This window comes from Leptospira fletcheri (genome assembly GCF_004769195.1).
GTDB lineage: Bacteria > Spirochaetota > Leptospiria > Leptospirales > Leptospiraceae > Leptospira_B > Leptospira_B fletcheri.
In genome coordinates this window covers 227,773-285,443 of record NZ_RQET01000004.1, presented here as the reverse complement: position 1 = coordinate 285,443, position 57,671 = coordinate 227,773, and the positions used below count along the sequence as shown (strand labels likewise).

Genomic DNA, 57,671 nt, shown 5'->3' with positions numbered 1-57,671 from the left:
GGCATATATTCGAACGGGTAGTAGAGTATTCGGCAATCTCCCTCGGTATCGCTACCTTTTATACGAAAGTTGCGGATCTACGGAATGACCTCGCGAAGGCGAGACCTTCCTTTATGGCTTCCGCGCCTAGGGTGTGGGAAAGTATCTATTCCGGTATTTACAATCGGATCAACGATCCAAAGCAGACTCCTCCGGTTCGAAAATTCCTGTTCAACACTGCGTATCTGTTTTCTAAGAATTATCACGCAGCGGTCCGCTTTTTAAGCGGACGAGAAGTGGATTACGAAGGAAGAAATCCGCTCCAATCCCTCGTAATGGGGATAGAAGCGATACTCCGGTTGATTTTAACAGGCCCGTTTACGGTTTCTATTCTTGCACTGGCTGCCTATTTTTACGTGAAAAGTGCGAATCCGAATCTACCCTTCGTGCCAGGTTTACTTCTCACCATAGCGGGTCTTGGATTGATCTTCAATTATAAGACTCTGGACGCCATCGTTCTGGCGAAGATCCGCCAAGCTACCGGTGGGCGTCTGAGAGGAACTCTTTCCGGAGGCGGGGCTTTACAACGGCACGTTGACAATTTCTTCAACGATATCGGTCTGCTCGTTTTGGAAGGTTATGGTATGACTGAAACCGCTCCGGTGATTTCCGTCCGCCATTACGATTATCCTATTATCGGATCCGTCGGATACGTAGTTCCGAAAACGGAGCTTCAGATCAGGGACGACAACGGAAAAATCCTGACTCATATCAACGACAATCGTGAGATCTTGGCCGGAAAGATCGGACTCAAGGGAGTCGTTCATATCAAAGGGCCGCAAGTCATGAAAGGGTATTATAAAAACCCGGAAGCGACTAAAAAAACCATCTCGGACGGATGGATCAATACGGGAGATATCGGTTTCATCAACTATAAGAAGACCCTTACTCTAACCGGTCGTGCTAAGGATACGGTCGTTCTTTTGGGTGGAGAAAACGTGGAGCCCGTTCCCATCGAAAATAAATTGGACGAATCCCCGTTTATCAAACAATCCATGGTGTTCGGACAAGACCAAAAGGCTCTCGGGGCCATCATCGTTCCTGATATCGATAATCTGAAACCTTGGCTGGAACAGAACGGAATCACCGCGAAAGAACTGAAAGATTTGGTGGATCATCCTAAAGTTCTCGAGTTCTACAAAAAAGAAATTCGGGAGTACAATAGTACGAAGGAAGGTTTTAAATCCTTCGAATTGGTACAACATGTGGTGATCGCTCCGAAAGCATTCGAAGTAGGGGATGAATTGACCAACCTGTTAAAGATGAAACGCCACGTAATCACCGAAAAGTATCAGAAAAAGATAGATAGGGTGTACAAGTAATTCGAAGGTTTTAACGCCTGCGAAGGGCTTCGGGTAAAACCGAAGCCCTTCTTGTTTATGGAATCCTATAGATTCGAGGAAACACTTCCTCTTCTGGACGGAGAAGCGAAGGGTCATGGAAGGTTAGGATTTTCGTCCCTTGTTCTACTAGCAATTCCAAGTATTGTATAAATTCCCGATGATTTTTAACGGAATAGAGCGGTAGACCCGCAGGATCTTTTCCTCCCGCGCAAAGTTCCGTGAAGATACATTCATCACCTGCGAAGAGTACCCTATTTTTCGGAAATCGCAACCATTCTACCGCTGAGTGACCTGGGGTTCGCCCTCCCGTAAAGAGAATTCTAAAATCGGGAAACACTTCCAGGCTGCCTTGGACAAAGGTCAGTTTTTTATCCTTTTCTTTGGTGTGCAGAATCTTTCTGAGATTCGGAAACCAATCCGTCTTTTTCAGAAGCTCCCAATCGTTCGGATTGATGAAAACCCTAGCTCTCGGAAACAAATCCAGCCCTCCTGCGTGATCGGCGGAAAAATGAGTCAATACGATATCGGTAACCATCGAACCTCTGATTCCGGCTTTTTCTAGGATGGTACTGGGAGAGGCCCAGTCTTTGAGACCGTATCTGTCCTTGGTTCGCACGGAAGAGATTCCGGAGTCAATCAACAGGATTCTATTTCCACTTTTGATCAGATAAAATAGAAAAACCGTTTCCTTGCGTTCGGTTCCGTCCTCCGATTCGTCGGAGAGTTCCAACCGCCTTCCGTTTCCGTAATGGACCGCGTAGAGACCATCTTCTAATTCGTATTTCGAGTCGGTTCCGAGGTTTTTCTTAGGATTTTCCCGAAATACATTCCGTTCCGTTTCGGTTGTCCGACAGGCCATCGCACCGAACAGAAGGAAAAAGGGAAAAAGGAATTTCAGCGAACATACGAATCTAAGATGTAAAATCATGGAAAGGACGAAAAAATTCTTCCCTTACTTTCGACTTTGGTACCAATTCAACCACTCGTTTTTGGAAGAGAATTTTTCTCCGGTCACGGATTTTAACGCCGCGACCACCAATTTCCGGTTTCGAGGAGTCTCGTTATCCTCCAAAAGAAAGATCAAAACAGGAAGGCTTTTGGGATCTTTTCGAGCCCCGAGTTGTGCAACTGCTACTTGGTGCAGATTCCAATTTTGGCTCCGGGCATATTTTTCCAAAATAGATTCCGCTTCTTCTCCCTTGATGGACGCGATCGCACCTAAGGTGCTAGGCGCTAAGTCCGGGAATTGCTGGGTTTTACGATCCAGTAAGGCCAACGATTTGGGAGAAGCGATCATACCTAAACTCTCGGCCGCGATCCTCGCCAATTTTTGATCAGAGGAATCGGCCGCTTTTTCCAATAGAGGTAACGCTTCCGGTGCACCGATTCCACCTAGAGCCCAAACCGCTCCGTATCTTGCCTCGCCGGAAGTTTCCTGGCTGATTCCGGATAAGACCGGAATACTTCGTTTATCACCCAGATATCCTAAGGACTGCGCGATGATTTCGCGGTCCGGCAAGGAGGTATCGAGGAGGGAAGTCTCGATGGATTCTCGGGCTGGAGCGTACTTGATGCGACCTAAAATATGAGAGGCCGGTCCTTTCGTGTCCGCCGATCCAGTACGAAGTACGCGCAATACATTTGGTCCCGTCTGCTGAGAAGGAATTCCGATGAGAACGTCCGCAGCTCTGTAACGAATTTCCCTACTCGGATGGCCGATTAACGGTAAAACCGCAGGAATCGAGCTCGGATCCCCTATATCCACTAGCGCGATAGAAGAATTTTCTCTTCCTTTATCGAATTCCGCAGTCATTGCTTGAATCAGAAGAGGAACCGCTTTCCTACTTTTGATTTTACCCAGAGCTAAATAAACTGCAGCCAAACTAGGGCTTGGCCTTAAATTTTCGGATTGTTTCAGCAGATAAGCTTCTCCAGCTTGAATTCGCAGTTTTCCGATCGCCATGGCGTATGTTTTGGTCTTCTCCGGGTCGGAGTTTTTTTGAGCGGACGCTAAAAGGTTTCCACTAACAGAACGGGCGTCGATCCGGACCAAGGTATCCACAGTTAATAAACGAATCGTAGAATCCTCGCTTTCCAAAAAAGGAACGAGTTTATTTCCTACGTCGGCATCGCCCATTCTTGCCAAAGCCTCCAATACCGTGTCGATTCCGACTCCCGATCCCGGTTGCAAAAGATTTAATATTCCCTGCTTAGAAGATCTATCCTTGTAAATTCCCAATGCGAGGGCGGCCGGACCGCGCAATGGTTTTTCATTTCCGGTTAGGAAACTTCTGATCTTTGGGAGATAGTTTCTCTCGTTCCGATCGGCCAACTCCAGAATCGCCAGGGATTTGGCCTGGGCATTTTCCGATTCCAAAGCCTTTTCAAGCTCCGCGAGACTGGCAGGTTCCGTTTCCGAAATTTCAGGTAGACGGTCCGGCTTTGGGGGACCGCTGCATGAAAGTAAGAAGGTTAGAAATGTTAGAAAGGAAAGACGAAGTAAAAAATAGAAACGGATCTTTTTTGCCATTTTAAGAAGAAGGAACTATATTCAGGGTTTGTTTTAATTGTTGCAAATCGCTTTTCCATTGAGCGATATCCTGGTTGGCTTCCGAAACCTGGGCGGGATCCATTTGTCCCCGTTGTATGGTGTATTCTACGAGCTGTACCCTGGATTCCAATTCCTGGATTTTATATTCCAAATATGCTCTTTGTTGCTGGGGGGTCACCTGGGGTTCGGTTGTTTGCGCGGGAGAGGTGCCCGGCTCCGCAAATCTTCCTGCGCTTCTCGCCATCGCAAACTGGGATTCCGCCGCAGTTACGAGATCCAATCTTTCTCGGGCTTTCTTTTCCTGCTCTTCCGTTAATGGGGGGCGAAATTCTGCAGGAATATAAATGTTTTTCGGATATTTGAGTGCGAATTCGGCCCATTCTTCCCGGATTTTTTCCCGATCGGAATCCGTCTTTTTCGGACCGAAAGCATGGGGCCATAATCTCTTTGCTTGCCCTTCCAATTCGGGATCTTCTTGGAACGGATGCGGAGCTTCCGGGAATTCGATTCCGGAAGTTAAGTTTCGTCTTCTTTCCAAAACCGTCTCGGTTTCCTGGCTGACGGACTTGATTTTGCGGGATTGCTCGGGCCAAAAAATAAATAATAGAAGAACGAATACAAGGAACCCAAGTAGGATCCACAGGGAATATTTTTTAATAAGAAGCATACTTGTCGCGCGATCGAGGCGTTTTTAAAGAAAGGAATCGCAAAACCTCGAGAACAAGTTCCTCGAGATTTTGCGATCTGTATCGAAAGTTTATACGAAGATTCCGATGACCCAAGAAATAAACTGCCCGAAGATCGTTTCGGTCAGGAATTTTTTCAGATCGATCGGATTGCGGTTTAAGCTGTCATAATACCAAGCGTTATATTCGCTGATGGTCGGAATGGAAAATCCGTATTTAGAATCGATCGCTTTGATCAATTCGTTCGCAAAAACCGTATGACCGTATTGGTTCGGATGCACTCCGTCCAACCCGAAGATTCCGGGCTGCCCGGGAAGCGGCCAGTTCGCTCTGGCGTATCCGGGACTCCATCCGGACGGACTGTTAATCAACCTTCCGTTTTCCTTCAGATCGTCGAATAGTACTTTCAGATCCGCAACCGCGAATCCCATCGCGACCGCTTGGGCTTTTATTTCGCCATTCAACATGGTTAAGAAGTTCGTGATGGTATTTACTTCACCCGCGTCCAGAACCTGAGAAGGATCGGAAACGGAAGAACGGAAAAATGCCTTTAACCCCGTATAATTCGCTCTTCCTTGCGGATCTTGGTACGGTTCCAAGAAGGCGATGGAAGTCACATTCGGAATCGTAAAGAGAACTCCACCTTGGATGGATCCGATCACAGACATTCTGCGCATCGTTTCCCGGATGTCTCTCTTGAATCGCGCTTCGTCCAAGCAATTCGTGGAAGTGCTTAGGGCCGTACAAAGAACGTGGTTTGCAGCTGCGGTTCCGAATAAGAAAGTCGGTCTGACTTTTTCCATGATTTCCATCTGAGTTCCGGAATTTCCCAATCCGAAACGATGGAATTTATCCGGAGCTTGGCAATCCGCTACTTGAACCCAGCGATAGGTAAACCAATACCAGGTCGCCCAGTACCATTGCCTGGTCCATTTCGTAGCGGTGATATCTTCGCACTGGCCCGAAGTTTTCAGAACGGTAGTGTAATCTGCGCCGGTGATGCCTGCATGGGTCGGAAGGCTAACAGTAGATTGGTTTCCACCGATAACGCTTGCTGCGATGCAGAAGATACCGCAATTCCCTTTAAGAACATCCTCGAAGTTAATGTACGGTCCTTTTAAAACGTTATAACTTACTCCCGAGCCGGCTTGTTTGGAGACAAGCACGGGATAAGCCCAGTCTTGGGTCTTTTTTTCCACGGTAGCGCCAAAGAAACCTTGGCTCAAAGAATCTCCGATGACACCAGGCTTCGTAAAAAGTTGGGACTGGCTTTGTGCGGAGAGGGAAATCGCGCTAAAACAAATCCCCAATGCCGCTACGGCTTTCCAAATGATAGATTTTCTCATTTTAAATTTTTATCCTCACGGACGCTCTTCCTAAACCAAGAAGGCGATCCAATTCTCTGTGTGCCAATGTAGCGTTAATTCGGAAAAAAGTCAACGCCACTAAGGTTTTCGGGATTGTATATAAAACATTCGTTATATTACATTGGATCAAAAATTAGATGGTTAGATATCGAATTAAAGGTGTTCGATGAATTTCATATTTTTATAAACTCTGTTCGTTATAAATTTCTTTCCTAACACAGTTCGGTATCTTCGGAAAGTCTTTGCACGTTTATAGCTTAAAATGGGAAGGAAGGAAGATTTTCAGGATATTTTGCCCGGAATTCCGGGAAATTTTAGGGGAAAAATTCCTTGAATTTCCGGAATTCCATCGAAATCTGGGCGTCTAACTGATAACAACGGGGACGAATTTGGTTTCGACTGTTGTAGTTGAAGTGTGGTGGCATGTAGGGGTGAGGGGCCTCTTAAAAACCTTCAAAACAATAAACGCTAACAACGAATTAGCACTAGCAGCTTAATCTCTGCTACGGACGAAAGGCTTACTCCCCCGGTGGTTTTTTGTCCGACTCAAACGGGGGACGTGATTCATCGGTGTTCGGTTCTCGATGGATGATGTACTGGAATCGAATTGGAGGGGCACACCTGCCTGCGGGTTAAGGCTCTCCGAAACAACAATCGTAGGACAAACATGTAGAGGCCCCATAGAGGCACAATAGGACCCGGGTTCGAACCCCGGCGTCTCCAGTAATCATCTATCGTTATGGATTTCATCGGGGTGAGAATGCGAACTCAAGAGAGCAGAGATAGCGACTCATAGGGAGCGTAATCTCTGCGACCGAACCGCACGGAAGCGGTGAGGCTTCGAGTGAGACGCCGCAGAGCCCGATCGGAAAGGAAGTCCGGTCGCGTCGCGGCGAACCCCGGCGTCTCCAGCAATCATCTCTTATTTTATTATCATGTTCCGTCGGTCGATTTCACCAGCTTGTAAGCATCCGTATCCACATCGATCCAGGATTGGTGGAACTTCACTTTTTTGACCTTCCACCCCTTTTCTTTCATAAAATGACGAACTTCCCTATCTCGGAAAACGGTTTCCGAAAGTACGATTTCCTGCTCGTCAGCGATCCCTTGCAATTTGGCGGCAAAATTTACCGTGTTTCCGAAATAATCTATATTGCTGTTCAAATTCACCGCTAAGCAGGGACCGCTATGAAGACTGACTCGAATCCGGATCGGAGTCCGGTTCTTCGAGGAGGAAAATGCTTCCTGCAACTCGGAGGCAGCAAGGATTCCGTTCACGGGAGAAGTAAAGGAGGCCATGACCGCGTCTCCGATCGTTTTTACAACGGCGCCCTGGTATTCCCGAACAATTTTATAAATTTCCACGAAATGTTGCCGCACCTCGGCAAACGCGCTCGTGTCCCCTTTTTGGTGATAGAATCGAGTGGATCCGACTATATCGGTAAACAAAATCGTTTGGATTCCGATATCCAACTGCAATTCGGTGGAAAGAGCTTCTTGGGAGAACAGTTCCCGGAAATCCTGAAAATTGAATAGATCGGACGGTCTAAGACTGTTTTGGTCTTCCCGCCTCTCCTCTATGACGAAAGTCTTCGGAAGAGAGTCCTCGTTTTTCAGGACCAATGCGGGGAAATCTTTCACGGTAAGTTGTTCCGGCAAAGAAGTCGACCATTCCAGTTTTTGTACGGAAGAATCTTTCGACACATCCAAAAGGGTATAATGCTTCTCTCCTCCGACCCTCATTCGATAGGTTCCGGGTCCGAGCAAAAGACGGGATTCGTACGTCTCTTTCGGATCCAGATATTTTTGAAAGCGGATATGCGATTTGGTGGCGGGTTCCGCCGCGCAGAAAAATCTTTTTTGGACCTCGCGAACGGAAGGATGGACATGGAAAGTGATTTCCACCGAGTTGATTTGGTTCGTATCGAAACGTATATTACAAACTTCGCAGGAATCTCTCGTAGGCAAATCTCCCAGATGCATGGCTTCCGTACGCACTCCGCGGCAATGAGGACAAATAATATCCCAGGAAAGGGTAAACAGACCCTGGCGACAACCGTGTAGAAAGACGAGAAGTAGTTCGTTTAAAGAAATATTCCAAGCCTTTGCCAAGGCCTTGACTCGGATACGGTAAAGGTCGTTCTCCTCTGCGTCGAATATATAGCCCAATACTTTATTCACGAGATTTCTAGGTTGGCCGTCCCGGATTAAGCCTGTACGAATTTGGTGTACTCTCGCAGGGAAAACCGGATCTGAATCTGCCGGAGATTCCTTCAATAATCCCAAAGCCGAAGGGCCGATCCAGCCTGCAGTTTCTACTTTTTTCAGATCGCTTACGACTTCGGATAATCCTTTGATATAGGATTTCTCCAATTGACGCATCCCGATCGGCAACATGTGTTTTCCGATAAACCCTTTCGGTATCCATCCGAAATAGACGAAGAGCCTAGTTCCATCCCCGTTTAAAGGAAAAAGTTGGTAACGGGTTCTGACGTAATACGCAAATCCTTTCGAGTAGATACGCGCGTTATTTAATTGTCTGCAGTACTCCCATTCCCAGGGAACTTCCTCCCATTCCATCAGGATTCCTGCATTTTTGGAGGAACCGAATAACTTTCCGTCGATTTCCCGGAATTTCATTTCAGGAATACCTATCCTTTTGTTAAAGGACGAAGTGTCCGTCAACCAAGGCCATATTTGGGTCGGGGTGACGCCTAAATCGAATTTCCAGAGTCTGTCGATCGGATCTGAAAGCGAAGTCCACCGACTTTCCCAAGGAAAGGCATTCAGGAACGTCCCGAGATCCAAATTTTCAGGATCCAAAATTTTCCGAATATCGGTAGGAATATTTTCAGGCATACCCTTCTCCAATGATAGAATTCGACAAAGAAAGAAAAATTTCCCGCCTAAACTTAGATTATGTTTCCGGAACTTTCATGGAAAGAAAAGTGGAATACGTCTATGATTCCGAAATTCTCCGTATCCAAATTCGGTTCGAAATTTAGCCGCCAAACCGGTATTGGGCAACTTATGGAGGATCTGGCAAATCTCGACCCAGGGATTTGTATGTTAGGAGGAGGAAGTCCTGCGTTGATCCCGGAGGTACAGTCAGTTTGGAGAGAGTTTCTTTCCAAACTAACGGAGAAAGGAAGTTGGGAATCGATTCTAGGAAAATACGAATCTCCTAGCGGCAAGCGGGAAACCCTGGAAGCCATCGCCGATCTCTTACGGAAGGAATCCGGCAGACCGATTCGAACCGAAGAAATCGCAATTACGGGTGGTTCCCAAAACGCATTCTATTTACTCTTGAATTTTTTTTCCGGGACTTACGAGGACGGTATTCAGAGAAGGGCGGTTTTTCCGGCGGTTCCGGAATACATCGGTTATATAGACCAGCCATTAGAGGAAGATTCCATCCTTCCTCTTCCGAGTCTCGTTCGAGAAACGGGGGAGCATACCTTCCGCTACGAACTGGACGAAGCAGGGTTGGAAAGATTAAGCGAATCTTCGGAACCTCTCGGTTGTGTTGTCTTATCCCGCCCTTCCAACCCGACCGGACGGATCGCAGGGGAAGAGGAAATTCGAAAGATACTTTCTTTCGCCGGAAAAAAAAGGATCCCGTTCCTTCTAGATAGCGCTTACGGTTTCCCGTTTCCGGGGATCGTTTATTCCGAAGGGCATCGCTGGTTTTACGAAGAAGGTTTGATCCAATCATTCAGTCTTTCCAAGATCGGATTGCCTGGGGTAAGAACGGGTTTTGTTTTGGCGGACCCTAAGACCGTTTCCTCATTAAATAAAGCGAATGCTGTCCTGAATTTAACCGGCGGAAGTCTGGGACAATACGTCGGTCTAGAGCTTTTTACCTCGGGGGCCTGGTCTTCCTTAAGTAAAAACGTAATTCTTCCGTATTATGCCGAAAAACGGAGACTTGCTTTCTCCGTGATAGAAAGGGAGTGGGCAGGCAAATTCAGATACCAGGTTCATGAAAGCGAAGGAGCTTTTTTTCTCTGGGTCCGATTCAGAGGACTTTCAAAATCCTTAACCGAATTGTACTCGGTACTCAAAAAATCCGGCGTGATCCTCGTCCCGGGGAGGTATTTCTATCCGAAATCCGAAGTGAATTATCCTTTTGTCGACGAATGTGCCCGAATCAGTTTTGCCCGAGACGATGAAGAACTTTCCGAAGGACTTTCCAGGATCGGGAAGGTTTTGGCCGGATATTCGAATTAACATATCTGGCAGATTTTCACCGACCGAATTTGGCGTAATAAAAGAGTTTCAATCTCTTTTCGGATTCGCGATTCTGGTTTCTAGAATATTCGCGAAATCCGCCTCCCGGATTGTTGTTCATTTCGGACGCTCATGGAAACTTTGGAGCAAGAATTATCCTTTGAAGAATTATCCTCGGACCAATCTAAAGTCGCCGATATAGACGGACTTCAGCCCGACTATATTTTCTTAAATGACGGAGCGGTGGGATTATCCGCCACTTCCCGTTGCATTCTGGATGAACTGAGAGATTGGCATAAAAAAACCGAAAAGCACGGGTCTAAAAGCGTTCATCCTTCCTATCTTCTCACTCTGGACAAACTCGGTGAGCTTCTAAATAAGTATCGGAATTTAAGCGAGCAAGCGAAGTCTCCGGAATCGGTGGATTTGGCTTTGCGTCAGGTTTTAGATTCCGATAAAAAGGGGAAAAATAAGTCGGCGATGATGTATCCGTTTCTGGTTAGGAACGCAAATAAAGTCATGGCCAAAATCGCTTTGGTTTCCCCCCAGAAAGAAGCTAAAACGGACGTTACACCGTATAGAAAAGCCTGCTTTCAATTTTCCGAAGAAACCATAGATCTGATACTTGCAAATCGATCCAAGAAACCGCGTATTCTCGAAGAAGATCGCCCGGGCGCGATTATATTACATAAAAATAAAGCAGGCCAGTTGTGGCTTTATCCTAAATTGGGCTCGCTCGAGTCCGAAATGGCGAGTCTTTTGCGGAGAGGATTTCAACCTTATCACTACCTTCCTATGACCGATTTTTTGTCGGATTTCGTCAATTATGCCAAATCGAAAGAGGCCTTAACTCAAATTCTCCCGGACTATCATATCATCATCGATGATCTCATGTTGAATCCCGATGGAACTTACGTTCACCAACCGGAAGTGATTGCTCATTACCGCGCGCAGCTTGACGGATTGGAAGTTTTTGCCCTCACATACTTAAAGCAATTAGCGGAAAGAGCAGGTTATACTTTGTTTCGGTCCCGCATCCAGGATTTCGAAAACGTTCATGGAACAGCGGAGCAGGGCAGAAGGCAAAATAGTGAGAAAGCCGAGGCTCTCATCCAGCTGGTAGAGGATTTTCCTTTCGACCGGGAAAAGGACGATCTGGGAAAAAGGGTGAGGGAAACCTGTCAGTCTTCCATTCAAATTATACGAAAACTGATCGAGGAAAAATCCAGATTAAGCGAACGGAAAATCGACGGGGCCTTTAAGAGTCTCGTTCATAGAATCCAAACTCAAATCCGGGAACACACGCAAGGACAACTTACCCTGTACAAATTCAACCCGGAGAAACGGTTGGCCGGAGTGGGTATCACTTCACCGGACCAGATCACCTCGTATTCGGAAGTTTTGAAAAAGGAACTCGCCGCATCCTTCGGCATGAAGGAGATTCAAAAGGAGGACGGGAGTTCTGAGATTTACATTTGCGATCCGGGCTATATGGCGGCGGTAATTCACAAATTGACTTCCGAATCCAAAGTGAATCCGTCCTTTCAAAGAGAACTGTCCATCGCGAAGGAGATCAGCGCTTCCTTATCCGCGGTAAAACACCCCGATCTGAATTCGAAATTAAAAGGAGATCATGTAGTAAAGCTGCAGCAAGACTCTTTTTTGATGGAAAGAGAGACGGAAGAGCGGGAAAGATCCGAGGCTCTCGCAAAAAAATTCAATCTTTCGATGGGGCTTCTCGGATTCGTGGGAACCATGCTTTTCTTTTTGATCGCTTCCGTCCATTTCAGCACGGTTGGCATCATCTTCGTAGGAATTCCGGTCGCTTTAGTGATCGGGATCATGCTGGCTCTTTTCTTCCGGGATAGGGAAAAAGTGGATTTACCCAATACGATGTCCAAATCCCAAGGAACGGGAATTTCGGGAATTTTTATAGGCGGCGGTTCGGTATCGGATGCCGGATTTAAGGATGAGGATGACTCGGATGAACACTTTGGAAAGGCGGAAACCCCGAAAGAAAAGAAAGTGAGCCTGATCGCAAAGGGCGCGGAAAGATTCGTTTTTCCGAATCGATTCACGAAAATCCAAGATAAGATTCACGATGGAAAATCCCTTCGGAAGAAAATCTGGGAAAATATCGACAATATCCGCCAAAGTGTTTCTTATCTCAAGTCGGAACCGGACGACGATAAGGTCGCCTCGACAGTGGAATACGCCTTATTACAGAACGCCGCAATGATCGCGATTCCGGACGAGATCGTTCCGATCGGTATGCCTAGTACGATCATACTCAGTCATTCCGACCTGAAGGCTCCTTTGATTCGGGACCAATTGTCCGAATTCCTTCGTAACGAAGCTCAAAAGAAGAAATACGACAAAAAGCTATTAAAATATTATACTTTCCTAATTAATACGATAGAAGTGGAATATTATAAATATCTTCCCAATCGGAAGAAAAGATGAACGTTCCCTCAACGATCTGCCTTAGAAGATCGTCCGTTGCATCATGCCAGAATTACCGGATCTAGTGGTCATTGAAGAGCGTCTTACGCCCGAACTGATCGGTCGTAAGATATCTGCGATAGAGATTTTGGATCCGATCGTAATCCGAAATTTGACCGGTTCTTCGATCGAGGATGGATTTATCGGAACTTCTTTCCAGGGGCTGTACAGGAACGGTCCTTTTCTGAATTTCGATCTAGGCGATAAAAACGTCATAATTCATCCGATGCTAGCCGGCCGCTTCTCGCTTGAGCCGAATTATAAAAAAAAGGATCTATGCGTCCGGTTTCGCATGGAGGGATCGGTGCTAAATTATAGTGACGACGTCAGAATGGGAAAAGTGTATTTCTCTTTGCCCAACCAATTCGCGCAGATTCCGAAATATTCCGAACAGGGAGTGGATCTTCTTTCGGAGCAATTTACCGAGGAGGAATTCCTGCGTCGCATCGATAAAAGCCGGCAGCAAACCAGAGTCTTCCTGATGGACCAATCCAAGTTGAGTGTTTTGGGAAACGCCTATTCGGACGAGATTCTATTCGATGCAAAGATTCATCCGAAAACCCCCTGCCATCGGCTCTCTTCCGAAGACAAGCATCGGTTGTATGGAAGCATTCGAAAGGTTTTGGCCGATTCCATCGATTATATTCGAAAGAAAAAGGCGCCTTTGGATTTTAAGGTCCGGGATCATGTAAAGGTCAGGAATCGGAAAAACGAACCCTGTCCCAATTGCGGAACCAAAATACGCCGTGCCAACGTGCTGGGTCACGATTCTTTCTTCTGTCCCGTTTGTCAGCCGATGGCCGGGGAACAGTTTATCGATTGGAATCGGCTCCAGCCATGAAATACGAGCTGATTTCTCTTGGATTTTTCATTGACAGCCCAAAGGGTACTTACAACGTGGCCTTAGATTCTCGGTGATTCTAGAGAGAGGGTCACACCCGTTCCCATCCCGAACACGGAAGTTAAGCCTCTCATCGCTGATGGTACTGCATGGTTCGCTGTGTGGGAGAGTAGGACGTCGCCGGGTTTTTCTTTTTTTATCCCCTCCCTTAAAACCGGTATCACTTTCTTTTAGGGGAAACGGGTTGACTGCCCGATTTAGGTAGAAAATCCTAACGGAGGGGGACTTCCCCGGTCAAAAAACCGCAATCGTAGATATTACATAGGGATTTATATGAGAAGAACTTATCAACCCAGCCGGATCAAACGCGCCCGTACCCACGGCTTCCGCGCCAGAATGGCGACTCCGGGTGGCAGAAAAACTCTCTCCCGTAGAAGGGCAAAAGGCCGTTACAAACTTACCGTTTCCGATGAAAGAGTCGGAAAGAAGTTCTAACGAAGTAAAATCGAAGAGACACTTACATCCAGGAAAGATATCCGCGAACTTTTTCAGTTAGGGAAGAGATTTTCGAAACCTCCGCTGGTTCTCGTTCACAAACCGAACGGAATCGGACACAATAGATATTTGTATTGTCCGGAACGTTCTGTAGGAACTGCGGTCCGACGAAATAGGGTCAAGAGAAGACTTCGGGCGGCGATCGCAGAATTGGCTCCCGTTTTTTCCCAAGGATTGGATATCGCTGTGCTGGCAAAGCCGACGATTTTCGAACTGGATCACAGTGAATTGATTTCCTGTTTGGCCTTTCTCATGAGACGAATTCAATGAATCAGTTGGCTATCTTTCTGATTACTCTGTACAAACGTTGGATTTCACCCGTTCTCCCGTCTGCATGTAGATTTACACCTAGTTGTTCCGAATACGCTTTGCAGGCGTTTCATGAATATAATTTCTTTCAGGCATCTTTTCTCTCCGGAAAAAGGATCCTTCGCTGCAATCCCCTCTTCGCCGCCGGTGAAGACCCTTTACCCCCCAACCCTAAAAGGAAATAGGAATGGAAGACAGACAAAATAGGCTTTTTCTCGCTTTAATGCTCAGTTTAGGAATTTGGTTCGTCGCGAACTACTTTCTCAATCCGGATCTGGGAAAACCGAAGCCGCAAAACAAGCAAACGGAGCAGAAAACGGAAGTTTCGAAACAGTCCAAAGAAACTCCGATACAACCGACTCAAAACGCCGTAACGAAAGTCGATCCTAAAGAAATCAGGAAATTCGTCGTCAAAACAGATTCGCATATCGTTTTTCTGTCCAGCCTCGGAGCCAGGATCGAAAAGCTATACATCAAGGATTATACGAGTTCGGAAGGGAAGGAAGTTAAAGTTGCCAGGGCGGATTACGATGAAGTCGAAGTGGAAGGCGCCAAATATAAGGCGATAGAGCTTTCCCGGGGCAAAGGTTTCGATTTCAATTTTTCGGACAGTAAGGAAACGATCGGTTTTTCGGATTGGAACCGGATCAATTTTAAATCCGAAGAAGATAAGGGAAATTTAAAGTTCACTTTTACCTCTTCTAAGGACAATGTCCTTCTGAAGAAAACGTTCCAATTCTTTCCCAAAGAGAATTATTTTAAAACCGAGATTTCCGTCACGAATATCGGAAAGGATAAGTTGGCTTTTTCCCGTCGCGAAAAACCCGCTTACCTGAGAACTTTCGGCAGTATCGGACCGGTCCCGCAAAATCGGGAAGCGAACGATCAGGAACTCTCCAAATTCTTCCGCGTCTATCGTATGGATGGAAGTATGAAGGACTTCGTGGACGGCGGTTCCGCTTGGGACTTCTTCGAGGGAATCCGAAACTTCTTTACCGGAGTTCCGAATGGGGACGATCGATTTAAGGAAGTCCTAAGTTCCGGAGAAGGGGCCGATTTCGTCGGTGCGGGAAGCCGGTATTTCCTCGCCGTCTCCGATTCTTTGAATAAACATGCGGGAGGAATTCTCCTGGATAACCGTAAGAAAAACGAGTCCGGAGTGATTTTGACCTACTTCGATATCGAACTGGAACCGGGTAAGTCCGAAGTTCTGGATTTTGCGAATTATGTGGGAATCCGCGAATGGGACGGGATGCTTTTTAGAGATCCCAAGTTGGATCCGTTCCGCAATCCGAAATCTCCCTTTGCAGGTTTGAGTCCCGATCTGAACAAATCCTTCAACCAAGGGATTTTTACTCCGATCCGCAACGGAATCGTTTGGTTTCTTCAGCAATCCTATCATTATACGTTTCCGAACTACGGATTCGGAATTCTTCTCTTCGCTTTGTTGTTTAAACTCGTCTTTTATCCGCTGAATCAAAAGCAGGCGGAATCGATGAAGAAGATGAGCGCGCTTTCTCCCGAATTGAAGAAAATAAACGAGAAATACGCGAAAGACCCGGAAAAGCGTCAGCAAAAAATGATGGAGCTTTACAAAAAGCATAATATGAATCCGCTTTCGCAACTTGGGGGATGCCTTCCCATGTTGATTCAGCTGCCCATTTTCTTCGCATTATACGTCGCCTTTGCGGATACGATCGATCTTTGGAAGTCGCCTTTCCTTTGGATCAAGGATTTGAGCGAACCGGATTTCGTATGGACTTCCCCTTCCATTCCGTATCTGACTAAGGAAGGACTTTCGCTGAACCTTTTGGTTTTGTTGATGGTGGGAACCCAATTCTTGTCCATGCGATTGACCACAGTGCCTACGGATCCGAATCAGAAGGTGATGATGTACGTGATGCCTCTCATCATGGTATTCTTCCTGTGGAGCATGCCCTCAGGCTTGACTCTGTATTGGACCGTTACCAACCTGCTTTCGATCGTGCAGCAATGGATCACCAACGTACGAAAGAAAGATGAAAGCCCTGTGAAGGCCTGAACTCATATATCGAGGAAAACGATATGGAAAACTATATATTCGAAGCTGAAGGAAAAACAAAAGTCGAAGCGGAAGAATTCATTCTTAAGACCTTAAGATTGGACTCCGGGGACGTTAGATTCGAGACGGTCGAATCCGGAAAATCCGGATTTCTAGGATTAACCCAAAAGAAACCCGCAGTGATCCGGGCTTTCGTTTTGAACGTGGATCTTCCGGCGGAGAAAATCATACACGGAGTAGTGATTACCTTACTCCGTAAGATGGGAATCGAAGCGGAAGTGGTCGGAATGGGCGACGTGGACGGAAAGATTTACATCGAAGTCACAAGTCGGGAATCCGGTTTGATCATCGGAAAGAGGGGAGCCACTCTGGATGCTCTTCAATTTTTGGTGAACCTGATGGTCGATTCTAAGATCCGTCACGGTCGAAAAATCGTTCTGGATACGGAATCTTATCGCGACAAGCGGGAACTTTCCCTGATCCGTTTGAGTAAGTCTGTGGCCGCCTCCGTCGCAAAATCGGGGAAATCCAAATTGCTGGAGCCGATGAATCCTTTCGAAAGAAGGATCGTTCACATGGCGCTCCAGGAGAATGAGAAGGTATTTACCCGCTCGGAAGGAAACGGTACTTATAAAAAAGTCCGTATCATTCCGATGAAGGATCGTCACAAATACAAAGACGTGGTCGATAAAAGCCCTAACGGGGATCTTCTTGAAGAAGTGAACGATTACTGAAACGGCAGTGGCCGATACTATTGCCGCCGTTTCAACCGCCTCCGGAGCCGGAGCTATCGGAATTCTAAGGATCTCCGGTCCGGACGCGCTGAAAATCTCCCTTTTACACCTTAGAGGAATCGGATCCGAAACGAACCGAGTTTCGGTCCGACCTAGGCACGCGCATACTTTCAACTTCGTCGATCATGACAGAAAGTTGGATCGGGTCGTGTTTCTTTTTTTCCCCGGACCGAATTCGTTTACCGGGGAGGATCTTTGCGAAATTCATGCGCACGGAAATCCGATTTTATTAAGAGAAGTTCTCGAATGCCTTTTTCGATCAGGGGCAAGACCCGCGAAGCAAGGAGAATTTACGAAGCGCGCTTTCTTGAATGGAAAGTTGGATTTAAACGAAGCGGAGGCGATCGGTCGGATCATCCAAGCCAGATCGCGTTTCGAATTGGAACTTGCCCAGAAGAACGCTTTCGGCGAGCTTTCCCGTCTTGCATCGAATCTTCGGAGCCAACTGATTTCGTTAAAAGCGGAATGCGAAGCGGAAATCGATTTCTCCACCGAAGACCTGACCTTCGAGTCTTTAGTACAGAGAAAGAATCGGATCCAAAAGGTTTTGGAAACCTGCGAGAACCTGCTGAAAAAATCCGGCCAAGCGGAAACTCTTCTGGAGCGAAGCCGAGTAGTTTTATACGGGGAACCCAATACGGGAAAATCCAGCCTGATGAATTTGATTCTCGGGCGTGAAAGGTCCATCATTTCGGATATTCCCGGGACTACTAGGGATTATGTGAGCGAGGAATTCCTACTTGCCGGGATTCCGATCCGCCTTACGGACACGGCCGGGGTTCGCGAGACCGGCGACAAGGTGGAAAGAATGGGAATCGAAAGGAGCGAAAAGGAATTTTCGTCGGCGGATGTTCGCGTGTTCGTAATCGATCTATCGCAAGAAATCGACTGGGGAAAGTTCGTGCGATCCAACCTTTCAAAACTGAACGGAGCCGTGATCGCCGCCAACAAATTCGACATTGCGAGTCCTACTTGGAATCCTTCCGCGATCCGAAATATAATTTCTGATGCCGTCGTCTGCGAGGTTTCCTGCAAAACGAGACAGGGTGTCGACGAGTTGATCCGCGAAATTTCCGCCAAGCTGCAAAGTCTGGAGAGTTCCGAGGATTATGTCCTTTTGGAGGAAAGAAATCGTTTTCATTTTCTTTCCATCGTCCGATCTCTGAATGCATGTCTTCTCCTGATCGAGGAAAATGCCCCTGCGGAAGTGTACATTAAGGAAATCGATACAGCCCTCGATGAAATCGGGGAAGTGAACGGACGGGTGGATACGGAAGAAGTCTTGGGCAGAATTTTTAGCAAGTTTTGCGTCGGTAAGTGAATCGATTTCAGCTTTGACTTGCGCATCCGGGAAACCGGATTCTCACGGTTAATTCGAAAAGGAAAAGTTCGGAATTAAGATAGAATCGAAGCCTATTTACAAAAAAGTTGGTCTATTCGTATGAGAGAAAAATCGCTCGAATATCATTCTCAGCACCCTAAAGGCAAAATCGAAGTAGTTCCCACAAAACCGACTCGCGATTCCTATGATCTTTCTTTGGCCTATTCTCCCGGGGTAGCTTATCCTTGTTTGGAAATCAAAGAAAATCCGGACCTAGTCTATGAATATACGAACAAGGGAAATCTTGTCGGAATCATCACGAACGGCACTGCGATTTTAGGATTGGGGGATATCGGTCCCGCCGCCGGGAAACCGGTCATGGAAGGAAAGGCGGTGCTCTTTAAGAAATTCGCTGGAATCGACGTTTTCGATATCGAGGTGGATGCGAAGAATCCGGAAGAATTCGTGAACGCGGTGAAAATGCTGGAGCCTACTTTTGGCGGAATCAATCTGGAGGACATTAAAGCTCCGGAAAGTTTTTATATCGAAGAACAACTCATACAGAGGATGAACATTCCTGTTTTCCACGACGACCAGCACGGTACGGCGATCATCACCGTAGCAGGGCTCCTGAATGCTTTCGAGCTGAACGGAAAACGACCTAGCGAAATTAAGCTCGTGATCTGCGGAGCCGGTGCTGCCGGAATTGCGATCGCAGAGTTGGTGCAGCATATTGGAGTGAGGAAAGAAAACATCTTTTTGGTGGATACCAAAGGAGTGATCCATCACGAGCGTACGGACCTGAACGAGACCAAGCAGAAGTATGTACAAAATACCAAAGCTAGGACTTTAGCGGATATCATGCAAAATGCGGACGTTTTCGTCGGCGTATCCGTTGCAGATATGGTCGACGAGTCGATGGTCCGCTCCATGGCAAAATCTCCCGTGATTTTTGCGTTGGCCAACCCCGATCCGGAAATTCCGTATTCTGTCGCTAAAGGCGTTCGATCGGATTTGATTATGGGAACAGGTAGAAGTGATAATCCGAACCAAGTGAATAATGTCTTGGGTTTCCCGTTTATTTTCCGCGGGGCCTTGGATATTCGGGCCAGGCATATTACACTGGAAATGAAATTGGCGGCGGCACGGGCGCTTGCGGAACTTGCGCGTTTGGACGTACCGGAATCCGTGAGCGCGGCCTACGGAGGGGAAAAATTCAAATTTGGCCCCGACTATTTGATTCCGAAACCGTTCGATCAACGCGTCTTATATCATGTAGCGCCTGCAGTTGCGGAAGCCGCCGTCCAGAGTGGTACCGCAAGAAGACCGTATCCGGGAAGGGAAAAATACATCGCTTTTTTGGAAGGTTTGATGCGGGCATAAGGAAAGTTTCGGAAGAAAGGTCGAAGGATCGGTTTCGAAACTCAAGAAAGAAGTCGCGCTCTCCGAGAATGTACTAAAGCAATATCGCTAAGGAATCTCCGGGGCGAAAAGAGAGAAACATGATGCCCGAAGCGGATAGATCTCCAAAAATTTCGCCCGAACTAGGACTTCCCGCCCAAGAATTAGGAATCGTTCCTCCGGAAAGAGTGGATCTGATTCCCGAAGAGGAGCTCCGAAATCTGCTGCTCCAAACCAATCCTAAAGCAATGCGGGATTTGGATTTAATCGAAAAGGGAGTGGAGAACTTCTTTTTGTTCAGTCAATCCCCTTTCGCTCTGGCAAAATTCGAGCAACTTCAATTTCTAAAACCGGCGGATTTAACATATTTCGAAAACAAGAACGGTTTCGTTTTGTACCAATACATGTTCGTCTCGGAAGAGACCAAGGAATTAGGGCTTTCTAACGTAGTTCTAAGACCGGCATCCAGAAAATCCGAGCAGGTTCAAAAAATAAAGCTCGCTTGCCTGGCACAGAGCGCCTCTGCGTTTTTACAATTCATTCACCGTCGGGATTTCATCCTGATGGAAAAGAAGAACAGCGGAGAATTAAGGGAATGGGTGCAGAGACAATACATAAACACGGATGAAAAAGGAAATCCCGTCGATTTTCAAGATTCCAAAAACCTGGCCTTGTCCATGAGAAATCTGATTACGTTCTCCATGGAATCGTTCCTACAGAGAAATCTAAAGCTGAATGAGGAAATTCTCGGAACTTTCGTCTCGATTCTATCCAAAAAGCAACCCGAGATCGCGGAATTTCTCGCACAGATTAAGACCGAAGGCGATGCAATCACGGCTCTGGAAAGAAGAGGAAATCGTCCTCCTTTGCTGCAACTTCATCCGGAATTTCATCTTGTACAACCATCTTTGGACGAATTGATAAACGACTCTTCTCCCGATTCCAAGACGGGAGCCGCTAACGAAGAGACGGAGATGGAAATCGTTTACGAGATCTTTATTTCTTTGGCGAGAAGGATTCTCGTTCATCTTCTTCCCGCCGAGCAGACGAGTTGGATTCAGTCGGATGGAATGATGCAAGGATCGGAGTTTCTTGCGGAGCTTCGGAGACACCCGGCATTTACTTCCGGAAAAAATTGGGAGGGTTCGGATCTCTTTCTCCAAGCTTTCGAAGTTTTGATCCAATCAATGAATTCTCTTTCAGCATTGAGGAAGGAATCCTTAGTCAATCTTGCATTCACCGACATCGTGATCCGTATCCGCGAGACCAAAGAACCGTTGGTTGTCGATCAGAATTCCATTAAATTGAAAGACGGGGCGATCCAAGCGGCCGGATTAAACAAGGCAGAAATTCTAGACCAAATCCTGGAGAAAATAAAGAGCAGGAACGATATTCTAAAGAGGGAAAAAACGACCGGATCCGCTCCGGGGCTTTTGACCCTGGCCTTGGAAAACGTTATCCCGGCATTTTTGTATAACAAGGATAAGAGAACTTCCGTTCACAATTTGATCCGCAAGAACGGTCAGGCAAAAGGGATTTATGCTTTTTTAAGGGAAGTCACCGAGGGCGTGGATTCGGAAGTCGCGATAGACGAACAACTGCGTTTATCGAAAGCGATTTCGGAATGGGAAAAAGAAACGGAAAAGCAAAAACGTAAGGCGGAGCAGGATTCGAAATCCTGGATTGTCCGATTATTGGAATGGATTCTCGGGCTTTTCGGAATTGCAGTCGCTTCGACGGAAAAGAAGGATTTCGAAATACTCGACGATTCGATCGGATCGACCAAGAGCGCGCAGAAACAAGCTTCTCCAAAATCGGAAACCGCGGAACCTCAGGCGAAACGTAAAAAATCCTTAGGTGTTATCGTCGGCCCCAAGGAGAAATCCCTGTTGATTCCCCCGAAATTGCAGAAAGTCATCGATTACGTGGATCGAAATAATAACGGACTGATTTGGTTGGATGAAGTGGTGAACACAGTCGCTTCCCCCGAATTCGGAAAAGACAAAGTTGCCGACCTCATATACTATGACCAGAAGCGGAGATATATCGAAATCCGTTCCATGAATTCCGTCCGACATGTGTTCATTCGGAAGGAACTCGAATTCGATTCCGCTTGGCTGGACTCCGTTCTGGAATATCTGGAGAACGTCACTGCAAAGAATCCAGAATTCGCTGCATTGGCGGACACTCTTCGTAAGTTCCGGGAAGAGTAATCTCGCATTTTCGCGTCCTGCCTAAAAATTCTAACTTATATAACTCTGGAGGATCCATGAAAACTAGGATCGAAACCGACTCTATGGGAGAGATCGAAGTAGACGACTCCAAATATTGGGGCGCTCAAACGGAACGATCATTACATCATTTTCATATCGGTAACGACCGATTCCCGAGAGAAATGATCCGTGCCCTAGGGATATTGAAAAAATCCGCAGCCATAGTAAATGCGGAACTCGGCCTTTTACCTGAAGACAAAAGGAAATTGATCGTTCAGGCAGCGGATGAAGTCATTTCGGGCAAGCTGGACGAACATTTCCCTTTAAGCGTATGGCAGACCGGTTCCGGAACCCAGACGAATATGAATACCAACGAGGTCATTTCGAATCGAGCTATCGAACTTGCCGGAGGAACGAAAGGCTCCAAGAAGCCGATCCATCCCAACGACGACGTAAACAAGGCTCAATCCTCGAACGACACGTTTCCGACAGCGATGCATATCGCTGCGGCGGAGCAATTGGTTAAAAAACTGATTCCCGCTTTGGAACAATTCAGGGATACTCTGCGTAAGAAAGCGGGAGAATTCAAAGATATCATCAAAATCGGAAGAACTCACTTGCAGGACGCGACTCCTCTCACGTTGGGCCAGGAGTTTTCCGGTTATGTCAAGCAATTGGATTATAATATCGAGAGGGTAAGGGCCTGTCTTCCTTCCGTCTATAGGCTTGCATTGGGTGGAACCGCGGTAGGGACTGGATTGAATACCCATCCCGAATTCGCATTACGTGCCGCTTCCCAAATCTCGAAAGAAACGGGCCTCCCCTTTGTTTCGGCGGAAAATAAATTCGAAGCTCTTGCAGCTCATGATTCGCTGGTCGAAACCCACGGAGTTTTAAAGACCGTCGCAGCTTCGTTTATGAAGATCGCGAACGATATCCGTTGGCTTTCCTCGGGGCCCCGTTGTGGAATCGGTGAGATTTCCATTCCGGAAAACGAACCCGGATCCTCTATCATGCCCGGGAAGGTAAACCCCACTCAATCCGAACAAATGACGATGGTCGCTGCACAGGTCATCGCGAACGATGTCGCAGTCAACATAGGAGGCGCCTCGGGAAATTTCGAGCTAAACGTGTTTAAGCCTCTGATTATCCATAACGTATTGAATTCGATCCGTATTCTTTCGGATTCGGCTGTTTCTTTCGAAGAGCATTGCGCTAGGGGAATCGTCGCCAACAAGGAGAAAATTGCGGAACATCTTCGAAATAGTTTAATGTTGGTGACGGCTTTGAACCCGCATATCGGATATGATAACGCGGCGAAAATCGCCAAAAACGCGCATAAGAAAGGCACAAGCCTAAAAGAATCCGGTATAGAGCTGGGTTTATTGACCGGTGATCAATTTGACCAATGGGTATTGCCGGAAAAAATGATTTCCCCGGGTCTGGATTAAGGGGAAAGCAGTTCGGTATAAAAAAACGGGGCTTTGTTTCCCCGTTTTTTGAAAGAGGGACGAACGTCCCTCTCGCTTTTCCTAGAGCTTATTATTGCTGTTGCGGCGGGTTGCTGCTAGGTTGAGGTTGTTGTTGAGTTTCCGGTTGAGCAGGAGGTGCAGAAGCGGTTCCTGCCACAAAACTGAAAGTGACTCTGCGGTTTTTAGGGTCTTTAGCCTCTAGGCCGGAAACCGGGGACGAAGAACCGGCGCTTTTCGTAACGATTCTATTTGCGGGAATTCCTTGTTTTACCAGGGCTTGTTTGACCGCTTTAGCGCGGATATCTCCGTAAAAAACGTTTCCTTTTTTATCGCCTTCCGCTTCTTCCGGGCCGACTTGATCCGTATGACCGGTGATTTGTAGAACCCAAGAATCCGGAAGTTTTCCGAGAGCGTCCTTCAGAACGGCAACGTTCGCTTTGGACCATTCGCTAAAATCGCCCGCACTTACATCCGCTTTTTTGTAGCTGAATCCCGGACGAGTAATTCCATCTGGATAGCGGAAATCTTTGATTTTATCGTTAAAAGTATTCGCGATTCCTTCCGGAGAGCCCAGATCTATGCTACGTGATGAAGCCGCAGAGCTTTCATTCGCATTGGTTTGTGCCTGCGGTTCGGGTGCCGGCTGCTCTTTCGTTTCCGACGAAGCGCAGAAAGAAAGTGAAAAAGCCGTTGCACCGACTAACAGGAAGTTAAGAATTTTTTTAGCCATGTTATATCCGTCCTTTGATGGAAGAGGGTAAAGTTTACGGTGAATTTATCCAAAATATACGAATTCTAAGAAAATGGGAAATCTTTTTTACCAATTAACCGAGATCGGAATTCATGATATTCGGCGACAATCAAAGGAGTAGGATCGATGAATATGGAACTGCGTTCCGAAGTAGACCCGGAATGGGAAGGTGCTCGAATCGATAAATTCCTGAAGGAAACTTTAGGAGATGAAATTTCCCGTGCATCCGTTCAGCACTGGATCGATTCCGGTTGGGTAAAAGACGCTTCCGGAAAGAAAATAGATAAAGCCTCCTATAAAGTCAGACCCGGAGAAACTTTCGAAATTTCCGTTCCTCCTAAGCCGCCCTTAAATTTGGAGCCCATCCAGATGAATTTGGAAGTTCTGAAAGAGACTCCGGAGTATATGATTATTCGGAAACCCGCGGGAATCGCATCCCATAGTGGCCCGGGAGATCGCTCGGCGACATTGGTGAACGGCCTTCTATATAAATTTAAGGAGCTGTCCAGGATCGGTGGGGAGGCGAGACCTGGAATCGTCCATCGATTGGATAAACCTACCGAAGGATTGATGTTGGTCGCGAAGAACGACACGGCTCACGCAAGACTTTCCGAGTTGTTTCGGACACGTAAAATCACGAAAAAATACCTGGCTTGGACACAAGGCTCTTTGCCGGATGGCGAAGGCACCGTGGATTTACCCATAGGGAGACATCCTACGGAAAGATTGAAGATGACGGTCACTTCGAAAGGTCGACCTTCCGTAACTCATTATCAGGTCCTGAAAACCGTCGTCTCCAAAAATGGCCGGAAATTCTCTTTAGTCGAAGCGCTCCTAGAGACCGGAAGAACTCACCAGATCCGGGTTCATATGCAAAGTCTCAGAGCTCCCGTAGTCGGGGATTTGCTCTATTCTAAAAACGCGCAGATCTTCCAATCTTTCGGACTCCTTCTTTTGTCCTATCATCTGGAATTCGTGGATCCGTTTTCGAAGGAAGAGGTGTCGGTAGTTTTGCCGATTCCGGAACGCTTTCTTAGATTCGAAAAAAGCACGGATCATTTCTGAGAAATTTACTTGGAAGGCTTTCCGACTCGACATACACTTAAGGCAACGATGGAAGAAGATAAGATCGAATCGGTAAAAAAAGGGTTTTGGGAAAAAGTGAAGAAGGTCGCCGGAAAAGTCCCTTTTTTACCGGACGCCATCGCTTTATATTTCGCCATGCTAGATCCGGACACCCCACTGAAAGCGAAACTTACCATCGCCGGAGCGCTGACCTATTTTTTAACGCCTTGGGACGTGATTCCCGACGTTTTTATCGGGGCAGGCTATCTAGATGATGCGGCGGTAATCGCGGCAGTGATTCAAGCAGCGACGATTTTTATCAAGGAAGAGCATAGAAACAAGGCAAAGGAGTTCTTAGGTTCCGCTTCTAAAGAACAAAAAATTTAAAGAAACCGAACCGAGGTATCTTCCTTTACGAAATACAATCTTCCGATAGGTTGAACCAAAACCTGAAAACCGAACCGCATGAGCTACGAAAACGACATCAAAATCAGATACCAACATTTCCTAAATTTCGTTCCTACGGTGATGGAATTCCTAGTCAAAACTCATGAAGAGGAAGACTTGTCGATTTCCTACAAAGGGAACATCGAATCAGATCTGGTAACCAAGGCGGACAAAGGATCGGAAAATCTGATCGTTAACGAAATCCGTCGCGTCTTTCCGGAAGACCATATTTTAGGGGAAGAAGGTTCCGTTTATGAAGGGCGGACCCGGTTTAAATGGATTATCGATCCTCTCGACGGTACGGTGAATTATTCCCATCGGATTCCTTTTTACTGTGTGTGCATAGGTTTGGAGGATGTGGAAACCAGGAACGCGGTTATGGGAATCGTTCCTTTGCCGGCTCTCGGAATAGTGTATCATGCGATGTCCGGTGGAGGCGCTTTTCGCGACAAAGTTTCCATCTCGGTTTCGAAAACGAAAGAGCTGAAAAACGCACTACTTTGCACCGGATTCCCGTACGACAAAGGCGATCGAATAGATAGATTGGTCTTTAATCTTAAGAACTTTCTTCTCCGATCCAGAGGGATTAGAAGAACAGGATCTGCGGGACTGGATATATGTTGGGTGGCGGACGGTAAGTTCGACGCGTTTTGGGAAGAAGACCTCAAGCCTTGGGACATGACCGCCGCCGCTGCCATTTTACAGGAAGCGGGCGGGAAATTAAGTACGTTCGATAATAACGATTTTCATCCTTACGTGTCCAATATTATCGCTTCGAACGGAACGTTGCACGAAAAAATGGTCGAAACTTTGGAAGAATATCTGAACCGACTTTGAACGGTTCTCTCTTTGGAAAAAAGAAGGTTCTTCGGAAAAATATGGAAAGGATTCTTCGGTTTTCCGGGTCAGATGTTTAACCGGGTTAATTGTTAATCGGATAAATGGAATGGCGCGAGTAAAAGTCGATACTCTTCAGGAATTGTCGGAACGATTCCGGACATTCTCTCGCGATCTGAAAAAGGAATTCGGCAATTTGATTTCCCGTGAAGGATACACTATGAACGAATTCATCGTTCTTCGAAGTCTTTATCCGAACGAGAGGTTACGATCTGCCGATCTTGCCAAAGAACTCGACGTCAGCCCTGCATACATAACTGTATTGATCGAAAAGCTGAGGGCGAAAGGTCTGTTGGATTCGATTCGGAACGAGGACGATAGAAGGGCCTGGGACCTGGGTCTTACCTCGAACGGTAAAAAAATCTTTCAAAAGCTGGATTCGAAATTCACCAATTGTGTTCGGGAAAGGTTTCAGACTTTGAGCGGTCCGGAAATCGAATCCATGAATAGAATGATGATTCGTTTAATGGAAAAGAAAGAGTCCTAATTCCGGTCTCGGACCGGGGGTTTACTCCGAATAACGTCTGCGAATCGTGCGCTCCACGATCCCGATGAGTTTTTTTTCCACGGTTTCCGGGTTAAAATTCAACTCCACATATCTGCTTCCGCTGATGCCCATCGCCTCCCTCTCCTTCGGATGGGAAACTAAATATTCCGCTGTTGCTATGAAACTTTCCCGGTCGACATAGTAAAGTCCTCCGTTACTACGGATGCAATGCCCGCGCAACACGTCGGACCGGCCGTTCACTAAGACCGGTGTTCTTCGGATCCAGGCTTCCATCAAAATAATGGAAAAACTCTCCATTGGAGACGGGTTGATTAGTAGATCCGCTTCCGCTATGTGGCGGGCTTTTTCCGATTCCTCTAAAAAGCCTAATGCCGATACGAAAGGATTTTTCGTGAGCTTATGCATCAATTTCGTATCGCCTTTTCCGGCTAGTAAAAGACGATCCTTCCTTCCCGATCTGGATTGCCATTCTCCGAAAAAATCTACGAGCTCGGATACGCCTTTTCCTTCGTCTATCCTTCCGACGTATAGAAAATCGCAGGGGCTGTCTTCGATCTTAGCAGGTTTTCGAAGCGTGGAACTTTGATCCGGAATTTCGAGATGCATGCCGATGACCGCTTCTATCGAAGGCGAAAACCCGTATATATTTTCGAATAAATTTCTTTCCTCGGGAGTATTAAAACTGTAAGCGGAGTCGTCTTTGAACAGATTTTTATAAACGGACAATTTAGCCGGAGGTTCGTCGTGAAGAGTGGGTATGACAAGGGATTTTTTCGCGACTAGAGGTAATCCGTGAACCATCGGGTAATATAGGTAGGATATGAAAATGAAGAGGTCATAATCCCTTTCATTCGTTTCTATATATTGGATCAAATCGGGACAATAAGGTCCCTGCATGTCGATCCAAGTCCATTCCCGATCTTCTTGAGAAGTGAACGTTCCTGTCAGGAAGGAGGAGTAAGGCCGTTCTTTCAGTACCTTATCGGAGAATTTATTGAATTTACGAATGTTTCGCTCCTTATCCACTGAAAATCGAAGGATCCGAATACGGTTTTCGGAATCGGCCGGCAACCATTCGGAGGAGATCTTTTTTTCAGTATCCGGGCCAAGCTGGACCGGGGTGAGTTCTTTGACGGGAATTTGGTTTTTCCAAGTAATGTAATCCAAAGTCCGCGTGGATAATACCGTTACTTCGTAAAATTTGGAAAGCATCAAAGTGTAGGAAAAAATCAATCTTTCCGAACCGCCGGAAATGCGATCGGAAAAAATAGGAGTCACTATGGCTAATCGTCTACGCGAGTTCTGCAAGGACCGGCCTCAAAATGGATTCTGGGCGAACTCTTGAAAAGTTCCCGATCCGTTCTTCCTGAGTTTTCAGAACGGCCCGATTTAATTCAGGGTCGTTTACGATCTTGTTCGCGAGTCCAACGAGTAGATCCATTCGTTTTTCCTTAAATAAGACCCCTGCTCCGGAAAGAGTTTCCCGGACTGCCCCGGCGTCGTAGGCCATTACCGGAATTCCGTGGACCATGGCTTCCAACAACGGAACACAAAATCCTTCGTGTTCGCTCATGGAAATAAATAGGTCGCATTCCCTGTAAATCCTTTGCAGACTCTCTTCGGACAAAAAATCGGTAATGATAACGTTTTGTCTCAACTTGTAAAAATCCAGCATCCGTTCCAGTTCTTCGCGATATAGATACAATTCTTTGGAACTGAATCCTACCAGAAAAAGCTGGAAATCGGGGCCGAATGTCTTGGAGTAATAATAAGCGAATCGGATCAGATCGTCCTGTTTTTTATTCGGCGTAATCCTTCCCACAAATAGGAATCTAGGTCCCCTAAATTGTAATTCGTCCGTGCGGGAAGCCACGAAGTTCGGTTTGGGCGGAATTTGATAAGTTATGGGTAATATTTTTACGTTTTCATAACCTAATTCCTCCAATTCCCGTTTGTTGAAATCCGAAACCGCGAACACAGCATTGAATTCGTCGCGTATCTGCGAGAGTTCTTCACGCCCTTGCCCTAAAAGATAAGTCAGTTTCAGATCGTATTTTTCGAAATAGGAAGGAGGAGTAACGTTGTGATAAACCAGAACTTTCGGACATTTCATTCTCTGTATATATTCGAACACGGAAGAATGGATGGAATGATGATAGAATATGATATCCTTGTTTTTCGCATGACAATATTTGTACTTCTTTACCAGCGCTCCGGTTCCTGGACCGGTATTTTCGGCGAAAATTTCGGAAGAATAGCCTAGTCTTCGGAACACCGACTTTAGGGATTGCATTTCGTTCGAAATCGCGTCCCCTAAATTAAAGCCCGCAGCGAATTGATGGATATTTTGTCTTGCCATTCTTAATAAGCGGAGGAAGCCGTTTCCCGAATCGTCAAAAGTTGTTTAAAAAAACGTTCAAAGGGAATAGAATTGTATTCCTCCACAACTTCTCTTCGCTTAACCGATGCTTCTTCTCCGGTCAAAGGTTTTCCGGAACCTTCGGTTTGGAGGATCAGGTGGATCCACTCGGCCAATTTTCTCAGACCGTTTAAGTCCTTATTATTAAACAGGAATCCGGCGCCGCGAAGGGTTTCGGGGACAGCCGTGCAGGAATATGCGAAGACGGGCAAGTCTTTGCTCAAAGCTTCCACCAACGGGATTCCGAATCCTTCGTGTTCGCTCATGCTAACGTATGCGTCCATTTCGTCCCAAAAGCGATCCATTTCATGGTCGGTCGGCCCCATTCTGAATTGCAGGTTTTCCCCCAGACCTAAATCCCAAGCCATTTTTTTCAGTTTAGCGAAGTACTCCTCGAAGTAGGTAGGGACAGATCCGCATACTAGGATTCTATATTTATTGTTGATTCGCTTCAGGAAATAGACTAATAGAAGCAAGTCCTCGATTTTTTTGTTGGGGATCAATCTTCCGACAAAACCCAGAGTATGACCGTTTTTTTTTCGACGATTTCTTTCCGACCAAACGTATTTCCTGACTATCGGTAAAACTTTCGAATGCGTTATATTCAGATCTTCCAGATTGGAAGCGCTGAATTTCGAACTCGGAAGAAACGCCTGCACGTAACGCTTCATCTTGTGCAATTCTATAACGGATTTTTTAAATTCCAACGAGAAGAGTTGGAACATATCCTCTTCCAAAAAAGGCTGGAAAAAAGCCGGAGGAGTAACGTTTTGAAATCGGATGAATTTTCTTCCGCGCAACGCAAGAAAATCGTCCAGCGGATATCCCGGGCCTCCGTATTGGAGAATGTGGACTTGATCGTTACCCGGGATGCCGACCCAATCTATATTATAAAAATTTTGAACAGGTAGTTCTCCTGAGCTCAGGTCCGCCAAGCATACGATTTCCGAGGGAATTCGGATCGATTCCAATGCGGATCGTATTCCTTTTATATCGTTTCCGATCCCGTCCCGATCGCGGAATTCGGTGATATGTTGGTATACCTTCATTTTCTAAAGCTGACTACGGCAAATCCGTCGCCGACTTTCGTCTCTGCTACGTTTTTAAATCCTAACTTGCGGAGAAATTCTCTTAGGGACGATTCTCCTATCTGAGTCAGTAAAACCGGTTGAAACGGCGAAGCGAACCGGTTGGAAAAATTGGAATATCGGAAGAGAAGTTCCGTCCCGGGAGCGGATTTTTGGGCAAGATTTCGGAACAATTTTTCTAAGACCCAATTCGGCAGGAGACAAAGATTCGAAGGCATCACGATTTTTGAAGGAAGAGGAGGCTGAGGAAGCAACTCATCGAAAGAAAGATTTTCCGCGGAGTTGTAGATTTGTTCCTTTATAAATTCGTACTGGTTCGTATTCCAAGAAACGCAGCGAAACTCGATCTGCGCTTTTAGGAGATGTTTTAGGAACTTCCCCCATTCAGGATTCAATACTAATACGGAATCTGCCGGAGTGATCATGGAAACGAGAAGTTTTTCGCTCTCTTCCAGCGTTTCTTCTTCGTACAGGAATTCACTGGACCAGAGAAACTCCGGTTTTATTTCCCTGCGTAGGGAATAATTCAATTCAACAAATTCGTTATAAAAACGTTCGAACTTCCGCTTCAGTTTTTCATGATCCCCTCTTAGGAGAATCAGTTCGTTTAATACGCTGTAAAATGCGCGGGTTCTATTCTCTGCGAGTTTCTTGTCCAAAAACGCGTAGAACTCCACCATGCTGATGAAGATCCAGCGCAAAGGCCCGCGAATGAATCGAAACTTAGGATTCGTAAATTTCGGAGGAGCGATCCCTTTCTCGAAAAGATGGGCTGTTTCCGCGGCATCGAACTCTCGATATCCCTCCGGGGATTCGGGAGAAAACTTCCAACGGGAGAGTTTTTCCAATTCCTCTTTAGTAACAGGACGCCTGGCTAGACGGGATTCGATTTCTTCCATCAGCTCCCGAACGTTCACGGCAGCGTCTTTAATTTCGATGATGTCGGGGGATCGTTCTTCCATAAGGCCCGGGACTTTTATTCGATTGTTTTTTTCTCTGTGGACAAAACAATCGTATTTTTGTTCGGTTTTTGCCGATCTTTCGTTCCATGAAATGTCTGGTAACCGGTGCAGAAGGATTTGTAGGGACATATCTTGTCCGCGAGCTCCTGAAACGTCCCGGATACGAGGTTCTGGGTTTAGGCCTTCGGGAGCAGAGTAGGACTTTGTCCTTTGCTTTTCGTACCTGTGACCTACGGGATTCCCCAAATCTTGCTAGATTATTGGATGATTTTGTTCCCGATGTCGTTTTTCACCTGGCGGGCCAAGCATTCGTTCCAAAAGCGATCGAAGACCCGATGGAAACATTGGAGATTAACGTCGGCGGAACCCTGAATTTACTCGAGTCACTCGGAAAATCCGGACGTAAGGTTCGGTTTTTGTACGTTTCCTCCGCGGACGTGTACGGAAATTTAAAGCCGGAAAATCTTCCGGTTTCCGAGAATGCGATTCCGGTTCCTCTCAATCCGTATTCTTCCTCGAAAGTCGCAGCCGAAACCTATTGCCTACAATATTCCAGAAGCATCGAATCCCTAGAGACCATAGTCGCGAGGCCCTTCAATCATATCGGGATAGGCCAGAATCCGAAATTCGTCGTTCCGAATTTCTGTAGGCAGATTTTAGAAGTGCAATCTATGTCTCAGACCTCCAAAGGTTCGCCGAAAAAAATCATGGTCGGGGATCTGAATCCGACCCGGGATTTTCTGCATGTCCAAGACGTGGTTTCCGCATATGTTCTTTTGTCGGAAAAAGGAAAGTCGGGAGAGATCTATAATATCTGTTCCGGAAATGAGACTAAGATTTCCGAGATTCTGCATTGGCTGATCGAGTTTACTGGAGAAGCGATCCGTCCCGAAGTCGATCCGGCTCGAATTCGTCCTGCAGAAATGCTTCGTTCTAAAGGAGATAACTCCAAGTTGAGAGATTTGGGCTGGAAGCCTAAGATTTCGGTGAAGGATGCCGTTCGGGAAATCTACGAGCACATGCGCGACAATGATTTTTCCTTATCTTAAAGGACGGAACCTTTCCAAGTTTTGATGCCGCTTCCTTCTATCGGATAGGGATTCCCGAGATATTTCGGCGCAGTGTTTGCCAAATTCATATCGACCCAAGCAAGAGTTCTAGCAAAGAATTCGCGAACTCGGCTGAACGGTCCGCTAACGTAAGGTCGACGATCCGATTCGTAGGATTGCAATTCCAGGCCGATCTTTTTTGCGATAAAAGCCGCCCTAGGTTGGTGGAATTTCTGACTGACAAAGATTGCGTCTTTTACCTGAAAGATTTGCTTTGCACGAACCAAAGTATCCAAGGTTCGGAAACCTGCGTGGTCCACGAACACGTCTCTTTCGTTCACTTTTCTTTCCAAGACGTATAGAAGCATAGGTTTGACTTCGTTGTAATAGCTCGATCCGTTATCTCCGGACAAAAGGATCTTACGGACTTTTCCCTGCCTGTACAATTCCACAGCACAATCCAATCGGTCTTTCAGCACCGGGGAAGGAGCGTTTTTATAGACGGAGGCGCCCGGAACGATGGCAACCGTAGCTGGTCGCAAGGATCTGTAATTACCGGCATGATTTGTCCTAAGGACATATTCCCGCTCTATGGAGAGGTCAATGGACGCGGGAATTCCGAAGCACAATACCAGGGAAAAAATGACAAACAGTCGCTTTTGTTCCCTCTGGAAGCGAGTGGAGATCGGAGGCGGAGATTTAGAAGGAAGGGAATTGCCCATATGCGAATGGAAGTCTAATAAACGAAGTGGAAAAGAATTTTTCCGAACAAACTCCCAAAAAGCGGAATTATGTTCTCCTACCGACTTCGTGTTGCGTTTTTTTCGAAAATAGAGATTTTACGGTCGATCTTAGGAAACGCCGGAAGCAGCATGGGGTCTTATTTAGAGAAAATCATGGTTGGAATCGAATACAAGCGGTACCTAAATTGGATGCTGGCTCTCTTCATATCTGTAAGCCTGATTTTTCCTTTCGAAGTCTTCGCGGAAGAATTCGTAAAAACCAAGTCCGTCAATTTTTCGAATTCCACTCGTACCGGTTCTACTTTCCGACAAGAAAGGGCCGCAGGATTCGTCTTCGGAGATATAGAATCCTTAAGAAATCGTTATACTCTTACCGAGCCTCAGCTCGAACAAATAGCGAGAATAAACCGTAAATATAAGAAGGAGCATGAAAAATGGCTCCGTTTGCTCTCTCCGCAGCAGGTTGAGCTGGAGCTCCTGTTGATGGAGGAAAACCCCGATCTAACCAAGATTCGGGTTCTTATACAATCGATCGGGAAATACACGTCCGAAATACGGATGAACCAGATCGCTCATCGGCTCGCGATCGAAAGGGTGTTAACCTCAGAGCAGAGAAAGCGGGGGAAGGAAAAGGAGTCCTTGGCCCTGCCCGAAGAGCATTGGGAAGCTCCCGGGTTCCCCCTGAACTTATTCGTTCCCGAAAGAATTGTATTGCCCCTACCGGGGTTCCTTCACTGAGGAAAAAAACCATGGAACAAAAAGAATTTGCCCTTCTTATCGATTCGACAAAGCACATCGTGCTCTCCGCAATAAAGAAAAACCTGTACGAGGAGTTTTACGATTCGATAGACGACGTCGCCCAAGAAACGTATATCCGCGCCTACAAAAGTTTGGCGGCCAACAAGTTCAGGGGGGAATCTTCGCATAGCACCTGGTTATATACGATCGCGCGCAACGAATCCTTGCGCATGAACCAAAAGAGGACTCGCCAGGCGAATCTAGCTTCTAGGCTGAAAGAGAAAGTCGTCCTGGATTCCATACTGAATCCTAAAGAGGAATTCGATGAAACCGGTGCCGAATTGGAATTGAAGGATCTGATTTCCAACCTTCCTTGGAAATACAAATCGGTCCTTGCCTTGGTTTCGGAAGGATATAAAGAACAACAAATCGCCCAAAAACTCGGTATCCCGGAAGGAACGGTAAAATCCAGATCCTTCCGCGGAAAGCAGATGCTGAAAAAACTTTTTTTTCAGGAAAGCTAGAGAATAGGAGCGATTCATAAGAGCGATGGACGAAAAAGATAAAGTTCGACTCGAAGACGAGATTGCTCGCCGCCTGGAAAGCCAAAGCTGGAACGATCAAATGTCCGGCTTGGTTTTCCAGAAAAGGAGAACGTCCAGAATCCGATGGATTGCAGCGATTACAATGAGCGGCTTTACCGTAGGTGTAATTGCGGTTTCTTCCATTTTGGTCCGTCCCGCGGGGGAGCCCAGCCAAACGAATTGGCAGGTTTGGGTGGAAGAACAAATCGAAGGAACCTATGAAGATGCCGAGACTAGCATGCAGACTCCGGATTTAGGGAACGAAGAATTCCAAGACCAACAATTACCGAATTCTCGTCTTACGGATGTGGATACGCTGATAGAAACTTCCTTCGAACAAAGATAAGTTCGGTCGGAGCTTTTTCTCTTCGAGAAAAGGCAGGTTTGAACTTTCATCTGCCGCTATAGACTCTTTAAGCTCGGATTGGTTGGGTGACAAATTCGAGAAAACGTCCGAATTCGGACGGGGAGTTTTATCCAGTGCTTTCTTTACAGGAAACAGGTCCGGAAAAAAGGGTACACCTTCCTCCGGGAACTTTCGGGATTCCCGCATTACGTTATCTGCCTTTCTTAAGCCGGGATACGATCGGCTTTTTTAGGATGTTACACGAAAAATACGGCAAAACCGTAAGATTCGGAATCAGACAAATCGCGATCCATTTGATCACTCAACCCGAGGATATAAGACGGGTTTTGCAGGAGAACAACCAAAACTATCATAAGGGTGTGTTTTATAGGGAGTTGGGCAGAATCCTCGGAAGAGGGTTATTGAACAGCGAAGGGGAATTCTGGAAAAAACAACGGAAACTGATCCAACCCTCGTTTCATCGCCAAAGAATTTCGGAATTCGTAGAAGTGATGGCGGAAGAAACGAATCGGATGATCGACGATTGGAAATCGAGACCTTCATTGGATGTCTCCAAAGAAATGATGCATTTGACTTTTGCGATCGTAGGAAGAACTCTTTTTAAAACGGAAGTTACCTCTTATTCCGGTCGGATCGAAGCCGCTTTGACGATCGCTTTAGAGCTGACTACCAAGAGGATCAAGAAACTATTTCCCGCACCGATTCATTGGCCTACTCCCGGAAATATCAAATTGAAAAATTCGATTCGGGAAATGCATTCGATCGTGGAAGAATTGATCGAAGAAAGAAAGACGAAACCTTCCAACGATATCATATCCATGCTTTTGGATGCGAAGGATGAAGAAACAGGCGAAAGCATGAGCGAGATCCAGATTCGAGACGAGGCCATCACACTTCTCCTTGCGGGGCACGAAACGACCGCCAATGCTTTGTCATGGGCCTTTTATCTTTTGTCTCAGCATCCGGAAGCGTACGAAAAAATTCGTGCCGAATCGATTCGAGTTTTAGGAGATCGAACCCCTTCTTTAGAGGATATTCAAAACCTTACGTATACGCGAAGAGTCGTGGACGAAACCTTGAGGCTTTATCCTCCCGCTTGGGTGATAGAGAGGAGGGCGATGGATTGGGATCGGCTTGGAGGATACGATGTTCCGCCAGGTACGAATATTTCGATCTGCATCTTTAATTTGCACCGAAATCCGGAGTTTTGGGAAAACCCCGACTCTTTTGATCCGGATCGATTCGAGGAGGAAAAATTGAAGGAGCGGCCTAAAAACGCATATATGCCTTTCGGGGGAGGTCCGAGGGTCTGTATAGGTAACGTTTTTGCCTTAACCGAGGCGGTATTAGTCTTGGCTTTGATCGCGAAATCGTTTCGATTCCGCCTGAATACGGAAAAGCCCGTAGTCATGGAGCCTTTAGTCACATTAAGACCGAAGTACGGAATCCATTTGGATCTAGTTTCCACTTGACCCGATTTTTCCTAGCCGAAATCCTTCTTACGAGGGGATTTCGGCCATGGAAAAGATGATTAAAAAACGCATCGACCAGGTTAAGGAGAAGGGTCATCAAAGATTAACCGTCCTTTTGATCCCGCACGGTTTCGATAAATCGTTTCATTTTCAGATTTCCATTTTTACGATTTTCTTTTTGGTCGGACTGCTCTTCTCCATAGTGGGTATCGCGGTTTTAGGTATAGTAAAATATAATAATACTCGTATCCAAATCAACGCTCTCGCGTCGGTATACGGAAAATATTTCGACGAATATATAGAATATAGCGAGAAGCTGGACGATATCCGGGATGATTTTACTAACTTAACCGAAAATCTCCAGGAGATACATTCTTTGGTCGACGGACAATCCGAAGAGTTATTGAAACTTCCCGACGAATCCGATATCGAAAATATAGCCTTTACGGAGCTGAAATCGGAGGAGACAGCCGATAAGGATTTGATGTTAGGGCGTTCCTATCTCTCCGAAATTTACGGCTATCGTTCCGTAAGAGTCTCGATGGAAAAAAACAGGAATCTTGCGGATTCCGTTTACGATTTTTTGGATTCCCGATACGGAATCATGAACGCCCTTCCGTTCGGAGAACCGCTGACGTCTTACAATCTGACTTCCTATTACGGTATGAGACGTTCCCCTACTTTCGGTTATATGGAATTCCATGACGGAGTGGACTTGGCGAATGTTCCGAATACTCCGATTTATGCAACCGGAGACGGGAGGGTATATAGGGCAATCCATTCCCCGCGAGGTTATGGAAATCACGTAGTGATACAACACGCGAACGGTTATTATAGCCTTTACGGACATTGCACCAGACTTTTAGTTAAGGAGGGGGACGTTGTTTATAAAGGACAACTGATTGCCACTTTGGGGGCGACCGGAAACGTGACCGGACCCCACGTGCACTACGAAGTCTGGATCGGGGAATCCAACCGCACGGATCCGATGGATTATATGAAAGTCAGTATCGGCCAATATTAATAAATTATAATTCGCTATGCCGCCCAAAAAAGCAGCCGGAGGATCCAAGAAGACTTCCGCGCAAACGAAAAAGAAAGTCGAAAAGAAAACCGCCCCTGTTCAGGATTCGAACGTGCCGACCTTTTCCGCTCCTCCGATCAAAAAAGCGGAAAAAGAAATACGCAGTCTGGAAAAGGAAATCAGACATCATCAATACCTGTATTACGTAAAAAACGAGCCTTCGATTTCGGATTTCGAATTCGATAAGATGTTCCGTCGCCTTCAGGATCTGGAAAAAGCCTACCCTGAAATGATGGATCCGGCGAGTCCCACTCTTACCGTCGGTTCGGATTTAGAAAAGGATTTCGTAAAATTCACACACAAATTGCCGGTTCTTTCCCTGGAGAATACGTATAACGAGGCGGAAATCCTGGATTGGATTCGAAAAACGGATCCGGATGGATTGTATTCGGTGGAATGGAAGATAGACGGAGCTTCCATCATGCTTTATTACGAGGACGGGCTGCTTGCAAACGGCGTGACTCGCGGAACCGGCGGGATCGGTGACGATGTTACCGATAATATTCGTACGATTCGAAGCATTCCGTTGCGGTTGGAGGAAAAAGTTTCCGTATACCTTCGCGGAGAAGTGTATATGACCTATTCGGAATTCGAGGAATTCAACGAAATGTCCGAAGGACGTTATGCGAATCCTAGAAATCTAACTTCCGGTTCTTTGAAACAGAAAAGCTCTTTGGACGTGGCAAAACGTCCGCTTAGAATATTCACGTACGACGCGTTTTTTCCCGATCCGAAACGGAAATTTAAAACCCATGCGGAAATTATGAATCGGGTAGAGGCTTTGAAATTTCCGGTCCCGCCTGATTCGAAGTTGGTTTCCGGGAATGAAGTCGCGGCTACGATCCAAGAGTTTAAAAAGAAAAAAGAAAAACTCGGATTTCCTACTGACGGATTGGTGATCAAGTTAAACGACTTGGCGCAGAGGCAGTCTCTCGGCTACACTTCTCATTCGCCTAGATGGGCCCGGGCGTTCAAGTTCGACGCTTTGATGAAGGAAAGTAAGATCGTCGGAATAGATTACGCCGTAGGCAGGACCGGAAAAATCACCCCGCGAGCGCAGATCGAACCGATCAATCTTGCGGGTACCACCGTCACTTACGCGACCTTGCACAATCAGGATTATATAGACGAACTCGGAGTCGGGATCGGCGCCGTCGTCCGGATTTCCAAACGTGGAGAAATCATTCCCGCAGTTGAGGAAGTCGTTGTTCCCGGGAAGAAAGTGTTTAAAATTCCTCAGGTCTGCCCTTCCTGCGGGACCAAAACCGAAAAAAGGGAAGACTCCGTGGATCGATTTTGCCCGAATCCGGATTGCCCGGATCGTGTAAAAAACGGAATCATATTTTTCTGTTCCCGGAAGCAGATGGATATAGAAGGACTCGGAGAAAAGCAGATCGAATTTCTCTACGACAACGAATATATTAAGAATATTGCGGACCTCTACGAACTGGAAAAGCATAAAGAAAATCTTTTAGAAGAAGAAGGCTACGGCGAAAAGAGCGTCGGCATTATTTTGAAAGGGATAGAGGAATCCAAAAAGAAGGATTTCCGATTCGTTCTCTCATCTCTAGGATTAAGGGAAATCGGTCCTAAGGTCGCCGAACTATTGATCGAACACGGATATGAATCCATGGATTCCATTGTGGAAGCGGTAAAAGGAGAAGGAAAATCGGAAGCGCTAATGGAAATTCCCGGGATCGGCCCCTCCACCGTGGAAGCGATCGTTGAAAATTTCTCGGATAAAAGAATTCTAAAACTATTGGAACGCTTAAAGAAAGCGGGATTGAAAATGAAAGCCGATCCTGTCGCAAAGTCGGAAAAACAACCTTTTGCAGGTCAGACCTGGTGCGTAACCGGTTCTTTCGAGCATTTTCAACCTAGGGAAAAGGCGACGGATTTGATCGTCTATTACGGCGGAAAAAAAGTGGGCTCTATTTCTTCCAAAACGACTCATTTACTGGCAGGACCCGGTGCAGGTTCCAAGTTGGATAAGGCAAAGGAATTGGGAGTCCAAATCGTTTCCGAAGGCGAATTTCTGGATTTACTAAGACAAAACGATATCGTATTCTCCTAAGTATGGCGGAGAAGAAGTGTTCCAAGTGCTTTCGTCCCTTTGGGTGTAGAGCAGATGAAGGAGGTTGCTGGTGCGATTCCGCGAAATTGAGCGACTTGACCTTATCTAAACTTCGCCTTTTATTCGACGATTGTCTTTGCCCTTCCTGCCTGAGCGAATTCGAGATCGGATCCAAAGCCCCCGAATAACATTATAAACCACTTATATTTTTGCGATCGCCGTTAGGTGAACATATGTTCATTTGATATGGTATTTGTGCCAAGAGTCAAAAATGAATTGAAGCGACACTCCCTCAAAGTAGAGTTTCCGTCCTAGGCGGTTCGAAATCACCGTCCGCCGTTCAGAGGGATTTTGGAAAAGGGTCAAAAGAATTTTTATGGGATGCTGGAAAGCGCGGCGGCAAGATTCCCCGAAAAGCAAAGTTTTTTAAAGAGAACAAAGTTAGGAATGAGCGGGAGGACTTACTCCCAGATCAAATTTCTCGTGGATCGTATGATCGCCGGTTTTTTGGAGGAAGGCATACGGAAGGACGATAAGATCCTGTACTTATGCGACTCGAGTTGTAATTGGATTCTCGGTGATTTAGCGATCATAAGTTCCGGCGCTGTCTCCGTTCCTCGGGGAACGGATGTGGTGGAAGAGGATATTCTTTATATCGTAAACCATTCGGAAAGTAGATATGCGTTGGTTCAAAAGGAAAAAGACAAACAAAGGCTGCTTTCTTTAAAGGATAAACTTCCCACTTTATCGAAAGTATTCGTGCTGGAAGATGATTTAGGAGAATTGAAATACGGTTCGGAAAGTGTGGGCGAGTTGGTCTCCAGGGGAGAAAAATACCTGGTTGCCCATCCAGAGTGCATCAAAAAGAGAGTCGGTGAAAAAAGTCCCGACGAGTTGGCGACTCTAATCTATACGTCGGGTACGACGGGAGCTCCGAAAGGTGTCATGTTGAGTCAGACGGGTTGGATTTCTGCCGTCGAAAAGGTGATCGGATTCGTAGAGCTGGAATCAACGGATTCCGGTGTTTCGCTCTTGCCCCCCTGGCATGCGTTCGAAAGGGCCATCGAATATGTCATACTCGAACTAGGAGCCAGCTTTTTAGTTTCTAACATCGCGAATTTAAAGGAAGATCTGAAAGATTTCAAACCGACCTTATTCCCGTCGGTTCCCAGAATTTGGGAATCCATATATAACGGAATTATGAATAAGGTCGCCAAAGAGTCTGCCCTAAAAAGGGGGCTGTTCCATTTTTTCCTTTCGATCGGAATGATCTGGGCCGAGTATAAGGCGATCGTTTTCGGGTACGACTTCGCGATAGAAAAACCGAATATTCTCTTTAACGTTTTGCGAAAAGCCTTCGCCTTCCTTATTTTGATCGTAATTTCCCCGTTAAAGCTGGGCGCGATGGCCGTTTTCAGCGGAATTCATAGCGCTCTTGGCGGAAGAATGCGGGTCTCCGTTTCGGCAGGAAGTGCTTTGCCCTCCGTCGTGGATAAGTTTCTTTCTGCGATCGGATTCATCGTTTTGGAAGGATATGGAATGACGGAAACTTCCGCGGTTCTCTCGATTCGAAAACCCAAGCAACCTTCCCCCGGTACGGTCGGAACCCCGATTGCAGGTTATGAATGTATCATCAAAGACGAATTCGGGATGCCGGTGCCTCCCGGCAGTAAGGGAAATCTTTGGATCAAATCCCGTCAGATTCTTTTGGGATATTATAAACGCCCCGAATTGAATGCTGTCGTCTTCGATGAAAACGGATTCTTCGATACGGGAGACATCATGAGGTTTAATTACAGAAACGAATTGGTTTTTGCTGGAAGGGCAAAGGACACGATCGTTTTGGCCGGCGGGGAAAACGTGGAGCCTATACCTGTGGAGGACCAGCTCTTGAATTCCCCGTATATCAACCAAGTTTTAGTTACTGGGCACGAGGCGAAACATCTGGTAGCATTGATTGTGCCGGATTTCGAAAAATTAAGGACTGAAATTTCAGACCTTCCGACTGATACTAAAGATTGGGATAATAATCGAGCTTTGAGGGAGATCTTTAGGAGTGAAATCTCGTCGAGAATCTCCCGAAAGAACGGATTTAAGTCCTTCGAAATCATTCCGCAGAATGCATTTTACATTCTTCCCAGACCCTTCGATCCGGATCGGGAAATGACTAGAACTCTTAAAATAAAACGGAATGAAATATTAGAAAGTTTTAAAAAAGAAGTCGCCGAATTGACCAAGAGTTGAACGGCATAGGAGAAGATAATGATTTTAAATCCATATTTGAATGCTTCCGATCTCGAATTTTACGAGACGGTCAAAAAATTTTCCAAGGAAAAAGCTTTTCCCAGTACCGAAGAAAGAGACGAACACGGAACTTGGGGGGACGATATTTGGAAGGAAATGGGAAATATGGGACTTCTGGGTCTGGCAGTGCCGGAAGAATACGGAGGTCAGGGAGGAACTTGTCTTCAATGTTGCATCGCTCAGGAAGCGTTTAATGCGGGAAGTTTGGACGGAGGTTTCGGATTGTCTTGGGGAGCGCACATGATCATCGGAACTCTTCCGATTCTTTTTCAGGGAACGGAATCCCAAAAAAGAAAATACCTTCCTAAGCTTGCCACCGGGGAGTGGATTGCCGGTTTGGGATTGACCGAGCCGGATTCCGGTTCCGACGCCGCAGGAATGTTGACCTTCGCACAAAAGGTAGACGGTGGTTTTATACTCAACGGAAATAAGATGTTCATTACGAACGGACCTATAGGTCAAGTTTTCATTATCATGGCTCGGACCACAAAATCCAGGGGGCCTATGGGTGTTTCCGCTTTTATTGTGGAATCTCATATGAAGGGATTTCAGGTCAGCAAGGTTCTAAAAAAACTCGGACACAATACTTCTACAACTGCTGAACTTTCCTTTCAGGATATGTTTGTTCCGGACGAAAATTTGCTCGGTCCTTTGAATTCCGGTTTTCTCAGGATTGGAAAGGCGACTTTGGAATGGGAACGCACCGTCTTAGTCGCGGCGGTCCCGGGCGGCATGGAGTTTTCCTTAGAAGCGGGCTTGGATTATGCTTGGAAGAGGCACCAGTTCGGTAAACCCATCCTTTCCTTTTATGCTGTTCAGGAAAAGCTAGCGCGAAATTGGATTTATCTTTGCGCGTCCAGGCGACTGATCTATTTCGTTGCAAATAAAAAGGACAGCGATCCGTCTTCAAGCCTTCCGCTGGAAAGTTCGGCGCTAAAAATCTTCGTGACGGAAACTGCAGAGGAGATGGCCAGCGAAGCCGTTCAACTGTTCGGCGGTATGGGTTATATGAGAGAATGCCCAGTAAGTCGTTTGTACAGGGATGTTAAGTTGGGTACGATCGGAGGAGGAACGTCCGAGATTCAGAGGAGTATCGTATCCTCCACCTATGCGGGTTACGAAAAATTCATAGGCGTGCTGGAACAGGCTTATTCGGAAGAGATTAGAAAAAAGGCGGAGAAAGAATTGGAGAGTTCCGCCGAGGGACAATTCCTGTCTGCGGCAAAGGACTTGATTCGTTCCATCGGAAAGAATTCCGATCGAAAGAAAAAACAAGTCTGGGAGTTTGCGTTCGCGGACCTACTAGTACTTACCGCTGTACTTCAATTAAGTCTCTGGGATGCGGTCCAATCCAATTCGGAATATGCTTCCGAGGATCGCAGGCGGGATCTTCGTTTGTTAGCTTTCTTCGCGGGAACTAAATTCCTAAAAAACGTCCCTTTTCTGAAGGAATTAGACCCTGCAAAGACCAAGGAACTCCTGTATCGATTTTACGATTTGGATACGGTGGAAGCCGAGGTGCAGGATTGTATAGAGTTCCTGAAGTCTCGGATTTTAGGGGCAGCTAAAGTTTAGGCCCAAAAATTAAAAATGGATTAGGAAAATTTGATGTACCAAAAGGGAAAGACTTTTGATGAGATTTCCATCGGAGAGTCCGCTTCGTTTACCAAAACGATAACCGAAACGGATATATATTTGTTCGCGGGAATCAGCGGAGATTTTAATCCGTTGCACGTCGACGAGGAATACGCTAAGACCACCGCCTTCGGAACGAGGATTGCTCACGGCGGATTGGCCGCCTCCTTACTCGCGCCGGTTCTTGGAATGAAGCTTCCCGGGCTTGGAACCGTTGCTTTGGAGACCCTCACAAAATTCCGAAAGCCGGTATTTCCCGGCGATACGATCACCTGTAAGGTAGAAGTGAAGGAAAAGATTCCTAGGTTGAAAGCGGTTTCCATGAATATAGAATGGACGAATCAAAAAGGCGAGATCATCGGCAAAGGAGAATGTAAAGTGATTCCTCCGGCAAAAGTCGAAGGGTCGGTTTAGGAGAAGCTAGTGAATTATCCGGTCCTCTTAGGTGTAGCAGATAGTGTCGTCGGGGATTTTTCCGAATCTGAATATAAAGAATGGAATCACGATCGAAAGGTCTTCAATCATTATAAACGGTCCTTGGATCGATTACTGGATTTTCTGGAATTAAAAAAGGAAATTCTTGCGAGCAATATCACGGATTTCGTAAGTATAGAGCCGGCTTCTCTGGGGAAACAGGGATACGGGCACAGTGTACGCATCGCGAACGAGCTGGGCTTTACGGGCATGAGAGCACACTGTATCGATCTGGGCGGCGCAAGTGTCACCGGAGCGATCGGACAAGCTCGTTCCATTCTCCTATCCGATCCTGATGCAGTCGTACTTGTCGCAGCTTCGGACATTCCGAAATCGGCGTTTAAACAAGTTTCCGATTTGAAGAGAGTAAACGAGACCGTTTGCCATCCGGAATACGAATTGGACAACGGTGCGACCTTGATTTCCATGTACGGGCTTTTGATGAAGCGTATGATGTTTGAAGAACGGATCCTTCAGGAGGATCTTGTCGAAATCACGAAAACTTTCAGAAAAAACGCCCTACACAATTCTCGCGCTTATCAGTTCGGCCAGGAAATCACGGAAAAACAAATTTCCCGCAACATCGCGGACCCTTATCCTTCTCCTATGATCGCGATCGTTACGGACCACGGTTTTGCGACTCTCCTCATGAGCGAAAAAAAAGCAAAGGAATGGAAATCCAAAGGCTGGATCCGAAAAAACCTTCATCCGATTTATCTAGCAGGAGCAGCTCATACTGCACATAGCGAGTATTTCATCCTAAAGGGCGGTTTTCAAACTCCCGCGACGAATACCGGAGAAAAATTATTTTCCTCTTCCGGATACGAACGTGAAGAATTGGAATACGCCTGGATCTACGACTGTTTTACCGGAATGGTAATCCTGCAAGCCTCCGAATACTTTCAACTTTCCAAAAAGGAAACGGCCCGATCCTTGCGCACGGGGAAGATTTCCGTAACCAAAGGGAAAGAAATCCCGATCAATCTACTCGGAGGAATTTTGAATTACCAGGCGGCTATGTCCGTTTCCGCTGCGACCGGACTTGTGGACATCGCTTATCAATACGGTTTGTATGCGGACTCCGGATCGATCGAGGGACAAAAACCCGTCTTTCCTAGCGTTTCTTTACTTGGAGGGAACGGAGGAATCGACAGCATTAATTCTGCCGCATTATTTACGAGCGAACGTCCAAAATCGAATCGAAAGTCCCGACCGCCTAAATTGAATCCTCTTTTCCTAAATCGACCGGGAGCAGATTCGGGTGAAACAGGAGTGATCTGGTCCTCAACGACGGTACACATGAATCCCGGATTTCCTTGGAAGCCGCCATACTCGCTTGCGCTGGTGAAATTCGAGGAGAACCGATTTCTTCTCGCGAACCTGCACGAGAAAAACGGAAGCCTCATTAAAACCGGAGATCATTTAGAATACGACAAAACGAAAGTCCGGATCGAAAGGGAAGGACGCCGCTGGAAAGCGATCCTTTCTTAAATCGATCGTTCGTCTTGCGAAAAATATTCGATTAAAAAAACAGAATATTCAAAAAAAATCCGAATTCGTCCTGATTTGACGAAAAAGAATTGAGTTTGTAAATGATTCGGGCGAATTTAAAATTGCGGTTTTGGTTGCCCGAAAGCTACAACCAAGACTTTCCATGCTACGTCTAAAAGAAAAGGGCCGGATTCTTTCCGGAACATAATTTTAAAGGAAAAAGCGAGAACCGTTTCCGAAATTTTTCATTCCTGTAGTAGGGAGACGCGTTCCTTGTTCATTACGGCAGAAAATATACGTACCGGAGAAATCAGAACCTTTCTCGGAAAGGATGAGATTCTCGTTCCGAATACCAAAGAAATCGAAACTTCTCGTTCTTTAGAGGCGCATTGGGAAAAGGTCGAGGATTGTTTGGATCTAAGAAAATATTCCCGTTTTTTCTATGTTTCCGAAACGGAAGGAAAATGGAAAAAACAGGGAGAAATTCGTATTCCGCATACGGATAAAGAGCGAGAAAACCTGGAATTTCCCGCCATCGGAATCGAGAGCTATCGGGTTTTGGGAATTTTTTTGGAAAAAGACTAAAATCCTGCTGGAAGGTCGGAGGGGAGAAGTTAAGATGCGAACCCTCATCCCGACGTGAGCTCTATGGTCGCTAAAAAGAAGAAGGCAACGAAAAAAACCGTAAGGAAACTGCGCTCGAAAGGGGCCGGCAAGAAGAAATCCTTTTCCATTCCAAGAGAAAACGACGTCAAGATGACCGAGGTAATCGATCTTGCTGCGGAGATTTTTGTTCACACTCTGGAAGTTTCCGCTCGGATTCCTGAGCCGTTAAAAAATCGACTTTTGAAAGCGATAAAACAGGCTGCAAAGGACGCTCTCTCTTAGTTCCTTCCATATAATCCGAAAGGATTACGGACTTTCTTACCGTATTTCCGCAGTGGCGGAATTGGAATCCGTAAAACCGGAGGACTTCTGAAATTTTTTTCCAAAAGTAGAATCGAAAAGTAAGATTCCCTTCGTTGCCTCCGTCAATACAGTACATGGAAACGATTTTTTTAACGGCAGCTCTCACGCTGATCCTTTTCGAACAATATAAGGAAAGGAAAAATCGCGAGAGAGTACTCGTAGAGCCACTCAGCAACTACCTCCATCGTTGACTTTTCGGTAGGAAAGCCGGGCGAAAGGATGCCCCGGCTCGTTTCTTTTTCCCCTCTTATAAATTGCAGTAACCGACTTGAATCTTCCCTTCTTTTAGGGAGAATGGACGTATTCGAGGTTATAGACGTGAAGAATCCCTCATTCACCCCTACTCAAACCGTAAATATGTTCATTCGATACAAAAAAGAAGGGAACTCCGTGCCGTTGATGGTATGGGATTCGTTGAGAAATTATCAGAAATGGAACCAAATCGAGCTTACCGGTTTGCTGAATGCGAGCGGATATTTCCCTGATATTCTTTTCGAGCCGGGCATGGAAGAAAAGATCCAGACTTTATTGCAAGACTTCCAAAAGCGAACCGTGGAAATCCCGATCCGATGAAGGAAATCTTGGAGCCGAAAATTTTATACCAAGAAGCGAACCCCTACGGTTCCTTTACCGCGTTTTTAGAGGACGACGGCAGAACGGTTTATCTTTATCTCCAGGCCGAAGAGAATCCGGATTTCTCCATGAAATCCGTCTGGGTATGCAACCGAATCCAAGCCCCAAAGTTCCGTACCGAAGAGGAATTACGTTCCGGGTTGCCCCCTGTGCTGGCTGAAGAGGAAGTTTTAGATTCTTCTCCTATTGCGCCGTTCCAGGAAGAGGAGATCCATTTTATCTGGACGGAAGAAGGGACCGGAGTCGCATTTTTTTATCGGGAAGAGCTCGTCGCTTATCTTCCTCCTTGGTCAGGCGTGAAGGATTTCCACGGGTATTCAAAGTTTGCCAAGACGGAAGCCCTGACGGCCTATCCCTTAGGGAACTCCGAATTCGGAACGATTCCGGACAGAATTCGCCAAGACCGAACGCATTGGGAATTCCGCTCTTCTCCCAATGTTTGGAAAAAAGTGCAGGAACTCCGCCTGTCTTTTCTGGAAAATATTTTCGGGAATCACGATAAGTATTGGTCGGCAGACGGGGGAAAATTCCCGCAATTGGGAATCGCACGCTTTCGCTGGAATCTTTTGCCCGACGTATATATCTACGCAACACTCGGTATGAGCTCTCAAAACATGCCTGGCGTGGAATTGTACCGAAAAGATTACGAGGATTATGCTAGGACGGAGCTTCTTTTCGCCGTGAAAGTTTCCGATGAAGATCGATCGGAAAGTTGGGTCCCCCACCAAATCGGAGAAATCATTCGGTATCCTTGGAGTATGGGAAAATGGTTCGGTCATGGACATACGATTTCGATGAGTCGAAGAGATCCGGAAGCGCTCCATGTCACGTTTACGTCTTTGTTATTCAAGGAGCTAGATGCTAAGGCGGGGCATCCTCCTTTGGCCGGTCTCGTCGCGGAAAACGGACGACCGATCCGATTTTTAACCCTCTTACCCGTTTCGGAAGAAGAAAGAGAAGTGATCCAGGAAAAGGGAGCGAAAGAATTCTTGGCTCTCTGGGAAAAAGATCTTCCGGTTTGGATCCATGATCCTGAACGCAAATCGGTCGTGTGAATCGCTTTCCTATGTTCGAATGGAGCCCGTTGCCCGGTAAGAATCCGTTTGTCTCTCTCGTAAGTTTGGCGGAGAAATACAAATGGAGAAATTTTTCTCTGATCCTGTCGTTGGCTCTTACATTCGGACTCTTTTTCGGGAATCTAGGGGAGTTATTACCGGAAGATTCGGGAAAAAACTCCGCTGTTCTGGAAAAAATCTGGGAAAACATCTACTCGGAAGATTTTATTACCGCTAAAAAGCTGACCCAAAAGGAATTACAGAGCGGAAAATCGGAATCTTTGGCCTTACTTTCCCTTTATGAAATTTGTCTGAACGGATTGGCGCGTCCGAAACAAGCGGATGAGATCCGCAGTAAAATTCTCCGAATTTGGGAAAAGAGTTATAAGAAGACCTTTTTAGAGGAAAATTATCCTCTCAATCTCGCCACTTGGACAAGAATCGTGTCCGTAACTCCGAATATTCTGGTTTTGGGAGCGGAATATTATACTCCGTACCCGGTGAGTCCGCAAAAAGAAGGGTTTTATTATCATAAATTCACCGCATATAACCGGTTTTCCAAGAAAGCGATTCAGTTTTTCAAACTAGAAAAGTCTTCACACACCTCCAACGAGTATAGGTTGTTCGAAATTACGGCCGAAGGTAAGGCGAATTCGATTAAGAATTACGGAAATTCCCTTCCGGATATCCGTGAAGAGATGAAAGACGTGCTTCATCATCTTAAATTGTGATGCGCGAAGGAGGAAAATAGAGAAAGTACTTCCGGAATTCCGAGAATCCAACCTTCTCTGTTGCCTTTTTACAACAAAATGCAGTAAAAATCCGTGCGAACTAAGAAAGAGAGACGCTTTGCGAGGGCTTTAAAAGAAAAAACCCGCTTAGAAAGCGGGTTTTAAGCTTCATTCCTTTTATAAAAAGTATAAAAGGAGATGTTGTCGAAGTCAGTTATTTCTTTTTCGCAACTTTCTTCTTAGCAGCTTTTTTCTTTGCTACTTTTTTCTTAGCTGCTTTCTTGACTGCTTTCTTTTTTGCAACCATTGACGTCCTCCATTGTTTTGAACTTTTCAGACCTCCGTACTTTGCGAGAGATCAAGAAAGCCCTTGGATAGGGACATAATTAAGCAATTAACTTTTCATTGTAAAGTATTTTAATTATTTTAACGAAAAAAATTTTAAGATGTTGATTTGAGTGAAAGAGATTCTTACTCAGACACTTCCAAGCAGACAAAAGAAACGTCGTCGCTAGTCTCTTTATGGTTCCGATACTCTTCTAGAGTTTTTCTTACTAGGTTCGCTAGCTCTTGTGCTTCCAAGTGATGGTTCATCGATAATAATTTCAGAAGATTTTCTTCTCCAAAGATCTCATCTTTATCGTTAAAGGTCTCCGTTACTCCGTCGGTGAACAATACTAACTTGTCTCCGGGATTCAAATGTATCGTTAAGAGCTTATAATCGGTAGGTAGAACTCCTAAAACCCTCTGTGTTTCGGTTCGAAGTTCTATTTTTCCACCTTTTCGAATACAAATCGGCGACGTATGACCCGCGTTCACGAACGAAAAAGCTCCGTTCGAAGCGTTGTAGATGCCTGCAACCGAAGTCATGAACTCGCTTCCTCTATATCTTTCGATTAAGAACAGGTTGATTGCCTGAAAAATTTGCGGGATCGAAGGTGATTCATTCAAGTAGCGGCGAATGATACCTCGTACGGCGGAGACTAGATAACCGGAGCCTAGTCCATGTCCCGATACGTCTCCCAAGAAGAGAAGCTGTCTTCTCGCGTCGATCCTGAGTATATCCAGATAATCTCCGGAAATTCCGACGGCCGGTATGGAAAAGTACCCGACCTTTGTTTGACGTATCGTCTCCAATTCAGGTAAGTGCAGAGTCTTGTCCAGAATGGAAGCCATATTTAGATCGCGAACGATCCTTTTCTTTTCCACTTCGTCCACTAAAAGGCTGTAATTCCGGATCAAAAGGGAGGCCAAGCGGGTGCATTCCTTAAGGAATCTAAGCTCTCCGATGGTAAAATTCCTATGACTTCGCTTTTCTCCCACTAGGAATACGGCGATTACCTCTTTTCCTTGCTCGAAATCGAAGAGCGGATAGGCGAGTTGGACGCCCATCTGTTGCAGAAACTTAAACACTGATTCGCGGATTCCGAGGCCGTACGCGAGATGGGAAGTCACCGTCACTTCGGTATGGTTTTCAAAATAGTTCCATATTTCGGAACCGAAAGGGATCCTAACGAAATTTATGTTTCTCAAGTCGGTTCTAGGAAATTTATCCGCCGGAATCAGCACCTGGAGTTTGTGTACCTCCAGAGCGTCTACCAACCTACGGATTAGGTTGTTGATGGTTGCCCGCATAGAGATAGGGGCTCCGATCATTACGGAAAGTTCCTCGAGAGCGGTATGAAGTTTCGGGTTTTTGCGAAAGCTCCAATAGTCCACCCAATGAAACAGTTTATTGTTCAAAGGACTCAGAAAGTAAGCAACCAGAACCACATAGAATAGATTCCATTCGTTTTGATGGGCTCCTAAGAATTCGGGATTCCATCTGACGAAGAATTCCAAACCGAATAAATATCCGAAGGTCAGAATCAGGATAGAATAAATCGACGTAAGAGAGGAGCTGAAGGCGATCTGGACGGGAACGAGGGAATATGTATAAGTTCCGTAAATTACCAAAGGCGGAAACATGAAAAACGCCAAGATCAGGTACGAGCGTATCATCGTGGAGGCCTGCAAGGAGTCTATTTTCGTCATGAGGAACGGAACAATGGTGGCTAAAAAAAACGCCAGCACGAGACAAAGTTTCTTGAACACTGCCTGAAATTGCGTCGGATTCCGGAACGTATGGAAGACTAATTGGAGAATACAAATGGAAGCGGCAATTGCGTTGAAATGGATTCCCGCATTGGCAAGCGACTGAAAAAGATCCGGATTCCCTTTTTGAGAGGCTCCGACGTAAGCTGCGACGATGGAAAAAATAATTTGCGGAGCGAACCAACGGGAAGGAATTTCTTTTCCTCGTAACCGATAGGATACGTCTAGAATCAAAAATCCGCCGAAGAAAAAGAAGAAAAAGAAAAGGAAGGCGAAATCCTGGAACGCCAGTAAGAAGAAATTGAATAGAAACAGAGCGGAGAAGGATCCGAATAACAGGAAAATAAATAAATCCCTGGTATAAAAAAAGAACCAAATCGCGACAGAAAAATACAGCAGGGATAAAACGATATCTATGGAAAAATCTCTGAGCACATCCAGAGCGGATCTGAATATAAACGGTACTTCTTTCGAAACGCTTTTATCCTTTCCGTAAAAGTGGAATAATCGTGTCGTTTCTCCGACGTCTTCCTTAAGCTTACGGGCGATTTCATACTCTAACAGATCGATCCGTAAGCCCGTCAGGTCGGAATATTCCCCGTTCGCTAAGGCGATCACTCCGTTCGGATAAAAATAAAAAGGTAACCTGGACTCTTTAGAAGAGGATTTCAAGAGTCCTGCGAATAGAAACACTCCGAAGAGAATGACGGAGACCAGAACGAGAAGAATATTTCTCACGCCGATACTCCGATTTCCTGAAAAGATAGGATCTTTCTTTCGTTCCAAGCCAGATACAAGGGATCCTGCTCGGGAATTTCCACGTTTTCCCAACCGATGGAGGCTAAGTTCCGTTCCGGACTGGAATTTTTGAACATTCTAAAATGTTTCCCGACGATACGCAGGGAGATTTTTCGATCCGCTTTACTCACCTTCCCGACGGCGAGATCGTATCTTTCCGTCCAGGAAATCTCTTTCAGATTTTCCTCGACAAGAGTCTTGATTTGAAGTAGATCCTTTGTCTCTCCGCGCATACGGGAAGCATATAAGGTTCCTAGAATATAACAGAGCGCGAGGACGGAAACCGCATTCGTGACGCTCAAACGGAGGAATACGAAATAAAAATCCTCCGTTTCCGATTGGAAGAATTCCAGGAGTTCCCCCGGTTCGCGAGAAAGCAGGTCTATTTTCGTGTTTCCTATTAGAGGAGGTTCGGTGGGTTCCAGAAATCTTCGGATTTTGCCCGCGTTTTCGAATTCTTTTCTGTATTTCTTATTTTCCGCGATCTGCGAGGATAAAATATGATTGTGGACCGCCAACGCGCATTTGCCCGCCAAGAAACCCAATTCGTGCCTGACATCGTCTTTCGGAATATTCGAAACCGCTAAGAAACCGAAGAGTTTTTCCCGGAAGACGAACGGTAGGATAAAATTCGCCCTAAGACTTACGAAATCCTCGTTAATAACGTTGTTCTGATCGGGTTCTCCTATGATGGACCCGGATCTTTTGCTCAGAATATACTTTAAAAGCGGAGACCTTGGGTTAATCCCCTCTAATGTATTTACTTTTCTCTGTTTTTTATGAGCATAAGTGTAAAGATCGTAGTAGGTTAGATCGTTCCTTAAGACCGCAAGTTTTCCGAAATTGCTATTCGTTAAACGAACTAACTCCGGAAAAACGTTTCTGATCAACCCTTCCAAATCGAAACGTCTATGAGCCATTCTGGAGGAACCGGGATCGTTGCTAAGATATTCGGAAACGAACGTAACTTTTAAAAAGCCTGCAATTTTTTCCTGCATAGGGAGTACTGCAAAAACCCCGAAAATAAGGCTAGTAAGCACGCCGATTTCCCGAACGAATTCGATCTCCTTAGGTAGGAAATTGATGCAGATTTCATATGCGGTAAGAACAGCGATCACTCCGAATAATCTCACGAGTATCGTAATGATTGCGGATGCGATTCTATGGTCCGAAAAAAAGGCTTTCACGGTATTATCGAGTGAATTGGTTTCGATCAGGTCGTATAGTAGGCGTTTTCTTTGACATAACCTTCGGTGAGATCGCAACCCCAGAATTTCATCTCGTAATGCCCCGTATTCAATACCACATCCACTTCGATCTCGGAATTCTTTTTCAGGTAGGCGGATAATTTTTTACGAGTATCCTCGTCCGCGCCTTTAACGGAAAGTCCTCCGAAATAGATTTCTAAACCTTCGAATCGGATCGGTTCGTCAAAAACTTTCCCGACCGCCATCACTAATCTTCCCCAATTCGGATCGCCTCCGTAAATCGCCGTTTTTACCAACGGAGAGTTGAGGATGGATTTGCCGATTTTTCTGGCCTGAGATTCGTCTTTCGCTTTCCGGATCCGAATTTCTATCAATTTCGTGGCGCCTTCCCCGTCCCTGGCGATTTCCTTGGTCAGATCGATGCAAATTTCAAGAAGCGCTCGTTTGAAATCCAGCGAGTCGACTTTTCCAGCTAGGCCGTTGGATAACAAAGCAACTGTGTCCGACGTCGAAGTGTCCGAGTCGATGGAAAGGCAGTTAAAACTGGAGTCGACGCAGTCTTTTAGGATTTCGTAAAGATCCCCCTCTACTTCCGCATCCGTCAGAATATAGGATAGCATTGTGGCCATATTCGGCTCGATCATTCCGGCACCTTTGGCCATACCGTAAATCACGGCTTCACCTCGGTCCGATTTGATTTTTCGAGTCGAAGTTTTACGACGGGTGTCGGTAGTCATGATCGCTTCCGCGACCTCCTCCAAATTGTCCGGTTTCAACATGGATTTTGCCCGATTGCAAGCCGGCAGAATGATCTCTATCGGAAGGGGAACTCCGATCACTCCGGTAGAGGAAGGAAGTACGGAGGTTTCCGGAATTCCTAAGGAGGCACCGAGTTCTCGGCAAATGGAGCGAGAATGTTCCACTCCTTTTTCTCCCGTAGCCACGTTCGAATTTTTGGAGTTGATCACGATCGCTTGTAGGGTTCCGGATTTGATATGCTCCTTACCTACGATGACGGGAGCGCCTGGAAAATTATTTTTGGTAAAAACCGCAGCAGCCTTGCAGGGGACTTCGGAATAAATTACGCCGAAGTCTTTGGTCTTATCCTTAATACCGATATTCGTTCCGAACGCGGAAAACCCCTTTGGATACGTCATTTCCGACCTCTAGCCGTTTCTTGTTAAAAAAATTCAATCTCTCCGTTCCCGGATTTTTCGAAAAGCGCAATATGAATGAAGCGAGCGGGTTTTGGCGCTTATACGTCCACTTTATCCGAATATACGGTCGGAATCGTAACCGAAAAGATCGTTCCGCCTTCGGGATTGTCGAATGCCTTAACCGTGCCGTGGTGAAGACGAACGATATGCTTTACGATGGAGAGTCCTAAGCCGGTTCCGCCTTCCTTTCTGGATCTATTCTTATCGACCCGGAAAAAACGTTCGAAAATCCTTTCCTTATCCTCGTCCTTGATCCCTATACCCTGATCCTTTACTTGGAAATTGACGTTGTCGCGACCGAATTTAACCACTTTTAACGTAATCGTTTTTCCGTCGGGTGAATAGGAGGAGGCGTTCGAGATCAGATTCAAAAGCATATGTTCTAGGAGAACCCAATCCGCGGAAACCGTGATCGGTTCCGGCATTTCCACGACAAATTTCTGCTCCTTAGGAGAGACGACTCCGTCAACGGTAAAGGATAGATTGTCCATTAGCGATTTAAGAGTGAATTCCTCTCCTCTCGCGATTGCGGTTTGGTTCTCTATCCTCGTGATCGTCAACATGTCTTCCACGATCCGGACCATTCGATCCGTATTTCTGGAAATCGCGTCCAGGAATTTCTTTTCGTGGCTATCTTCCTTTAAACGTAGTCTGCCCAGTAACGTTTCGGTGTATCCTTTTATCGAAGTGATCGGGGTCTTCAGTTCATGGGATGCGTTTTGAACGAACTGTTCTCGGATGATATGCGATTGTTTTTCCTCGGTGATGTTGCGGATCACGCCGATGAACATCAGGACGTTTCCGTTCGTTCTGAGCGGATACATCTTGATCGCGTAAAAATTCTGACTTAAGTCCAATTCGATCTTGGGTTCGCTTTTACCGTCCAGATTTTTTTGGATGAATTCGAGTAGTCTTTCGTCCTTTACCGCATCTTCTATCTTTCTAGAAGCGGAGTTTGGTTCTATCAACGAATTCGGGATACTCCGGTTTTGAAATAGAATGGAGCCTTCCAAATCCACGGAAAAGACTCCTTCCTTTAGGTTTTGAAGGACGGAATCGAATTTTTCCTTTTCTATAGTAAGATCCACGAACTGATTCTTTAAACGTCCGGACATCCGATTGATGGAAACGGCTAAATCCGCCAATTCCCGGATTTCGGGAAGACTCAGCTCGGACCCAAAATCTCCGGCGTTGATTTCGCCTGTTTTTTTTTCGATCTGGTTGAGGGTTTGGGTGACGCTCCGAGCGATCGAATACGATACGTAGAACGTGCCGAACATGGCCAAGAGGATATAAAAGGAAAAGAGTAGGATCTTCAGATCGGGGTGGACGATGTCTTCTACGAACAGGACGACGCCGGCTACCGCCATTAGGATGATGAGAAGGAGCCAGTTACTTAAAAGAAGTTTCGAAAATAAACTACGCCTCATTGAATCTGTAACCGATGCCTCGGATAGTTTCCAACCTCTCTTTCTCGTCTCCGAGTTTGTCTCTAAGTCTCTTGATATTGACGTCAACGGCGCGATCCGTAACGTAAATGTCCTTTCCCCATACTTTATCCAGAAGTTTATCCCGGGTAAAGGCGACGCCGGTATTCGTCATGAAAAGATAAAGAATCTTGTATTCGATCAAAGTCAGATCGATTTCTTTTTCGTCTATGAAAACCTTGTGGGCCTTGGGATTCAGGAAGATTTTACCTACGCTGATATTCCCCTCGAATTCCTGTTCTTCCTCCGCTTCACCGGATCTGCGCAATACGGAACGAACTCTCGCGACCAATTCCCTGGTGGAGAAGGGTTTGCGAACGTAATCGTCCGCGCCCAGTTCTAGTCCGAGGACGGCATCGGTTTCTCCGGACTTCGCCGTAACCATGATGATGGGTAGAACGTATTTTTCCTTGATGCGCTTGCATAGGTCCATTCCCCCTATGCCCGGAAGCATGAGATCTAAAACGATCAGATCCGGCAGATTCTTTTCTATTCTAGGAAGGACCTCGAGTCCATTTTGGCAAGTGTCGACTTGGTATCCGTTTTCTTCCAAATGGAACTTAATAAGATCAGCTATATCTTCCTCATCGTCCACTACTAGGATTTTTTGACCTGGGTTGCCGGAAGCATTTTTCATAAATTCGGTGAAGCTCTTTTTTCTACGCTTTTGGGGAACTTTACCCTGTTCAGGGGAAGAGGATCCTTGCAATTGGATAGGTTCCATTCCATCAGATTCTCCGAAAGGGGTTACAAAAAGTTTACGTAACGATTACAATCCTCGGAAAAAGGATATTACGGACGCTCTTTCTATGACAACCAGTAAACAAAGGAATTTTGGACCGAAAAACCGATCACAAAACGGCGATGTTTCCGGTAGATCAGCGGTTCTTGAGTAGTTCGTTCAGTTCCCGAACCAATTTTCTTTGGCGATAGAGTACGTAACCTACGAACCCGCAAAATAGAGCCAGTGCTAAAACATAAACCCAAAGTAAGCCTTTTAATCTGGTTTGCTCTTCTTCGATCGCGCTGATCGTAGACAAATGGTTGATCAGGAAGTAGAATTGGTCCGCCTGGGGCCAGGATTTTCTGGCTTCTTCCCGAATTTGGGAAACTAGAATATCCGCATCCTTCTTTTTCAATCCTTGGATGATCGGAAAGACCGAATCTAAATCCTTGGAGAGAAATTCTTTGGCCGTTAACGAAGTTTTCGTTTCCTCCGCGAAAATCGGAGATAGGAGGGATACCGCTAAAATCGCGGCGATGGTAATGAGGACTTTTTTCATTCGTCGAACCCGAGCTTGTTTTTCCATTCCTTAGTATAAGGACTCTTGTTTTGGACAAGATAAATCCCGATCAGGACGGCGAAAAGAAGGAATAGAAGTCCGCTGGTAGCTAGGATTCCATGCAGGATTCCCGCCTGTAAAAGGAAATTCCAATCCGTGAAGAGAAGGGCAGTCAGGGGGGAAAACGCCAAAAGCAGGGTCGTGATCAGAATGATACGAAGATGTTTCAAATGGATCAGGTGTAACATTACCCTTTTTTTAAGTTCGGGAGGCACGGAAATCGCATCCGGATTCTGGCTTCCCGGATCCAGGAATAGTTCCAATTGCTGCTTTAAATCGGGAGGAATATCAGTCTTTTCCGGTTTCATTTTCCTTTTTC

53 protein-coding genes, 1 rRNA gene and 1 other RNA gene (2 of these 55 only partly in view) are annotated in these 57,671 nt (G+C 46.1%); 36 read left to right on the top strand and 19 right to left on the bottom strand.

All coding sequences use genetic code 11. The annotated features are described in order from the left end of the window. On the top strand, positions 1–1,361 hold the 3' portion of the coding sequence (locus EHO60_RS04700) for an AMP-dependent synthetase/ligase (RefSeq protein ID WP_135767006.1). Its footprint begins 697 nt before the window's first position; only the last 1,361 of its 2,058 coding nucleotides appear in the window; its start codon lies beyond the left edge, outside the window; it ends in the stop codon at positions 1,359–1,361. A gap of 55 nt (positions 1,362–1,416) precedes the next feature. Here the strand turns inward: EHO60_RS04700 and EHO60_RS04695 are convergent, their stop codons facing one another. The 4 genes from EHO60_RS04695 to EHO60_RS04680 all read right to left on the bottom strand — a co-directional run bounded on the left by EHO60_RS04695 (position 1,417) and on the right by EHO60_RS04680 (position 5,965). Then, a complete protein-coding gene (locus EHO60_RS04695) occupies positions 1,417–2,310 on the bottom strand; it encodes an MBL fold metallo-hydrolase (protein WP_135767005.1) in 894 nt (297 codons plus the stop codon). Between the two features lie 24 nt (positions 2,311–2,334). Next, positions 2,335–3,759 (bottom strand): HEAT repeat domain-containing protein, encoded by a 1,425-nt coding sequence (locus EHO60_RS04690; RefSeq protein WP_246028139.1) that lies wholly within the window; start codon positions 3,757–3,759, stop codon positions 2,335–2,337. A gap of 154 nt (positions 3,760–3,913) precedes the next feature. Further along, complete coding sequence (locus tag EHO60_RS04685) at positions 3,914–4,600, bottom strand: hypothetical protein (RefSeq protein WP_135767003.1); 687 nt, start codon at positions 4,598–4,600, stop codon at positions 3,914–3,916. A 90-nt stretch (positions 4,601–4,690) separates the two neighbouring features. After that, positions 4,691–5,965 (bottom strand): hypothetical protein, encoded by a 1,275-nt coding sequence (locus tag EHO60_RS04680; protein WP_135767002.1) that lies wholly within the window; start codon positions 5,963–5,965, stop codon positions 4,691–4,693. Positions 5,966–6,365: 400 nt separating this feature from the next. Between EHO60_RS04680 and ssrA the strand changes: the two genes are divergently transcribed. Then, positions 6,366–6,712: a transfer-messenger RNA gene (gene ssrA / locus EHO60_RS04675) on the top strand. A gap of 207 nt (positions 6,713–6,919) precedes the next feature. On the opposite strand, the gene EHO60_RS04670 is transcribed toward ssrA, so the two are convergent. Then, positions 6,920–8,845: an adenylate/guanylate cyclase domain-containing protein gene (locus tag EHO60_RS04670; RefSeq protein ID WP_135767001.1), complete on the bottom strand. Its 1,926-nt coding sequence runs from the start codon at positions 8,843–8,845 to the stop codon at positions 6,920–6,922. Positions 8,846–8,947: 102 nt separating this feature from the next. Between EHO60_RS04670 and EHO60_RS04665 the strand changes: the two genes are divergently transcribed. The 13 genes from EHO60_RS04665 to fumC all read left to right on the top strand — a co-directional run bounded on the left by EHO60_RS04665 (position 8,948) and on the right by fumC (position 23,644). Beyond that, the gene (locus tag EHO60_RS04665; protein WP_135767000.1) at positions 8,948–10,216 is read left to right on the top strand and encodes an aminotransferase class I/II-fold pyridoxal phosphate-dependent enzyme; all 1,269 of its coding nucleotides are present in this window, start codon (positions 8,948–8,950) and stop codon (positions 10,214–10,216) included. 132 nt (positions 10,217–10,348) lie between these two features. After that, entirely contained in the window at positions 10,349–12,679 is a 2,331-nt protein-coding gene (locus EHO60_RS04660; protein ID WP_135766999.1) for a hypothetical protein, read from the top strand. Positions 12,680–12,722: 43 nt separating this feature from the next. Continuing rightward, positions 12,723–13,559 (top strand): Fpg/Nei family DNA glycosylase, encoded by an 837-nt coding sequence (locus EHO60_RS04655; RefSeq protein WP_135766998.1) that lies wholly within the window; start codon positions 12,723–12,725, stop codon positions 13,557–13,559. Between the two features lie 69 nt (positions 13,560–13,628). After that, positions 13,629–13,745, top strand: a 5S ribosomal RNA gene (gene rrf / locus EHO60_RS04650). Positions 13,746–13,892: 147 nt separating this feature from the next. Continuing rightward, positions 13,893–14,054, top strand: coding sequence for a 50S ribosomal protein L34 (gene rpmH / locus EHO60_RS04645; protein WP_010416069.1), 162 nt, complete (start codon positions 13,893–13,895; stop codon positions 14,052–14,054). 9 nt (positions 14,055–14,063) lie between these two features. Next, the gene (gene rnpA, locus EHO60_RS04640) at positions 14,064–14,384 is read left to right on the top strand and encodes a ribonuclease P protein component (protein WP_135766997.1); all 321 of its coding nucleotides are present in this window, start codon (positions 14,064–14,066) and stop codon (positions 14,382–14,384) included. Then, entirely contained in the window at positions 14,381–14,608 is a 228-nt protein-coding gene (gene yidD / locus EHO60_RS04635; RefSeq protein WP_135766996.1) for a membrane protein insertion efficiency factor YidD, read from the top strand. The genes rnpA and yidD overlap by 4 nt, the downstream gene beginning before the upstream one ends. Positions 14,609–14,610: 2 nt before the next feature. Continuing rightward, entirely contained in the window at positions 14,611–16,464 is a 1,854-nt protein-coding gene (yidC, locus tag EHO60_RS04630) for a membrane protein insertase YidC (protein ID WP_135766995.1), read from the top strand. A gap of 23 nt (positions 16,465–16,487) precedes the next feature. Continuing rightward, positions 16,488–17,198, top strand: a complete 711-nt coding sequence (gene jag, locus EHO60_RS04625) for an RNA-binding cell elongation regulator Jag/EloR (protein WP_135766994.1) — start codon at positions 16,488–16,490, stop codon at positions 17,196–17,198. A 7-nt stretch (positions 17,199–17,205) separates the two neighbouring features. Further along, positions 17,206–18,579: a tRNA uridine-5-carboxymethylaminomethyl(34) synthesis GTPase MnmE gene (mnmE, locus tag EHO60_RS04620; RefSeq protein ID WP_135766993.1), complete on the top strand. Its 1,374-nt coding sequence runs from the start codon at positions 17,206–17,208 to the stop codon at positions 18,577–18,579. A 120-nt stretch (positions 18,580–18,699) separates the two neighbouring features. Continuing rightward, a complete protein-coding gene (locus EHO60_RS04615; RefSeq protein ID WP_135766992.1) occupies positions 18,700–19,962 on the top strand; it encodes a malic enzyme-like NAD(P)-binding protein in 1,263 nt (420 codons plus the stop codon). Between the two features lie 122 nt (positions 19,963–20,084). Beyond that, the gene (locus EHO60_RS04610) at positions 20,085–22,193 is read left to right on the top strand and encodes a hypothetical protein (RefSeq protein ID WP_135767952.1); all 2,109 of its coding nucleotides are present in this window, start codon (positions 20,085–20,087) and stop codon (positions 22,191–22,193) included. Positions 22,194–22,249: 56 nt separating this feature from the next. After that, a complete protein-coding gene (gene fumC / locus EHO60_RS04605; protein WP_135766991.1) occupies positions 22,250–23,644 on the top strand; it encodes a class II fumarate hydratase in 1,395 nt (464 codons plus the stop codon). Between the two features lie 91 nt (positions 23,645–23,735). On the opposite strand, the gene loa22 is transcribed toward fumC, so the two are convergent. Further along, positions 23,736–24,395, bottom strand: a complete 660-nt coding sequence (gene loa22 / locus EHO60_RS04600) for an OmpA family outer membrane lipoprotein Loa22 (RefSeq protein WP_135766990.1) — start codon at positions 24,393–24,395, stop codon at positions 23,736–23,738. Positions 24,396–24,542: 147 nt separating this feature from the next. Between loa22 and EHO60_RS04595 the strand changes: the two genes are divergently transcribed. The 4 genes from EHO60_RS04595 (at position 24,543) to EHO60_RS04580 (ending at position 27,312) form a co-directional block, all read left to right on the top strand. Further along, the gene (locus EHO60_RS04595) at positions 24,543–25,481 is read left to right on the top strand and encodes an RluA family pseudouridine synthase (protein WP_135766989.1); all 939 of its coding nucleotides are present in this window, start codon (positions 24,543–24,545) and stop codon (positions 25,479–25,481) included. 48 nt (positions 25,482–25,529) lie between these two features. Beyond that, a complete protein-coding gene (locus tag EHO60_RS04590) occupies positions 25,530–25,868 on the top strand; it encodes a YkvA family protein (RefSeq protein WP_135766988.1) in 339 nt (112 codons plus the stop codon). A 78-nt stretch (positions 25,869–25,946) separates the two neighbouring features. Next, positions 25,947–26,765 (top strand): inositol monophosphatase family protein, encoded by an 819-nt coding sequence (locus EHO60_RS04585; RefSeq protein ID WP_135766987.1) that lies wholly within the window; start codon positions 25,947–25,949, stop codon positions 26,763–26,765. 109 nt (positions 26,766–26,874) lie between these two features. Further along, the gene (locus tag EHO60_RS04580) at positions 26,875–27,312 is read left to right on the top strand and encodes a MarR family winged helix-turn-helix transcriptional regulator (protein ID WP_135766986.1); all 438 of its coding nucleotides are present in this window, start codon (positions 26,875–26,877) and stop codon (positions 27,310–27,312) included. 21 nt (positions 27,313–27,333) lie between these two features. Here the strand turns inward: EHO60_RS04580 and EHO60_RS04575 are convergent, their stop codons facing one another. Genes EHO60_RS04575 through EHO60_RS04560 form a run of 4 tightly spaced genes read right to left on the bottom strand, consistent with a single transcriptional unit; the run spans position 27,334 to position 31,802 of the window. Then, complete coding sequence (locus tag EHO60_RS04575) at positions 27,334–28,641, bottom strand: glycosyltransferase family 4 protein (RefSeq protein ID WP_135766985.1); 1,308 nt, start codon at positions 28,639–28,641, stop codon at positions 27,334–27,336. After that, a complete protein-coding gene (locus tag EHO60_RS04570; protein ID WP_135766984.1) occupies positions 28,625–29,692 on the bottom strand; it encodes a glycosyltransferase family 4 protein in 1,068 nt (355 codons plus the stop codon). The genes EHO60_RS04575 and EHO60_RS04570 overlap by 17 nt, the downstream gene beginning before the upstream one ends. Positions 29,693–29,694: 2 nt before the next feature. Then, positions 29,695–30,801 carry a glycosyltransferase family 4 protein gene (locus EHO60_RS04565; protein ID WP_135766983.1) on the bottom strand — a complete coding sequence of 369 codons (1,107 nt, stop codon included), beginning with the start codon at positions 30,799–30,801 and terminating at the stop codon, positions 29,695–29,697. Continuing rightward, positions 30,798–31,802 (bottom strand): LIC_10202 family protein, encoded by a 1,005-nt coding sequence (locus EHO60_RS04560; RefSeq protein ID WP_135766982.1) that lies wholly within the window; start codon positions 31,800–31,802, stop codon positions 30,798–30,800. The genes EHO60_RS04565 and EHO60_RS04560 overlap by 4 nt, the downstream gene beginning before the upstream one ends. A gap of 86 nt (positions 31,803–31,888) precedes the next feature. Here EHO60_RS04560 and EHO60_RS04555 point away from each other — a divergent pair, with 86 nt between their 5' ends. Beyond that, positions 31,889–32,851 carry an NAD-dependent epimerase/dehydratase family protein gene (locus EHO60_RS04555; RefSeq protein ID WP_135766981.1) on the top strand — a complete coding sequence of 321 codons (963 nt, stop codon included), beginning with the start codon at positions 31,889–31,891 and terminating at the stop codon, positions 32,849–32,851. Here EHO60_RS04555 and EHO60_RS04550 read toward each other — a convergent pair. After that, on the bottom strand, positions 32,848–33,573 hold the full coding sequence (locus EHO60_RS04550) for a SanA/YdcF family protein (RefSeq protein ID WP_135766980.1): 726 nt from the start codon (positions 33,571–33,573) through the stop codon (positions 32,848–32,850). The genes EHO60_RS04555 and EHO60_RS04550 overlap by 4 nt on opposite strands. Before the next feature lie 150 nt (positions 33,574–33,723). Between EHO60_RS04550 and EHO60_RS04545 the strand changes: the two genes are divergently transcribed. From EHO60_RS04545 to EHO60_RS04470, 16 genes are all read left to right on the top strand, one after another. Continuing rightward, entirely contained in the window at positions 33,724–34,332 is a 609-nt protein-coding gene (locus EHO60_RS04545; RefSeq protein ID WP_246028137.1) for a hypothetical protein, read from the top strand. 11 nt (positions 34,333–34,343) lie between these two features. Next, the gene (locus EHO60_RS04540) at positions 34,344–34,856 is read left to right on the top strand and encodes an RNA polymerase sigma factor (protein WP_135766979.1); all 513 of its coding nucleotides are present in this window, start codon (positions 34,344–34,346) and stop codon (positions 34,854–34,856) included. A 25-nt stretch (positions 34,857–34,881) separates the two neighbouring features. Further along, complete coding sequence (locus EHO60_RS04535; protein WP_135766978.1) at positions 34,882–35,262, top strand: hypothetical protein; 381 nt, start codon at positions 34,882–34,884, stop codon at positions 35,260–35,262. 86 nt (positions 35,263–35,348) lie between these two features. Continuing rightward, positions 35,349–36,755 (top strand): cytochrome P450, encoded by a 1,407-nt coding sequence (locus EHO60_RS04530; RefSeq protein ID WP_246028136.1) that lies wholly within the window; start codon positions 35,349–35,351, stop codon positions 36,753–36,755. Positions 36,756–36,801: 46 nt separating this feature from the next. Next, positions 36,802–37,779 (top strand): M23 family metallopeptidase, encoded by a 978-nt coding sequence (locus tag EHO60_RS04525; protein ID WP_135766977.1) that lies wholly within the window; start codon positions 36,802–36,804, stop codon positions 37,777–37,779. A 16-nt stretch (positions 37,780–37,795) separates the two neighbouring features. Then, positions 37,796–39,913 (top strand): NAD-dependent DNA ligase LigA, encoded by a 2,118-nt coding sequence (ligA, locus tag EHO60_RS04520; protein ID WP_135766976.1) that lies wholly within the window; start codon positions 37,796–37,798, stop codon positions 39,911–39,913. 2 nt (positions 39,914–39,915) lie between these two features. Beyond that, on the top strand, positions 39,916–40,101 hold the full coding sequence (locus EHO60_RS17375; protein ID WP_135766975.1) for a cysteine-rich CWC family protein: 186 nt from the start codon (positions 39,916–39,918) through the stop codon (positions 40,099–40,101). A 193-nt stretch (positions 40,102–40,294) separates the two neighbouring features. Continuing rightward, positions 40,295–42,157, top strand: a complete 1,863-nt coding sequence (locus EHO60_RS04510) for an AMP-dependent synthetase/ligase (protein ID WP_425460268.1) — start codon at positions 40,295–40,297, stop codon at positions 42,155–42,157. Positions 42,158–42,175: 18 nt separating this feature from the next. Further along, on the top strand, positions 42,176–43,792 hold the full coding sequence (locus EHO60_RS04505) for an acyl-CoA dehydrogenase family protein (protein WP_135766973.1): 1,617 nt from the start codon (positions 42,176–42,178) through the stop codon (positions 43,790–43,792). Positions 43,793–43,825: 33 nt separating this feature from the next. Next, on the top strand, positions 43,826–44,266 hold the full coding sequence (locus EHO60_RS04500) for a MaoC family dehydratase (RefSeq protein ID WP_135766972.1): 441 nt from the start codon (positions 43,826–43,828) through the stop codon (positions 44,264–44,266). A 9-nt stretch (positions 44,267–44,275) separates the two neighbouring features. Then, positions 44,276–45,817: a thiolase C-terminal domain-containing protein gene (locus tag EHO60_RS04495; protein WP_135766971.1), complete on the top strand. Its 1,542-nt coding sequence runs from the start codon at positions 44,276–44,278 to the stop codon at positions 45,815–45,817. A 273-nt stretch (positions 45,818–46,090) separates the two neighbouring features. Next, the gene (locus EHO60_RS04490; protein WP_135766970.1) at positions 46,091–46,402 is read left to right on the top strand and encodes a hypothetical protein; all 312 of its coding nucleotides are present in this window, start codon (positions 46,091–46,093) and stop codon (positions 46,400–46,402) included. A gap of 63 nt (positions 46,403–46,465) precedes the next feature. Further along, entirely contained in the window at positions 46,466–46,705 is a 240-nt protein-coding gene (locus EHO60_RS04485; RefSeq protein WP_135766969.1) for a hypothetical protein, read from the top strand. Between the two features lie 399 nt (positions 46,706–47,104). Continuing rightward, positions 47,105–47,359: a hypothetical protein gene (locus EHO60_RS04480; RefSeq protein ID WP_135767949.1), complete on the top strand. Its 255-nt coding sequence runs from the start codon at positions 47,105–47,107 to the stop codon at positions 47,357–47,359. Next, complete coding sequence (locus EHO60_RS04475; RefSeq protein WP_135766968.1) at positions 47,356–48,474, top strand: suppressor of fused domain protein; 1,119 nt, start codon at positions 47,356–47,358, stop codon at positions 48,472–48,474. The genes EHO60_RS04480 and EHO60_RS04475 overlap by 4 nt, the downstream gene beginning before the upstream one ends. Before the next feature lie 11 nt (positions 48,475–48,485). After that, positions 48,486–49,205 carry a hypothetical protein gene (locus EHO60_RS04470; protein ID WP_425460281.1) on the top strand — a complete coding sequence of 240 codons (720 nt, stop codon included), beginning with the start codon at positions 48,486–48,488 and terminating at the stop codon, positions 49,203–49,205. 471 nt (positions 49,206–49,676) lie between these two features. Here the strand turns inward: EHO60_RS04470 and EHO60_RS04465 are convergent, their stop codons facing one another. The 8 genes from EHO60_RS04465 to EHO60_RS04430 form a co-directional block, all read right to left on the bottom strand. After that, positions 49,677–52,037 (bottom strand): PP2C family protein-serine/threonine phosphatase, encoded by a 2,361-nt coding sequence (locus tag EHO60_RS04465; RefSeq protein ID WP_135766967.1) that lies wholly within the window; start codon positions 52,035–52,037, stop codon positions 49,677–49,679. Then, positions 52,034–53,284 carry a hypothetical protein gene (locus tag EHO60_RS04460; RefSeq protein WP_135766966.1) on the bottom strand — a complete coding sequence of 417 codons (1,251 nt, stop codon included), beginning with the start codon at positions 53,282–53,284 and terminating at the stop codon, positions 52,034–52,036. Before EHO60_RS04460 ends, EHO60_RS04465 begins: the two co-directional genes overlap by 4 nt. Before the next feature lie 26 nt (positions 53,285–53,310). Continuing rightward, positions 53,311–54,462 carry a bifunctional glutamate N-acetyltransferase/amino-acid acetyltransferase ArgJ gene (argJ, locus tag EHO60_RS04455; RefSeq protein ID WP_135766965.1) on the bottom strand — a complete coding sequence of 384 codons (1,152 nt, stop codon included), beginning with the start codon at positions 54,460–54,462 and terminating at the stop codon, positions 53,311–53,313. Between the two features lie 98 nt (positions 54,463–54,560). Next, the gene (locus tag EHO60_RS04450; RefSeq protein WP_135766964.1) at positions 54,561–55,952 is read right to left on the bottom strand and encodes a HAMP domain-containing sensor histidine kinase; all 1,392 of its coding nucleotides are present in this window, start codon (positions 55,950–55,952) and stop codon (positions 54,561–54,563) included. Then, on the bottom strand, positions 55,942–56,646 hold the full coding sequence (locus EHO60_RS04445) for a response regulator (RefSeq protein ID WP_135767947.1): 705 nt from the start codon (positions 56,644–56,646) through the stop codon (positions 55,942–55,944). Before EHO60_RS04445 ends, EHO60_RS04450 begins: the two co-directional genes overlap by 11 nt. Positions 56,647–56,887: 241 nt before the next feature. Next, the gene (locus tag EHO60_RS04440) at positions 56,888–57,292 is read right to left on the bottom strand and encodes a hypothetical protein (RefSeq protein ID WP_135766963.1); all 405 of its coding nucleotides are present in this window, start codon (positions 57,290–57,292) and stop codon (positions 56,888–56,890) included. After that, positions 57,289–57,660, bottom strand: coding sequence for a hypothetical protein (locus EHO60_RS04435; protein ID WP_135766962.1), 372 nt, complete (start codon positions 57,658–57,660; stop codon positions 57,289–57,291). The genes EHO60_RS04440 and EHO60_RS04435 overlap by 4 nt, the downstream gene beginning before the upstream one ends. Next, positions 57,641–57,671, bottom strand: the 3' end of a protein-coding gene (locus EHO60_RS04430; RefSeq protein ID WP_135766961.1) for an RNA polymerase sigma factor. The gene runs 557 nt beyond the window's last position; the window shows 31 of its 588 coding nt (coding positions 558–588); the start codon falls outside the window, past its right edge; the stop codon is at positions 57,641–57,643. The genes EHO60_RS04435 and EHO60_RS04430 overlap by 20 nt, the downstream gene beginning before the upstream one ends.

What these genes read in the sequence shown, in the direction of transcription:
- EHO60_RS04610 (WP_135767952.1), top strand. Translation starts at nt 20,085, where the DNA reads ATGCCCGAAGCGGATAGATCTCCAAAAATTTCGCCCGAACTAGGACTT.
- EHO60_RS04590 (WP_135766988.1), top strand. Translation starts at nt 25,530, where the DNA reads ATGGAAGAAGATAAGATCGAATCGGTAAAAAAAGGGTTTTGGGAAAAA.
- yidC (WP_135766995.1), top strand. Translation starts at nt 14,611, where the DNA reads ATGGAAGACAGACAAAATAGGCTTTTTCTCGCTTTAATGCTCAGTTTA.
- rpmH (WP_010416069.1), top strand. Translation starts at nt 13,893, where the DNA reads ATGAGAAGAACTTATCAACCCAGCCGGATCAAACGCGCCCGTACCCAC.
- EHO60_RS04505 (WP_135766973.1), top strand. Translation starts at nt 42,176, where the DNA reads ATGATTTTAAATCCATATTTGAATGCTTCCGATCTCGAATTTTACGAG.
- EHO60_RS04565 (WP_135766983.1), bottom strand. Translation starts at nt 30,801, where the DNA reads ATGAAGGTATACCAACATATCACCGAATTCCGCGATCGGGACGGGATC.
- EHO60_RS04595 (WP_135766989.1), top strand. Translation starts at nt 24,543, where the DNA reads ATGAATATGGAACTGCGTTCCGAAGTAGACCCGGAATGGGAAGGTGCT.
- EHO60_RS04510 (WP_425460268.1), top strand. Translation starts at nt 40,295, where the DNA reads ATGCTGGAAAGCGCGGCGGCAAGATTCCCCGAAAAGCAAAGTTTTTTA.
- EHO60_RS04555 (WP_135766981.1), top strand. Translation starts at nt 31,889, where the DNA reads ATGAAATGTCTGGTAACCGGTGCAGAAGGATTTGTAGGGACATATCTT.
- EHO60_RS04580 (WP_135766986.1), top strand. Translation starts at nt 26,875, where the DNA reads ATGGCGCGAGTAAAAGTCGATACTCTTCAGGAATTGTCGGAACGATTC.
- loa22 (WP_135766990.1), bottom strand. Translation starts at nt 24,395, where the DNA reads ATGGCTAAAAAAATTCTTAACTTCCTGTTAGTCGGTGCAACGGCTTTT.
- EHO60_RS04670 (WP_135767001.1), bottom strand. Translation starts at nt 8,845, where the DNA reads ATGCCTGAAAATATTCCTACCGATATTCGGAAAATTTTGGATCCTGAA.
- EHO60_RS04450 (WP_135766964.1), bottom strand. Translation starts at nt 55,952, where the DNA reads ATGAGGCGTAGTTTATTTTCGAAACTTCTTTTAAGTAACTGGCTCCTT.
- EHO60_RS04560 (WP_135766982.1), bottom strand. Translation starts at nt 31,802, where the DNA reads ATGGAAGAACGATCCCCCGACATCATCGAAATTAAAGACGCTGCCGTG.
- EHO60_RS04535 (WP_135766978.1), top strand. Translation starts at nt 34,882, where the DNA reads ATGGACGAAAAAGATAAAGTTCGACTCGAAGACGAGATTGCTCGCCGC.
- EHO60_RS04475 (WP_135766968.1), top strand. Translation starts at nt 47,356, where the DNA reads ATGAAGGAAATCTTGGAGCCGAAAATTTTATACCAAGAAGCGAACCCC.
- ligA (WP_135766976.1), top strand. Translation starts at nt 37,796, where the DNA reads ATGCCGCCCAAAAAAGCAGCCGGAGGATCCAAGAAGACTTCCGCGCAA.
- fumC (WP_135766991.1), top strand. Translation starts at nt 22,250, where the DNA reads ATGAAAACTAGGATCGAAACCGACTCTATGGGAGAGATCGAAGTAGAC.
- argJ (WP_135766965.1), bottom strand. Translation starts at nt 54,462, where the DNA reads ATGACGTATCCAAAGGGGTTTTCCGCGTTCGGAACGAATATCGGTATT.
- EHO60_RS04655 (WP_135766998.1), top strand. Translation starts at nt 12,723, where the DNA reads ATGCCAGAATTACCGGATCTAGTGGTCATTGAAGAGCGTCTTACGCCC.
- EHO60_RS04435 (WP_135766962.1), bottom strand. Translation starts at nt 57,660, where the DNA reads ATGAAACCGGAAAAGACTGATATTCCTCCCGATTTAAAGCAGCAATTG.
- EHO60_RS04665 (WP_135767000.1), top strand. Translation starts at nt 8,948, where the DNA reads ATGATTCCGAAATTCTCCGTATCCAAATTCGGTTCGAAATTTAGCCGC.
- EHO60_RS04545 (WP_246028137.1), top strand. Translation starts at nt 33,724, where the DNA reads ATGGGGTCTTATTTAGAGAAAATCATGGTTGGAATCGAATACAAGCGG.
- EHO60_RS04680 (WP_135767002.1), bottom strand. Translation starts at nt 5,965, where the DNA reads ATGAGAAAATCTATCATTTGGAAAGCCGTAGCGGCATTGGGGATTTGT.
- EHO60_RS04445 (WP_135767947.1), bottom strand. Translation starts at nt 56,646, where the DNA reads ATGAAAAATGCTTCCGGCAACCCAGGTCAAAAAATCCTAGTAGTGGAC.
- EHO60_RS04525 (WP_135766977.1), top strand. Translation starts at nt 36,802, where the DNA reads ATGGAAAAGATGATTAAAAAACGCATCGACCAGGTTAAGGAGAAGGGT.
- EHO60_RS17375 (WP_135766975.1), top strand. Translation starts at nt 39,916, where the DNA reads ATGGCGGAGAAGAAGTGTTCCAAGTGCTTTCGTCCCTTTGGGTGTAGA.
- EHO60_RS04660 (WP_135766999.1), top strand. Translation starts at nt 10,349, where the DNA reads ATGGAAACTTTGGAGCAAGAATTATCCTTTGAAGAATTATCCTCGGAC.
- EHO60_RS04485 (WP_135766969.1), top strand. Translation starts at nt 46,466, where the DNA reads ATGGTCGCTAAAAAGAAGAAGGCAACGAAAAAAACCGTAAGGAAACTG.
- EHO60_RS04470 (WP_425460281.1), top strand. Translation starts at nt 48,486, where the DNA reads ATGTTCGAATGGAGCCCGTTGCCCGGTAAGAATCCGTTTGTCTCTCTC.
- EHO60_RS04615 (WP_135766992.1), top strand. Translation starts at nt 18,700, where the DNA reads ATGAGAGAAAAATCGCTCGAATATCATTCTCAGCACCCTAAAGGCAAA.
- EHO60_RS04500 (WP_135766972.1), top strand. Translation starts at nt 43,826, where the DNA reads ATGTACCAAAAGGGAAAGACTTTTGATGAGATTTCCATCGGAGAGTCC.
- EHO60_RS04585 (WP_135766987.1), top strand. Translation starts at nt 25,947, where the DNA reads ATGAGCTACGAAAACGACATCAAAATCAGATACCAACATTTCCTAAAT.
- jag (WP_135766994.1), top strand. Translation starts at nt 16,488, where the DNA reads ATGGAAAACTATATATTCGAAGCTGAAGGAAAAACAAAAGTCGAAGCG.
- EHO60_RS04685 (WP_135767003.1), bottom strand. Translation starts at nt 4,600, where the DNA reads ATGCTTCTTATTAAAAAATATTCCCTGTGGATCCTACTTGGGTTCCTT.
- EHO60_RS04440 (WP_135766963.1), bottom strand. Translation starts at nt 57,292, where the DNA reads ATGAAAAAAGTCCTCATTACCATCGCCGCGATTTTAGCGGTATCCCTC.
- yidD (WP_135766996.1), top strand. Translation starts at nt 14,381, where the DNA reads ATGAATCAGTTGGCTATCTTTCTGATTACTCTGTACAAACGTTGGATT.
- EHO60_RS04550 (WP_135766980.1), bottom strand. Translation starts at nt 33,573, where the DNA reads ATGGGCAATTCCCTTCCTTCTAAATCTCCGCCTCCGATCTCCACTCGC.
- EHO60_RS04695 (WP_135767005.1), bottom strand. Translation starts at nt 2,310, where the DNA reads ATGATTTTACATCTTAGATTCGTATGTTCGCTGAAATTCCTTTTTCCC.
- EHO60_RS04570 (WP_135766984.1), bottom strand. Translation starts at nt 29,692, where the DNA reads ATGGCAAGACAAAATATCCATCAATTCGCTGCGGGCTTTAATTTAGGG.
- EHO60_RS04540 (WP_135766979.1), top strand. Translation starts at nt 34,344, where the DNA reads ATGGAACAAAAAGAATTTGCCCTTCTTATCGATTCGACAAAGCACATC.